This window comes from Trinickia fusca (assembly GCF_003628145.1).
Taxonomy (GTDB): Bacteria; Pseudomonadota; Gammaproteobacteria; order Burkholderiales; family Burkholderiaceae; genus Trinickia; species Trinickia fusca.
In genome coordinates this window covers 1-49,103 of sequence record NZ_RBZV01000019.1, presented here as the reverse complement: position 1 = coordinate 49,103, position 49,103 = coordinate 1, and the positions used below count along the sequence as shown (strand labels likewise).

The 49,103-nt window shown below is 62.3% G+C and carries 49 protein-coding genes and 1 pseudogene; 27 read left to right on the top strand and 23 right to left on the bottom strand.

Going from position 1 to position 49,103, the window contains the following annotated elements:
* From D7S89_RS27690 to infA, 4 genes are all read left to right on the top strand, one after another.
* Nucleotides 1–234 (top strand): hypothetical protein (locus tag D7S89_RS27690; protein WP_220702210.1); only part of this gene is annotated, 234 nt, incomplete at its 5' end.
* A gap of 215 nt (nucleotides 235–449) precedes the next feature.
* Nucleotides 450–1,364 (top strand): glutaminase, encoded by a 915-nt coding sequence (locus D7S89_RS25815; RefSeq protein ID WP_121281720.1) that lies wholly within the window; start codon nucleotides 450–452, stop codon nucleotides 1,362–1,364.
* A gap of 346 nt (nucleotides 1,365–1,710) precedes the next feature.
* Entirely contained in the window at nucleotides 1,711–1,914 is a 204-nt protein-coding gene (locus D7S89_RS25810) for a cold-shock protein (protein WP_065064791.1), read from the top strand.
* A gap of 461 nt (nucleotides 1,915–2,375) precedes the next feature.
* On the top strand, nucleotides 2,376–2,648 hold the full coding sequence (gene infA / locus D7S89_RS25800; RefSeq protein ID WP_121281718.1) for a translation initiation factor IF-1: 273 nt from the start codon (nucleotides 2,376–2,378) through the stop codon (nucleotides 2,646–2,648).
* A gap of 114 nt (nucleotides 2,649–2,762) precedes the next feature.
* Here infA and D7S89_RS25795 read toward each other — a convergent pair whose 3' ends face one another.
* Entirely contained in the window at nucleotides 2,763–3,230 is a 468-nt protein-coding gene (locus D7S89_RS25795) for a YaiI/YqxD family protein (RefSeq protein ID WP_121281717.1), read from the bottom strand.
* Between the two features lie 288 nt (nucleotides 3,231–3,518).
* Here D7S89_RS25795 and D7S89_RS25790 point away from each other — a divergent pair, with 288 nt between their 5' ends.
* The 3 genes from D7S89_RS25790 (at nucleotide 3,519) to D7S89_RS25780 (ending at nucleotide 7,269) form a co-directional block, all read left to right on the top strand.
* A complete protein-coding gene (locus D7S89_RS25790) occupies nucleotides 3,519–5,009 on the top strand; it encodes an NfeD family protein (protein WP_183085347.1) in 1,491 nt (496 codons plus the stop codon).
* Nucleotides 5,006–5,761 carry a slipin family protein gene (locus D7S89_RS25785; RefSeq protein WP_121281715.1) on the top strand — a complete coding sequence of 252 codons (756 nt, stop codon included), beginning with the start codon at nucleotides 5,006–5,008 and terminating at the stop codon, nucleotides 5,759–5,761. Before D7S89_RS25790 ends, D7S89_RS25785 begins: the two co-directional genes overlap by 4 nt.
* Nucleotides 5,762–5,940: 179 nt before the next feature.
* Entirely contained in the window at nucleotides 5,941–7,269 is a 1,329-nt protein-coding gene (locus tag D7S89_RS25780) for an NCS2 family permease (RefSeq protein ID WP_121281714.1), read from the top strand.
* A 75-nt stretch (nucleotides 7,270–7,344) separates the two neighbouring features.
* Here the strand turns inward: D7S89_RS25780 and D7S89_RS25775 are convergent, their stop codons facing one another.
* Both D7S89_RS25775 and D7S89_RS25770 read right to left on the bottom strand, forming a co-directional pair.
* Nucleotides 7,345–7,635, bottom strand: coding sequence for a DUF1488 family protein (locus D7S89_RS25775; RefSeq protein ID WP_121281725.1), 291 nt, complete (start codon nucleotides 7,633–7,635; stop codon nucleotides 7,345–7,347).
* Between the two features lie 305 nt (nucleotides 7,636–7,940).
* Nucleotides 7,941–8,129, bottom strand: a complete 189-nt coding sequence (locus D7S89_RS25770; protein WP_121281724.1) for a DUF2964 family protein — start codon at nucleotides 8,127–8,129, stop codon at nucleotides 7,941–7,943.
* A 179-nt stretch (nucleotides 8,130–8,308) separates the two neighbouring features.
* Here D7S89_RS25770 and D7S89_RS25765 point away from each other — a divergent pair, with 179 nt between their 5' ends.
* Nucleotides 8,309–8,608: a 2Fe-2S iron-sulfur cluster-binding protein gene (locus D7S89_RS25765; protein WP_121281713.1), complete on the top strand. Its 300-nt coding sequence runs from the start codon at nucleotides 8,309–8,311 to the stop codon at nucleotides 8,606–8,608.
* Between the two features lie 41 nt (nucleotides 8,609–8,649).
* On the opposite strand, the gene D7S89_RS25760 is transcribed toward D7S89_RS25765, so the two are convergent.
* The gene (locus D7S89_RS25760; RefSeq protein WP_121281712.1) at nucleotides 8,650–9,081 is read right to left on the bottom strand and encodes an Lrp/AsnC family transcriptional regulator; all 432 of its coding nucleotides are present in this window, start codon (nucleotides 9,079–9,081) and stop codon (nucleotides 8,650–8,652) included.
* A gap of 229 nt (nucleotides 9,082–9,310) precedes the next feature.
* On the opposite strand from D7S89_RS25760, the gene D7S89_RS25755 reads away from it, so the two are divergent.
* Both D7S89_RS25755 and ctlX read left to right on the top strand, forming a co-directional pair.
* The gene (locus D7S89_RS25755; protein WP_121281711.1) at nucleotides 9,311–10,387 is read left to right on the top strand and encodes an ornithine cyclodeaminase; all 1,077 of its coding nucleotides are present in this window, start codon (nucleotides 9,311–9,313) and stop codon (nucleotides 10,385–10,387) included.
* A 61-nt stretch (nucleotides 10,388–10,448) separates the two neighbouring features.
* Entirely contained in the window at nucleotides 10,449–11,426 is a 978-nt protein-coding gene (ctlX, locus tag D7S89_RS25750; RefSeq protein WP_121281723.1) for a citrulline utilization hydrolase CtlX, read from the top strand.
* 27 nt (nucleotides 11,427–11,453) lie between these two features.
* Here ctlX and D7S89_RS25745 read toward each other — a convergent pair whose 3' ends face one another.
* Nucleotides 11,454–11,909: a hypothetical protein gene (locus tag D7S89_RS25745; RefSeq protein ID WP_220702209.1), complete on the bottom strand. Its 456-nt coding sequence runs from the start codon at nucleotides 11,907–11,909 to the stop codon at nucleotides 11,454–11,456.
* A gap of 518 nt (nucleotides 11,910–12,427) precedes the next feature.
* Here D7S89_RS25745 and cheY point away from each other — a divergent pair.
* The 8 genes and pseudogenes from cheY to D7S89_RS25715 all read left to right on the top strand — a co-directional run bounded on the left by cheY (nucleotide 12,428) and on the right by D7S89_RS25715 (nucleotide 19,295).
* Nucleotides 12,428–12,823 carry a chemotaxis response regulator CheY gene (gene cheY / locus D7S89_RS25740; RefSeq protein ID WP_121281710.1) on the top strand — a complete coding sequence of 132 codons (396 nt, stop codon included), beginning with the start codon at nucleotides 12,428–12,430 and terminating at the stop codon, nucleotides 12,821–12,823.
* Nucleotides 12,824–12,825: 2 nt separating this feature from the next.
* Nucleotides 12,826–13,515 carry a protein phosphatase CheZ gene (gene cheZ / locus D7S89_RS25735; protein ID WP_121281709.1) on the top strand — a complete coding sequence of 230 codons (690 nt, stop codon included), beginning with the start codon at nucleotides 12,826–12,828 and terminating at the stop codon, nucleotides 13,513–13,515.
* Nucleotides 13,516–14,179: 664 nt separating this feature from the next.
* On the top strand, nucleotides 14,180–16,351 hold the full coding sequence (locus D7S89_RS25730; protein ID WP_121281708.1) for a M1 family metallopeptidase: 2,172 nt from the start codon (nucleotides 14,180–14,182) through the stop codon (nucleotides 16,349–16,351).
* A 434-nt stretch (nucleotides 16,352–16,785) separates the two neighbouring features.
* Nucleotides 16,786–17,067 carry a DUF3331 domain-containing protein gene (locus tag D7S89_RS25725; protein ID WP_121281707.1) on the top strand — a complete coding sequence of 94 codons (282 nt, stop codon included), beginning with the start codon at nucleotides 16,786–16,788 and terminating at the stop codon, nucleotides 17,065–17,067.
* 302 nt (nucleotides 17,068–17,369) lie between these two features.
* Nucleotides 17,370–17,495 carry a hypothetical protein gene (locus D7S89_RS28200; protein WP_281273191.1) on the top strand — a complete coding sequence of 42 codons (126 nt, stop codon included), beginning with the start codon at nucleotides 17,370–17,372 and terminating at the stop codon, nucleotides 17,493–17,495.
* A 34-nt stretch (nucleotides 17,496–17,529) separates the two neighbouring features.
* Nucleotides 17,530–17,634: pseudogene (locus D7S89_RS28365) on the top strand (formyltetrahydrofolate deformylase); the annotation flags it as partial.
* 209 nt (nucleotides 17,635–17,843) lie between these two features.
* Complete coding sequence (locus tag D7S89_RS25720; RefSeq protein ID WP_147426770.1) at nucleotides 17,844–18,728, top strand: hypothetical protein; 885 nt, start codon at nucleotides 17,844–17,846, stop codon at nucleotides 18,726–18,728.
* A 54-nt stretch (nucleotides 18,729–18,782) separates the two neighbouring features.
* The gene (locus D7S89_RS25715; protein WP_121281705.1) at nucleotides 18,783–19,295 is read left to right on the top strand and encodes a hypothetical protein; all 513 of its coding nucleotides are present in this window, start codon (nucleotides 18,783–18,785) and stop codon (nucleotides 19,293–19,295) included.
* Between the two features lie 293 nt (nucleotides 19,296–19,588).
* On the opposite strand, the gene pdxR (D7S89_RS25710) is transcribed toward D7S89_RS25715, so the two are convergent.
* Nucleotides 19,589–21,076 carry a MocR-like pyridoxine biosynthesis transcription factor PdxR gene (pdxR, locus tag D7S89_RS25710; protein ID WP_121281704.1) on the bottom strand — a complete coding sequence of 496 codons (1,488 nt, stop codon included), beginning with the start codon at nucleotides 21,074–21,076 and terminating at the stop codon, nucleotides 19,589–19,591.
* 67 nt (nucleotides 21,077–21,143) lie between these two features.
* Between pdxR (D7S89_RS25710) and D7S89_RS25705 the strand changes: the two genes are divergently transcribed.
* Nucleotides 21,144–21,902: an NAD-dependent epimerase/dehydratase family protein gene (locus tag D7S89_RS25705; protein ID WP_121281703.1), complete on the top strand. Its 759-nt coding sequence runs from the start codon at nucleotides 21,144–21,146 to the stop codon at nucleotides 21,900–21,902.
* Between the two features lie 188 nt (nucleotides 21,903–22,090).
* Complete coding sequence (locus tag D7S89_RS28060; protein ID WP_245983299.1) at nucleotides 22,091–22,435, top strand: cupin domain-containing protein; 345 nt, start codon at nucleotides 22,091–22,093, stop codon at nucleotides 22,433–22,435.
* 32 nt (nucleotides 22,436–22,467) lie between these two features.
* On the opposite strand, the gene D7S89_RS25695 is transcribed toward D7S89_RS28060, so the two are convergent.
* The gene (locus tag D7S89_RS25695) at nucleotides 22,468–23,352 is read right to left on the bottom strand and encodes a LysR family transcriptional regulator (RefSeq protein WP_121281701.1); all 885 of its coding nucleotides are present in this window, start codon (nucleotides 23,350–23,352) and stop codon (nucleotides 22,468–22,470) included.
* Between the two features lie 127 nt (nucleotides 23,353–23,479).
* On the opposite strand from D7S89_RS25695, the gene D7S89_RS25690 reads away from it, so the two are divergent.
* Nucleotides 23,480–23,917, top strand: a complete 438-nt coding sequence (locus tag D7S89_RS25690; RefSeq protein WP_121281700.1) for a GlcG/HbpS family heme-binding protein — start codon at nucleotides 23,480–23,482, stop codon at nucleotides 23,915–23,917.
* A gap of 54 nt (nucleotides 23,918–23,971) precedes the next feature.
* On the opposite strand, the gene D7S89_RS25685 is transcribed toward D7S89_RS25690, so the two are convergent.
* Complete coding sequence (locus D7S89_RS25685) at nucleotides 23,972–24,451, bottom strand: cupin domain-containing protein (RefSeq protein ID WP_121281699.1); 480 nt, start codon at nucleotides 24,449–24,451, stop codon at nucleotides 23,972–23,974.
* 104 nt (nucleotides 24,452–24,555) lie between these two features.
* Between D7S89_RS25685 and pdxR (D7S89_RS25680) the strand changes: the two genes are divergently transcribed.
* The 3 genes from pdxR (D7S89_RS25680) to D7S89_RS25670 all read left to right on the top strand — a co-directional run bounded on the left by pdxR (D7S89_RS25680) (nucleotide 24,556) and on the right by D7S89_RS25670 (nucleotide 29,017).
* Complete coding sequence (pdxR, locus tag D7S89_RS25680) at nucleotides 24,556–26,031, top strand: MocR-like pyridoxine biosynthesis transcription factor PdxR (RefSeq protein ID WP_121281698.1); 1,476 nt, start codon at nucleotides 24,556–24,558, stop codon at nucleotides 26,029–26,031.
* 135 nt (nucleotides 26,032–26,166) lie between these two features.
* On the top strand, nucleotides 26,167–26,835 hold the full coding sequence (locus tag D7S89_RS25675; RefSeq protein WP_121281697.1) for a glutathione binding-like protein: 669 nt from the start codon (nucleotides 26,167–26,169) through the stop codon (nucleotides 26,833–26,835).
* 400 nt (nucleotides 26,836–27,235) lie between these two features.
* Nucleotides 27,236–29,017 (top strand): S53 family peptidase, encoded by a 1,782-nt coding sequence (locus D7S89_RS25670; RefSeq protein WP_220702208.1) that lies wholly within the window; start codon nucleotides 27,236–27,238, stop codon nucleotides 29,015–29,017.
* A gap of 101 nt (nucleotides 29,018–29,118) precedes the next feature.
* Here the strand turns inward: D7S89_RS25670 and D7S89_RS25665 are convergent, their stop codons facing one another.
* From D7S89_RS25665 to D7S89_RS25655, 3 genes are read right to left on the bottom strand one after another with little or no spacing between them, the layout of a single operon-like run.
* Nucleotides 29,119–30,141, bottom strand: a complete 1,023-nt coding sequence (locus tag D7S89_RS25665) for an XdhC family protein (RefSeq protein ID WP_121281695.1) — start codon at nucleotides 30,139–30,141, stop codon at nucleotides 29,119–29,121.
* 20 nt (nucleotides 30,142–30,161) lie between these two features.
* Nucleotides 30,162–32,429: a xanthine dehydrogenase family protein molybdopterin-binding subunit gene (locus tag D7S89_RS25660; protein WP_121281694.1), complete on the bottom strand. Its 2,268-nt coding sequence runs from the start codon at nucleotides 32,427–32,429 to the stop codon at nucleotides 30,162–30,164.
* Between the two features lies 1 nt (nucleotide 32,430).
* Nucleotides 32,431–32,886, bottom strand: coding sequence for a (2Fe-2S)-binding protein (locus D7S89_RS25655; RefSeq protein ID WP_121281693.1), 456 nt, complete (start codon nucleotides 32,884–32,886; stop codon nucleotides 32,431–32,433).
* A gap of 316 nt (nucleotides 32,887–33,202) precedes the next feature.
* Here D7S89_RS25655 and D7S89_RS25650 point away from each other — a divergent pair, with 316 nt between their 5' ends.
* Entirely contained in the window at nucleotides 33,203–34,171 is a 969-nt protein-coding gene (locus D7S89_RS25650; RefSeq protein WP_121281692.1) for an AraC family transcriptional regulator, read from the top strand.
* A gap of 26 nt (nucleotides 34,172–34,197) precedes the next feature.
* On the opposite strand, the gene D7S89_RS25645 is transcribed toward D7S89_RS25650, so the two are convergent.
* The 5 genes from D7S89_RS25645 to D7S89_RS25625 all read right to left on the bottom strand — a co-directional run bounded on the left by D7S89_RS25645 (nucleotide 34,198) and on the right by D7S89_RS25625 (nucleotide 40,494).
* Nucleotides 34,198–35,187, bottom strand: a complete 990-nt coding sequence (locus D7S89_RS25645; RefSeq protein ID WP_121281691.1) for an aldo/keto reductase — start codon at nucleotides 35,185–35,187, stop codon at nucleotides 34,198–34,200.
* A gap of 95 nt (nucleotides 35,188–35,282) precedes the next feature.
* The gene (locus tag D7S89_RS25640; protein ID WP_121281690.1) at nucleotides 35,283–35,909 is read right to left on the bottom strand and encodes a sarcosine oxidase subunit gamma; all 627 of its coding nucleotides are present in this window, start codon (nucleotides 35,907–35,909) and stop codon (nucleotides 35,283–35,285) included.
* Nucleotides 35,899–38,928, bottom strand: coding sequence for a sarcosine oxidase subunit alpha family protein (locus tag D7S89_RS25635; RefSeq protein ID WP_121281689.1), 3,030 nt, complete (start codon nucleotides 38,926–38,928; stop codon nucleotides 35,899–35,901). Before D7S89_RS25635 ends, D7S89_RS25640 begins: the two co-directional genes overlap by 11 nt.
* The gene (locus D7S89_RS25630) at nucleotides 38,925–39,239 is read right to left on the bottom strand and encodes a sarcosine oxidase subunit delta (RefSeq protein ID WP_121281688.1); all 315 of its coding nucleotides are present in this window, start codon (nucleotides 39,237–39,239) and stop codon (nucleotides 38,925–38,927) included. Before D7S89_RS25630 ends, D7S89_RS25635 begins: the two co-directional genes overlap by 4 nt.
* Nucleotides 39,240–39,249: 10 nt before the next feature.
* Entirely contained in the window at nucleotides 39,250–40,494 is a 1,245-nt protein-coding gene (locus D7S89_RS25625) for a sarcosine oxidase subunit beta family protein (protein WP_121281687.1), read from the bottom strand.
* 160 nt (nucleotides 40,495–40,654) lie between these two features.
* On the opposite strand from D7S89_RS25625, the gene D7S89_RS25620 reads away from it, so the two are divergent.
* Nucleotides 40,655–41,758 carry a GlxA family transcriptional regulator gene (locus tag D7S89_RS25620; RefSeq protein ID WP_245983295.1) on the top strand — a complete coding sequence of 368 codons (1,104 nt, stop codon included), beginning with the start codon at nucleotides 40,655–40,657 and terminating at the stop codon, nucleotides 41,756–41,758.
* On the opposite strand, the gene D7S89_RS25615 is transcribed toward D7S89_RS25620, so the two are convergent.
* On the bottom strand, nucleotides 41,734–42,126 hold the full coding sequence (locus D7S89_RS25615) for a nuclear transport factor 2 family protein (protein ID WP_121281686.1): 393 nt from the start codon (nucleotides 42,124–42,126) through the stop codon (nucleotides 41,734–41,736). The genes D7S89_RS25620 and D7S89_RS25615 overlap by 25 nt on opposite strands.
* 210 nt (nucleotides 42,127–42,336) lie before the next feature.
* Here D7S89_RS25615 and D7S89_RS25610 point away from each other — a divergent pair, with 210 nt between their 5' ends.
* The gene (locus D7S89_RS25610; protein WP_245983292.1) at nucleotides 42,337–42,663 is read left to right on the top strand and encodes an OsmC family protein; all 327 of its coding nucleotides are present in this window, start codon (nucleotides 42,337–42,339) and stop codon (nucleotides 42,661–42,663) included.
* 50 nt (nucleotides 42,664–42,713) lie between these two features.
* Here the strand turns inward: D7S89_RS25610 and D7S89_RS25605 are convergent, their stop codons facing one another.
* From D7S89_RS25605 to D7S89_RS28360, 6 genes are all read right to left on the bottom strand, one after another.
* On the bottom strand, nucleotides 42,714–44,147 hold the full coding sequence (locus D7S89_RS25605; RefSeq protein ID WP_245983289.1) for an efflux transporter outer membrane subunit: 1,434 nt from the start codon (nucleotides 44,145–44,147) through the stop codon (nucleotides 42,714–42,716).
* A 54-nt stretch (nucleotides 44,148–44,201) separates the two neighbouring features.
* Complete coding sequence (locus tag D7S89_RS25600; RefSeq protein WP_121281683.1) at nucleotides 44,202–45,350, bottom strand: ABC transporter permease; 1,149 nt, start codon at nucleotides 45,348–45,350, stop codon at nucleotides 44,202–44,204.
* Nucleotides 45,347–46,291, bottom strand: a complete 945-nt coding sequence (locus D7S89_RS25595) for an ABC transporter ATP-binding protein (RefSeq protein WP_121281682.1) — start codon at nucleotides 46,289–46,291, stop codon at nucleotides 45,347–45,349. Before D7S89_RS25595 ends, D7S89_RS25600 begins: the two co-directional genes overlap by 4 nt.
* On the bottom strand, nucleotides 46,288–47,253 hold the full coding sequence (locus D7S89_RS25590) for an HlyD family secretion protein (protein WP_121281721.1): 966 nt from the start codon (nucleotides 47,251–47,253) through the stop codon (nucleotides 46,288–46,290). The genes D7S89_RS25595 and D7S89_RS25590 overlap by 4 nt, the downstream gene beginning before the upstream one ends.
* 294 nt (nucleotides 47,254–47,547) lie before the next feature.
* Nucleotides 47,548–48,069 carry a hypothetical protein gene (locus D7S89_RS27305; protein WP_147426769.1) on the bottom strand — a complete coding sequence of 174 codons (522 nt, stop codon included), beginning with the start codon at nucleotides 48,067–48,069 and terminating at the stop codon, nucleotides 47,548–47,550.
* Entirely contained in the window at nucleotides 48,050–49,081 is a 1,032-nt protein-coding gene (locus tag D7S89_RS28360) for a DUF637 domain-containing protein (protein WP_425470915.1), read from the bottom strand. Before D7S89_RS28360 ends, D7S89_RS27305 begins: the two co-directional genes overlap by 20 nt.
* Between the last annotated feature and the right edge of the window lie 22 nt (nucleotides 49,082–49,103).

Below are 49,103 nucleotides of genomic sequence, written 5' to 3'. Positions count from 1 at the left end.
ACTTACATCCTGTCGCGCTACCGTCTTGCGTCGCTGCGTCAGCAGCAGAGAAACGAGATTATGCAGACTTCGTTTTCATTCGTCAACTGTTTTTTTTCGCTTCGCTTCGTTTTACTTCACTCAGCGTTCAAAACCAGTCTTCGATCAAACGTGCCGCGCGCTCTACTTCAACTCCCGCGCAGCCCTGCTCCCACTTCCCTTTCCGCTGCACACTTGGCTGCGGAAAGGGCGTGACTTTACGCCCCTTCCTTCACATGCGCAAGCGAAATTTGAGATCTCGTTTGCAGCCCCATAGGGAGGCCGTCATAAAAGGCTCCGGCGCAACGATCAGGCGGCAACCGCGCCCGCCGGCTTGACGCCGATGCGCGCTTAACGGTTCCATACGGGCTCGGCACAGACGGGGCGGGCGACGTCCATCGATGCGCCGCTTCGATTCGTAGACATCTCTAATGAACTATCAACCGATTCTCGAGCAGATCTATCGCGACATCACGCCGTGGCGCTCCGCCGGCCGGGTCGCCGATTACATCCCCGAACTCGCCAAAGTGCCCGCCGAACGCTTCGGCATGGCCATCGTCACCCTCGGCGGCGACGTATACACCGTCGGCGACGCCAACGAGCGCTTCTCCATTCAAAGCATCTCGAAGCTGTTCGCCTGCACGCTCGCCTTCCAGCTACTGGGCGACGAACTCTGGCAACGCGTCGGGCGCGAGCCGTCGGGCACCGCCTTCAACTCGCTCGTGCAACTCGAAACCGAGCGCGGCCTACCGCGCAATCCGTTCATCAACGCCGGCGCACTCGTCGTCACTGATGTATTGAGCCGGCGCTTCGTGCGCGCCGAAACCGCCCTCGTGCAATTCGTGCGCCGACTGTGCGGCTCCACCGACATCGATTACGACTCGCGCGTGGCGCAGTCCGAATTGCAGCATGCTGCGCGCAATCGCGCGATGGCGCACTTCATTGCAAGCTTCGGCAATCTTCAGATGCCGCCAGAAGCCGTCATCGATGCGTATTGCCGCCAATGCGCCATCGAGATGAATTGCGTCGAGCTGGCACGGGCCGCCCTCTTTCTTGCCAACGGCGGCGTCGCGCCGGCCACCGGCGAACGCATACTGGACTCGAGCTCGGCCAAGCGCCTGTCCGCTCTCATGCTGACCTGCGGCACCTACGATGCCGCCGGCGACTTCGTCTATCGCGTCGGCCTGCCGGCCAAAAGCGGCGTCGGCGGTGGAATTGTCGCGGTACTCCCCGGCGAAATGGCCGTGTGCGTGTGGTCACCGGGGCTCGATCCGAACGGCAACTCGCTCGCCGGCGTCCTGTCATTGGAATGGTTGACCACGATTACCATGCAGTCGATTTTTTAGTACCCCACCCTGGCGCAAGTCCGCACCGAGCCGGCCAGTGAATGGCCGGGAGGTGCTTGAGACGACTTACGAGACTCGGATGTTACGAAGCGGCGCATCGATCTGGCGCCCATGCCCAGCACGCCGAAAAGGCACGAACTAGCGACCACAACAGAGTGGAGACAACCCCTCTACCCCTTGACGTAATGCGCAATACTGTGTAGCGTCGCATACCAAAGTTTCCAAGACGCTTGATTGCTCATCATTGGCCGCCATCCGCGGCTCTCGTTGGTCTCTCCTTCTTGATTCTTCATGCGCCTTTTTTCTAGGGCGTCTATCTTTTATTCGTCTGCTTAAGGAATATCTAGTGGAAACCGGTACTGTCAAGTGGTTCAACGATAGCAAGGGCTTTGGCTTCATCACCCCGGACAAGGGTGGCGATGACCTGTTCGCACACTTCTCCGAAGTGCGCGGCACGGGCTTCAAGACCCTGGCTGAAGGCCAAAAGGTCAGCTACGAAACGAAGCGCGGTCCGAAGGGCCTCCAGGCTTCGAACATTACGCCGCTGTAACGTTGTCGGATGGCGCCTGCCTGTTCAGGCAGGCGCCATTCTCTCGCCTTGAACCGTGGCGCTCGTATGCCACGCGTCCCATCTATCTTTTCTTGCACCCCTGCTCCCGCCAGACCGGCAGGCTGAAGGTGTGGTGTCACTGGCTGGCCCGGTGTTCGCATTTGCTGTTGGACATCAGGTTCCTGCCGAGCGGCTGCGAGCCACGCGTGCTCATCGACGGCATCGCTTCGGCGATCCTCGGGAAACCCGAAGCCTTATCGGCTCGCCAAGTCTCAACGCCCTGAGTGCGTCGTTGCTTCCGAACCCAGGTTGTTCGCGCAAATCTGCTTTTGTCGTATGTACGACATGCGCCGGACAAGACACAACTTGCAGCATCACCCCGCGTAGACGCGATGCAGTGAGCGGCGACATTTACTGACGCCTTGCATTCACGCGACATTACGCTTACTGGAGGAATTGATTTGGCAAAAGAAGAACTGCTGGAACTCGACGGGGTCGTCGACGAAGTGCTGCCGGACAGCAAATACCGCGTCACGCTCGAGAACGGCGTGGTGGTGAGCGCGTATGCATCGGGCCGCATGCGCAAGAATCACATTCGTATTCTTGCTGGCGACCGCGTCACGCTGGAGTTGTCGGTCTACGATCTGTCGAAAGGACGGATCAACTTCCGGCACAAGGATGAGCGTGCGCCTAGTGGGCAACCGCGAAGCAATATGAATATGCGTCGCCGATAAGCGTGTGCCGATCTGACTGATCGCCAAGCCTGTTCGGGCCCGCACCCGGCTCCGCTATGCTGAGCGGCGCCGGGCGTGTCGGGGCCGGAAGGCTGGCGCTAACCCCTGCGGATATCAATCGCTCCCGCGAACCGGCTTGCCGTGACGCGCGAGGAATCGATCGAGTTGGCCCGCGAACGCTTTGCCGTCGCGCGTGCTGAAGGGTGCCGGGCCACCCGTTTCGATGCCCGCATTGCGCAGTTGATCCATCACGTCGCGCATCGTCAGGCGCTCTTGGATATTCTCACGTGTAAACCAGCTTCCGCGCGGATCGAGCGCATGCGCTCCCTTGCCGAGTACCGCAGCGGCGAGCGGAATATCAGCGGTAATCACCAAGTCGCCTGATGTGACCAGTTCGACGATACGGGCATCGGCCGCATCGAAACCGGCCGGCACCTGAATCGACTTGATAAAGGGAGACGGCGGGGTGCGCAAATATTGGTTCGCAACCAGCGTCACTCGTACTTCGACACGCCGCGCGGCCCGAAACAATGTGTCTTTGATGACGGCGGGACAAGCGTCAGCGTCGACCAGCACTTGCATGAAGGCAATTCCAGTAGATTGAAAGGCGACTATGACTATATCTCAAGGTCGGCGGTCGTCTTGCTGTGGCTAGGGATGGCTCTACGGATAGTCATCAAGCGTCCCCGCGCTCGAGTGGCTGACCACGCATTCGGGCCGCACTATCTTCCAGGCGCCCCCGCCCGTCCCCCCGCTTCCCGTTCGCGCACGAATCGTCTTAAATCGTCCTAATCTGTAAGGGTCAAGGCGGCTTTTCCCGCCGGCGGCGGCGCCCCGATGCGCCGGCTGAAAACGATGAAAACGTACCCGTTGCCGCGAACGTCGCCCGCTCACCCGGTTTCGCGTTTCGCCCGGTTCGCCTCACGTCTGCCGATGCGGCTCGCGCGCGCCGCCGCGTTGGGGCTGGCCCTCGTGTGCGGTTTGGCCCGTGCGGCGCCCGCTGAAGTCGTCGTGATTCCCGTTGCCGGCGCGATCGGCCCCGCCAGCGCCGATTTCATCACCCGCGGCCTGGCGCGCGCCGCCAAGGACGGCGCCCAGCTGGCCGTCATCGAACTCGATACGCCGGGCGGGCTCGACACGTCGATGCGGCAGATCATCAAGGCGATTCTTGCCTCGCCCGTGCCCGTGGCCGCGTTCATCGGCCCGAGCGGCGCACGGGCTGCGAGTGCCGGCACCTATATCGTCTACGCCAGCCATATCGCCGCGATGGCCCCCGGCACCAATCTCGGCGCAGCCACGCCGATCCAACTTGGTGGCGGAGGAACGGGCACCCCGCTCACGCCGCCGCCGGCAACGGCGCCTTCTCCATCCAAGGACGGCAAAGGCGGCAGCGCCGCTTCGGCACCGCTCGCCACCGACACCCAATCGACCGAAACCCGCAAACAGATCGACGACGCGGCCGCCTACATGCGCGGGCTTGCGCAGCTGCGCGGACGCAACGCCGAATGGGCCGAGCGCGCCGTGCGCGAAGCCGTCAGCCTGTCGGCCAACGAGGCGCTCTCCCAGCACGTCGTCGATCTCGTCGCGCGCGACGTCCCGCAACTCGTTGCGAAACTCGACGGCCGCAGCATCGAGACGGCAGGCGGGGCCCGTCGACTCGACGTCGCGCGCGCGCCGATCGTCACGCTCACGCCCGACTGGCGCAGCCACTTGCTCGCCGTCGTCACGGATCCGAACGTCGCGCTGATCCTGCTGACGATCGGCATGTACGGCCTCTTCTTCGAGTTCGCGAACCCGGGCTTCGTGCTGCCCGGCGTCGCCGGCGCGATCTGCCTGCTGATCGGCTTGTTCGCGTTGCAACTGTTGCCTATCAATTACACGGGCCTGGCGTTGATCTTTCTCGGCATCGCGTTCCTGATCGCCGAGGCGTTCATGCCGACGTTCGGCACGCTCGGCTTCGGCGGCGTCGTTGCGTTTGCCGCAGGCGCGCTCATGCTCATCGATACGGATGTGCCCGGCTACGGCATCCCGCTGGCGGTCGTGGCGACCCTGACGGCGATGAGCGCGCTGTTCGTGTTCGCCGTATCGAGTGTCGCGTTGCGCGCTCGGCGACGGCCAGTCGTGACGGGCTCCGAGGCGCTCGTCGGCAGCATCGGCGAACTGATCGACGACGGCCTGCAACCGGCCGAAGATGATGCGCAGGCCGGCATGCTCGGCTGGGCCCGCGTCCACGGCGAGCGCTGGCGCGTGCGCGGCACCACGCGGCTGCCGGCTGGCTGCCGCATACGCGTGACGGGCCGCAGCGGGCTCACGTTGACCGTCGTACCGGTCGTCGATCCACAACAAGGAGAATCGTCATGATCGGCTTCACTTTCGGCTTCAGCAGTCTGCTCGTGTTGGTCGGCGCTATCCTGATCGCCTCGTCGATCCGCATCTTTCGCGAGTACGAGCGCGGTGTCGTGTTCATGCTCGGGCGGTTCTGGAAGGTCAAGGGGCCTGGGCTCGTGCTCATCATCCCCGTCGTGCAGCAAGTCGTGCGCATGGACCTGCGCACAGTCGTCTTCGACGTGCCGCCGCAGGACGTGATCACGCGCGACAACGTGTCGGTCAAGGTGAATGCGGTCGTGTATTTCCGCGTCGTCGATCCCGAGAAGGCCGTGATCCAGGTCGCCCGCTTTCTGGAGGCGACGAGCCAGCTGTCGCAGACGACGCTGCGCGCCGTGCTCGGCAAGCACGAGCTCGACGAGTTGCTGGCCGAGCGCGAACAGCTGAACGCGGACATCCAGAAGACGCTCGATGCGCAAACCGACGCATGGGGCATCAAGGTATCGAACGTCGAAATCAAACACGTCGACATCAACGAATCGATGATCCGCGCCATCGCGCGGCAAGCCGAGGCGGAGCGTGAAAGGCGCGCGAAAGTCATCCACGCCGACGGCGAATTGCAAGCTTCGCAAAAGCTGCTGCAAGCAGCGCAAACGCTCGCGCAGCAGCCGCAGGCCATGCAGCTGCGCTATCTTCAGACGCTGACGACGATCGCAGCCGACAAGAACTCCACTATCGTTTTCCCTCTCCCGATCGATGTCCTGAACGCGGTGCTCGATCGCCGCTGACCGTGGCAGGCCGTGCACGACGGCATGCCGGATATGCGAAAAAGCTGGCAATCAGCAAATAGTCGCTATTACACTGCGCGGCTGGTTTCCGGACGAGGGCTGTGTAGAGTAGGACACAGCCGCTATCGACCATTCGTCACACAAGATCGAGCGGACTTCAAGATCAGGAGACACGACTCATGGAACAAGTGAAAGCCTTCCCGGTATGGGAAGCGGCCAAGCGCTACTTCGGCTTCGAAGAAGCGGGCACGGACCTGCGCACTGAAGTCATCGCGGGACTGACCACGTTTCTGACGATGGCCTACATCATCTTCGTCAACCCGGCCATCCTCGGCGATGCCGGCATGCCGAAGGAATCGGTGTTCGTCGCGACCTGCCTGGTCGCCGCGCTCGCGACGCTGATCATGGGTCTGTTCGCGAACTACCCGATTGCCTGCGCGCCGGGCATGGGGCTCAACGCCTACTTCGCCTACACGGTCGTCAAGGGCATGGGCTTCACCTGGCAGGCCGCGCTCGGCGCGGTGTTCATCTCCGGGTGCCTCTTCCTGTGCGTCACGATCTTCCGCGTGCGCGAAATGATCGTGAACGGCATCCCGCATTCGATCCGCGTCGCGATCACGGGGGGCATCGGGCTCTTTCTCGCCATCATTTCGTTGAAGACGGCCGGCATCGTCGTCGGCAGCCCGGCCACGCTGATTACGCTCGGCGATTTGCACAAGCCGCCTGTCATCCTCGCCACGATCGGCTTCTTCACGATCGTCACGCTCGACTTCCTGCGCGTGCGCGGCGCCATCCTGATCGGCATCCTCGGCGTGACGGTGCTCTCGTTCTTCTTCGGCGGCAACCAGTTTCACGGCATCGTGTCCGCACCGCCATCGATCGATCCCACGCTGTTCCACCTCGACATCCGCGGTGCGCTGTCGACCGGCATCATCAACGTCGTGCTCGTGTTCTTCCTCGTCGAACTGTTCGATGCGACGGGTACGCTGATGGGCGTCGCCAACCGCGCCGGGCTGCTCGTCGAGGGCAAGATGGATCGCTTGAACAAGGCGCTGCTCGCCGACAGCACCGCGATCGTGGCCGGCTCGGTGCTCGGCACGTCGTCGACGACGGCCTATATCGAGAGCGCCTCGGGCGTGCAAGCCGGTGGCCGCACGGGCATGACGGCGATCACTGTCGCCGTGCTGTTTCTCGCGTGCCTGTTCATCGCGCCGCTCGCGGGTGTCGTACCGGGCTATGCAACGGCGCCGGCGCTGCTCTATGTCTCCTGCCTGATGCTGCGCGAGCTGGCCGAACTGCCGTGGGACGATGCGACTGAAGTCGTGCCGGCTGCGCTGACCGCGCTGATGATGCCGTTCACGTACTCGATCGCCAACGGCGTCGCGTTCGGCTTCATCACCTATGCAGGCCTGAAGCTGTTCACGGGACGCGCACGCCAGGTCAAGTTCATCGTGTGGATCATCGCGGCGATCTTCCTGTTCCGCTTCTTCTATTTGGCTGCCGAATGACGTTCGCCACCGCGCGCACGATCGCAAGCGCCGCCCACCGGGCGGCGTTTTTTTGCTCGGCGCGAGCAACTACCCTCAAGCGCGCGCGTTCGCTTCGTAGAACCTCACATAGCCGCTACGCAGCACCGAGCATTGCGCTTTTGTCTCGGACAACAGACGACGCGCGGCCGCTTCGATGCGCGACCGGTGCGTGTCGAATGCGCCGAGCATATCTTCGAAACGCGGCGATGCCGCGCCAAAGTGATCCTCGAGCGCTTCCGCGGTGATGATGCATTGCACCCTTTCACCGTCGACCAGCGCCGTAAACGCCAACGTCAGCTCGCGGCCCGAGTATTCGGGCATTTCGTTTGGGAAGATGATCTGCATGGAATTCGCCTTTGCCATGACGAAACACGCTGATGACTACCGCGCGCCGCGTGGGTCGCTCCCGTCTTCGTGAAAGGGCGCGGACTGGCCGGCCGCAGGACAAGCGCATCGTCCCGGCCGGTTGCATTTACTTTAGGAGGTTTGCGGCAGCGAGCAAGTTTTTGCTTGCATGCTCCGGGAATCGCCTGATTCGGCAGACGAAAAGGCACGCCAATTGCACGTTCGCCGTTCGCTGCCGTTTTGCATTAAGAAGCAGTCCGAACGTTTGTCTGATGATGCTACGGTGCGAACAGCATGCGGCGCGATCAGGTGTCGGTCGGCCAGCAATTGAGCAACACCGCACAGCCGAATACGCCGACGACGATCGCCGCGACCCCATAGAGCACCGAATCGGCATAGTCGAACAGCAATCCATGGATCGCCACGGCAATGCCGGCGAGCGCGACGAACGTCGCGATCACCGCTAGCACCACTCTCAATTCCGCTCGGATCATAGCGCCCTCCTTCGGACGCATATTGCGGCGCACGAGCGCCTGCCCTAATCATTGCACTTCGCTTCGATAAAACAAGGCGGACTGTCCCGAGGTCCCCGGAGAATACGGATAGGGAAAGCGAGCATCGATGTCGATTCGGGTATGCTGCGTGGCGCAATCACACGTTCTGATCCATCCCCATGTCCGCACCGTCTCGCCCTCCTGTCGTTCGCGTCGAACCGCTCGGCGTCACGTTCGAGGCGCCCGACACGTTGTCGCTGCTCGAGGCGGCCGGCTTCGCCAACGTGAGACTGCCGCGGTCGTGCCGCAATGGCACATGCAGGACCTGCCTGTGCCGCGTCATCGAGGGTACGGTTTCGTATCGGATCGAATGGCCAGGTGTAAGCCGGGAAGAAAAAGCCGAAGGCTTCATCCTGCCTTGCGTGGCGGTGGCCGAAACCGACCTCGTCATCGAGGTGCCCGACGCGGAAGCGATTTGATCGGAGGATGAGCGGCAGCGATCGAATCGCCGCCAACGCCGTCACGCCTTATGGGTCGACAGCAAGATGCTGGTCTCGGTATTGGCGATGCCGTCGATCAGACGAATCGCACCGAGCACGCGATCGAAATTCTCCAGCGAGTCGGCATGCAACTCGGCGATCAAGTCCCAGCGCCCGTTCGTGCTGTAAATCGTCGCGATGCTCGGATGGCCGCGCAACACCTTCACGACATCGGCAGCACGATTGCCCTCCACCGCAATCGACATCAGCGCACGAATCCGGTGCTGCTCGGCGACCGGCTTCAAGCGCACCGTGTACCCCACGATCACACCATGTTTCTCGAGCCGAGTAAGCCGGTTCTGCACGGTCGCGCGCGCCACCCTGAGCTGCCTCGCCAAGGTGACGACGGAAGTGCGCGCGTTGTCGCGCAGTAACGCGATGAGCTGACGGTCGACGTCGTCGAGGCTGATCATCTGCAACACCTTGCTGGTAGCGGGGGGGGGGCGAAAATGTTGGGTGACCGATTCCCATCGCCACGGAAAAATCGGCTTGATTTCAGCGAATTGCCAACATCGGTTGAGCATATTGTCAATTTTGGCAACGCTTTTGTCACCTTTGTGCTCTTTTTGTTGGCTCGGCTCCCGGAAACAATGATTCCAGCACACGGCGCTCGAAGCCGTACCAACCTGGAGCCATCTCACCATGACCCGCTTCCTCGACGTTCCCGCCACCAGCCGACTGATTTCGCGCGTCGGCGTAACGCGCTTTCTGACCGAGCTCGTCGACACGCTGCGTGCAGATTTCCTTCGCTGGAACGACTTCGACAAATCGCCGCGCGTCGCCTGTCATTCACCCGACGGCGTGATCGAATTGATGCCGGTAGCGGACTCGCATCTGTTTGCCTTCAAGTACGTCAACGGTCATCCGGTCAACGCCGCGAATGGCACGCATACGGTGATGGCATTCGGCGCGCTGGCCGACGTTGCGACAGGCTACCCGCTTCTGCTCACCGAACTGACGTTGACGACCGCACTGCGCACCGCGGCGACGTCGGTGTTGGCCGCGAAGGCGCTGGCGCGGCCCGGCTCCCGCAAGATGGCGTTGATCGGCAACGGCGCACAAAGCGAATTTCAGGCAATCGCATTCCATACGCTGCTCGGCATCGACGAGATTCGCGTGTTCGATATCGATGCGCATGCAACGGACAAGCTGGTCCGGAATCTGCGTGCATACCGGGACCTCACTCTCGTTCGAGCCTGCAGTGCAGCCGACGCAGCGCGCGGCGCCGACATCGTCACGAGCGTGACCGCCGACAAGGCTTACGCGACGATCGTCACGCCCGACATGATCGAGCCCGGCATGCATCTGAATGCCGTCGGCGGCGATTGTCCGGGCAAGACGGAGTTGCACGCCGACGTGCTGCGCAAGGGCGCGGTGTTCGTCGAATACGAGCCGCAAACGCGCATCGAGGGCGACATTCAACAGATGCCGGCCGATTTCCCTGTGACCGAGCTATGGCGCGTGCTGCGCGGCGATGCACCGGGTCGACAAAACCACGCGCAGATCACGATTTTCGATTCGGTCGGGTTCGCGCTCGAAGACTACTCGGCACTGCGCTATCTGCACGCGCTCGAGAAGCGCTATGAAGCCGGGATCGACATCGCGCTGATCCCGCCAGCCGGCGACCCCAAGAACCTGTTCTCGCTGATCGACGGCCCGCACTTCGACGCTGCCGATTCGGCGCCGGCACTTGCCGTGTGCGACGCGTTCGCGCGTTGAAATCGGCGTTGAAAGCCGTCTATACGACGATTCGTTATCCTGACTTTCTTTGCTGTCGCACATGAATGCCCTGTCGATTCAAGCGCCGTCTGCCGTCGTGATGATCCGGCCACACTGTTTCTCGCCCAATCCGGAAACCGCGGCCGACAACGCGTTTCAGAGCAACGCGACGGCATACGGCGAGACCGGGCGGCAACGGCTTGCCGAAGCCGCCCGCGATGAAGTCACGGCGGCCGCCCACGCGCTGTCGCAAGCCGGCGTGCGCGTGCATCTGTTCGACGACTTCGGAGAGAACGGGACGCCTGACTCGGTATTCCCGAACAACTGGTTCTCGACCCATCCAGGCGGCCACGTCGCGCTGTATCCGATGCATTGCCCCAATCGCCGGCGCGAGCGCCGTGCGGACATCATCGATATGTTGAAGGCCGAATATCGCGTGCAAGACGTGATCGACTATTCGGGCCTCGAATACGACGACATCATCCTCGAAGGTACCGGCGCGATGGTGCTCGATCACGTCGCCCGCATCGCATACACGGCGCGCTCGCGTCGTGCCGACCCTGTCGCGCTCGAGCGCTTCTGCACGCACTTCAACTTCGAGCCGATGCTCTTCGACACCGCCGATGCGCACGGCCAGCCGATCTATCACACGAACGTGATGATGAGCGTGGCGACCGAGTTCGCGCTCGTCGGTCTCGACTTGATCAGCGATCCTATACGCCGAGACGACGTGCAGCGACGCCTCGCCGAAACAGGGCGTACCGTGATCGCGCTCGACCACGCGCAAATCGACAGCTTCGCCGGCAATGCGCTCGAACTGTCGGGGCGGGACGGACGTGTGCTTGCGCTGTCTCGGCGAGCGTTCGACTGCCTCACGCCGGTCCAGCGCAGGCTCATCGAGCTATCGGCGCAGCTGCTGCCGCTCGACGTGCCGACCATCGAACTCGCGGGCGGGTCCGTGCGCTGCATGTTGGCCGGCATTCACCTGGCGCGGCGCGCCGCTGCGCGAACCAGAGATGCGCCCCTACGTCTGCCATAGCGGTCGGCCGGCAACGCGCAGCGCGATTCATGGCCAAGCCACATCGGCTTCGCACTCGACGACATCGACTTTGGCGTGAGCGGCATCGCGCGTATCGTTGGGCACGAAGACCTGGATCTCCGCGGACGGCGGATAGGTGAGCCGATCGTCGCATCGTGCACTCTGTCCCGGTCCGATCGCGATCTGCGCACCGACCTTCAGGTGGCATTGCGTGACGCGATCGAGGCTGCTCCACGTGGGACAGATCTCGTTCTTCACGCGATAGGCGTCGACCGGGCCAGCTGGCGGCTCGAACGACCACCACCGCCCGAGACGGCTCGTCGACCGGCTCGCGTCCCACACGCGGTAGACCGTGAGCGGCTGCGTCACTTGAAAGACCTGTCCGGTACACAACCCGCCGGCACCGGGCTTGCCGAGGGCGCTGGCGAGCAGCACCGGATCGGCGACGCGCGCGAGGCCATACGGCGGATCGATCGTGCCCACGCAGGGTTCGGTATTCGTTGACGGCACCGCTGCCGTGGGTGATGGCGAAGCGGTCAAAGCGCAGCCGGAGAGCGCGCCAATCGTGATTAGGAAGAGCAGCGAAGCGGCAGCTGCGCTACGGCGAGGCACCAGGCGATGCCTCGTAAGTCGGCATAGGCGATCGTTCATGACGTGTCGAACCTCCATGGTGGCGATGGGTGCGGCGAAGTCTCACGCAATCGTAAGAACAAAACGCATCGCCGTGGCACGTATCGCGCCCAATATGCGAATCGCTGACTCGCGCGCGCAACGGTGCTCGCGCGGCAGCGCACAGCACTTATCGCCACGACGAGGTCAGACGCGGCCTACAGCCTGGAATCGGGGTTTACGCGGTGCTCAAATCGCCCACTCGCACCCTGCGCTTTTCGCCGCGATGTCCGTAAACCAGTTGTTGAGATCTCCCTGTGCGCCGGGCCACCCCGGCGCGCGTGCTCGACGAAATATCTCGGCGCCGCGAAGCCGGCAATTAGGGACTCAGGATGGACAAAGGAATCAAATTTCTGGTTGTGGACGACTTTCCGACGATGCGGCGCATCGTCCGCAACCTGTTGAAAGAGTTGGGCTACTCGAACGTCGACGAAGCCGAAGATGGCGCCGCGGGTTTGTCGCGTCTGCGCAGCGGCGCCTACGACTTCGTCGTTTCCGACTGGAACATGCCGAACCTCGACGGCTTGTCGATGCTGAAGGAAATTCGCGCGGACGCGTCACTGTCGCATCTGCCGGTGCTGATGGTGACGGCCGAGGCGAAGAAGGAAAACATCATCGCGGCTGCACAAGCCGGTGCGAACGGCTACGTGGTGAAACCATTCACCGCCGCCGTGCTCGATGAGAAGCTCACAAAAATTCTCGAGAAGATGGGCAAGACCGGGAGCTAACGATGGACGAGCCAAACGACGTACTCAAAGACGGCGCCGAAAGCGCAGACCAGTCCGACCGCATTCTCGCCCGTATCGGGCAATTGACGCGCTCGCTGCGCGACTCGATGCGTGAGCTCGGGCTGGATCAGACGGTCGAGTTGGCTGCACAAGCGGTTCCCGATGCGCGAGACCGCCTCAAATACGTGGCCGACATGACCGAACAGGCGGCCCAGCGCGTGTTGACGGCGATCGAGATCGCCAAGCCGATGCAAGAGCAAATGCTGCGCGAGACGAGCGAGCTCGACAAGCGTTGGGCGCAGTGGTACGAAGCGCCGATCGAGCGTGATCAAGTGCGCACGCTGCTGACGGACACGCGCGCGCTGCTCGCGCGCGCGCCGGAAACCGCCACGACCACCAACGCGCAGTTGCTCGAGATCATGCTGGCGCAGGACTTCCAGGATCTGACCGGGCAAGTCATCAAAAAGATCATGGACATCGTCCACCTGATCGAACAGCAGTTGCTGGGCGTGCTCGTCGAGCACATCGCGCCCGAACGGCGCGAGCAGTTTGCGGCGACGGCGGCGCAGCTCGCCGCGCACCCGAACGGTGACGCGATGTTGAACGGCCCGCAAATCAATCCCGAAGGCAATACGGAAGTCGTTCAGGACCAATCGCAAGTCGACGACCTGCTGGCCAGTCTGGGCTTCTGACGCTCACGTCGGACCCGCGGCTGTGGCTGCGGGTCCGTTCGTACGTTTCTCTTCCCCCCTTCCTCTCGATTCTCGATGCCAGCTGCGCGCATCGGGCGACGCCGCGTCATTCCCCTTCATCCGGGCTCGTGCCCCCGTCCCAACGTCACCAGACGACTCTGTTTATTTTTTCAAACCCCGCCTACCCCATTCAACCCACTCAATCACCAATTCAAAAAATCATTAGTAAACTCAAGTAACCGATTATTACCAACTCCACAAAACATCACACACCGCCTTTCCGCATTGCCGCAAAAGAAAAATACTGAAGGCAAGTTGACACATAATTGTCTGCACACTTAATCTCTGCAGCACCGCCGAAAGCCGCGCAGAAAATCGACGCGACGCGACCAGCGCCCGCTGATCGAACGCAGCCCTGCGTGACACCCAGGCGGAGCCTCACAGAGCGGCGCCCGCGCCGTCCTTTCCGCATCGCTTTACGATGTAGATCTACCGAATCGAGATGAGCATTTAGGTTTCAGTGATGACTGAGCCCGGGACGACGTTCGTCCGTATTTCGCGAGCGGCATTTTGCTTGCGAGGGCGCAGCGTTGCTTGCAGATAGCCGGCGAAATAGAAGAAGTAAAGCCACGCATCAACTAAACAACTTTATTCGAGGGTTGATATGCGCCTTGCTTTCAAAACGAAATTGCACTGTATTTCTTTGGCCGCAATCATGACGCTCGCCGGTTGCGGCGGCGGCGACGGATCTTCGTCAGCCGATTCCCGTGCCGGAGCGGCTGCCACACCCGCGGCAGCGCCCGCTCCGGCGTCCGCCGTTCCCCCCACGCCAGGTATCGACAAGACGGTGCCGCCCGTCGAGATGCCCGACACCGTCAGGCCCGTCAACTACCAGTTGTGGTTCCGCCCGAATCCGCAGCTCAATGCATTCGACGGCCGTGCCGACGTCGAGATCAGTGTCCTCAAGCCCGTCAATTCGATCGTCATTGCCGCGCATCGCCTGAAGTTCGTGAACGGCTCGATCACGCTGCAGCCGGGTAACGTGCCCCTGATCGCGACGCCGCAGGACGAGGGCGACTACTACGAGTTGCGGCCTACGAGCGGCCAGATCGCCGCGGGCACCTACTCGCTGCATATGGAATGGCAAGGCATCATCAACTTCAAGACCTACGACAATCCGGCCACGAAGACGGGCGGCAGTTGCGGCAACGATCCCTATCCGGGCTGCTCGGCGGCCGAGGGCGTGTTCCGTGTCGACCTCAAGGCCACCGACGGGACGACGAGCGGCGCGATCCTGACGCAAAACGAATCCGATCTCGCGCGCCAGTGGTTCCCCGGCTGGGACGAGCCCGCGTTCCGCCCGACGTATGAAGTCAGCGCGGACGTGCCGCAAAACTGGCGCGTCGTATCGAACGGGGCCGAGAAGGACGAGGTCAACGTCGACCAAGGCTACAAGCGCGTGACGTTCGAGAAGACGCCACCGATGCCGTCGTATCTGCTGTTCTTCGGCGGCGGTCAGTTCGACACGCTCGAAGACGACTTCACGAGCCCGCTCGGCGACGGCAAGTCGATGCACCTGCGCATCTTCACGCCGCCGGGCATGAAGGACTGGGCCAAGCCGGCCATGCAGGAAACCAAGCAGGCGCTCGATTACTACTACCGGTACACGGGCATCCCGCTGCCGCTGACGAAGTTCGACACGATCGCCGCGAACGACGCATTCAAGGCAGAGAAGGATCTGAACTTTGGCGGCATGGAGAACTGGGGGGCCATTCTCGAGTTCGCCGACGACATCCTGCCACCGCCGGGCAAGCCGATGTCGGACTACGGTGTGACGGTGCTCACGCACGAAGCGTCGCACCAGTGGTTCGGCGATCTCGTTACGCTCGACTGGTGGGACGATGTCTGGCTCAATGAATCGTTCGCGACGTTCTTCGAGACCAAGACGAAGATCGCCTTCTTCCCCGACCGCTTCAGCTGGGACCAGATGGTCAGGCAAAAGTACGACCTGATCGCGGAAGACCTCTCATCGGCATCGTTCCCGGTGCAGCCGAACTTCAATGCATGGGCATCGAACGATTTCGTCATCAACGCGGGCGATTTCGTCTATGGCAAGGGCGGCCAGGTCCTGAAGATGATCGAGGGCTACCTCGGCGAAGACGTGTTGCGTCGCGGCCTGCAGCAGTATCTGACCGACTACGCGCTCGGCAACGGGACACCCAAGCGTCTCTGGGACGAGCTCGTGCGAGCAAGCGGCGAACCGATGGGCGCGATCGGCGACAGCTTCGTGCGTCAAACGGGTGTGCCGCTCGTCTCGCTGAACACCCAATGCGACCTGACTAGCAACCAGACAGTGGTCACGCTGAAGCAGCAGCCGTTCCCGAACCAAAATCTGTATCCGGGAACGCAGTGGACGATTCCGCTGACGCTCGCGTACGGCGATGGGCTCACGCAGCGCAAGACGGTGGCCATGAAGGACACGACGATGCAAGTGCGTGTCGATGGCTGCGGTGCGGTACTCGCGGATCCGAGCGGGCAGGACTACTACGTAGTCAACTATGGCGACAATGCCTGGAACAACCTGCTCACCCAACGCGCCTCGCTGCAGGAGCCGTCGCGGCTCACGAACCTGAAGCTCGAAGCCCATCTGCTCGTCGACTCCGGCCTGGCCGATCCGTCACGCGCCAAGAGCATCGATTCGATCGCGCTGATGCCGAGCGTGGCCGCCCGGATGCAACGTTCCGCAGCCGAGCCGGTGCAGCGGTTCGAGCGCCGCGCGATCCACTATCAAGGGCAGTTGAAAGCCAAGGTGAAACCGGTGCCGAAGTCGAATTAACGCGTCGACGCTGCGGCAGCCGTATCGTGATAGGGTTGCCGCAGCGTTGTTTGTTCGTCGCCGCTTCGTCGCCGCCTTGCGGCTTTGCGGGTTTGCGGCTTTGCGGCTTTGCGGGTTTGCGGCTTTGCGGCTTTGCGGCTTTGCGGCTTTGCGGCTTTGCGGCTTTGCGGCTCGCGCGATTCTAGACCCCGCAGTGTGCAGTGGCCAACGCTGACGCGGCTTCACGCGAGCGCTTCGAGGATGTGTTGCACGGAATTACCCGTTTTGGTGCACACAATCCATCAATTAGCATTTCTTTACCGAACAATGACGCGAATTAGTAGCGCGTTACCCGTAGATTGTTTCATTTTTGAGAATGGTGTTTCTACGGATATAACGATAGCGATTCGATCGGCAGACGAATACATTTAGGGGGCTCGATTCAAGGAGCAGCAATGAGGACAAAAAAGTCTCCCTCCCTAGACCTAAGCCGCATCCAGATCGAAATACTCGAACAATCCGAAAACACGCTCATCATTCGCTGGGTAGAGCCTGGCCGCTGCCATTACGGTGAACAGCGCTGGCGGCGCCGTTCCGCCAATTCCTCGGGGACCTGTGTCGTATCACGCCGCGCCATTCGTCGCGGCGATGCCGTTTTCAGGCCCGCCGAGCGGCCCGCACCGGCGAATGCATCGGCGATGATTTCGGTCGAGGCATTCTGTTCTGTCGACGAATAGTTTCGTCGATTCGACGTCCGCCGGAACTTCACTACGGAAAACCGGAGTTGACAACGGCGGACGTATTTTAATTAGGCGTGCAAATCCATTCTCGCTTCAATTTTCATTGGGTAGCGAAGGGCCTGCGCTGCCCCTTCGCGTACCTATACCATCGGCGCAGTGCGTAAGTTCTATCCGCCTGGAATCTGGCTTGCGTTACTTGGGCATACCGGATCACGGGCCTGTTCTTGGCAGCGCATGTGGTATCTGTCATTCCACACCTCGGGGTGCGCATGCCTACGGCAGATCGCTCCGCTCCTTTAATGCCGACAATTGCGTACCTGAACCCCTCGGGCCGAGTCATCGGCTTGCTCGATCGGAATCACGGCTACGTCGACGAGCCGACCGTCTTCGACGACGAGACGAACTCGCGCTTTTTCATACGCTGAGTTTCCATGGCGTCTGTGAGCACGAGGCACCACAACGGGCGCGACGTGGAGTTGCATCACGTTCGCGCCGACCGTGAAAGCGTTCGTCGAGCCACGCGTGTTCATCAATGGAGAGCGACGAACGGTGGTGCTGCAATAGGCGCGCTGGCTGCACCGTTTTAAACACCCACACGTTGGCAATGGCTTGAAATTTTCGGCGATTCTTCATAGAACAGACGAATACAAGAAGTCGAAAACCAATGCTCGACCCGTGCAGGTAAGGACATACCGGGTTCGAGCCCACCACCAACGGGGGATGCGATGAAGACACGGTCATACGTGGCTTGGGGGGCGTGCGCCTGTTTGTCGATGGGAGCACTGTTGACGGGGTGTGCGTCGGACGCGGTTAACGGCCCAGGTGCGCTTAGAGATACGTGGTCCGATCAGTTTGCGCAGTACTCAATTTGGCCTGTGTTCCCACCACGCGCCGATATTCAGGTCGGTGACATCTACCTGAACTGCCTAGCGTCGCTCGCGGACGCGGATCTCAACGAGAACAAGGCGAAGCGTCGTTTTATGCCAACTGCTCTGTGGGTCGCTACGGTGCCGGGCATGCTCGACGATGGCCTCCACAAGCAAGGCTATCTATCGACCAACTACCGCTCGCGCGTACAGTTGCCGCGCATGCCGATCCCAGCTGACAAAGATACCTCAGCGTCTGACAACGGCAGCACAAGCAACGGTGCGGACACTTCAGGCAAAGCGGCTGTAGTTGCCGATGGAGGTCAACCCGCGTCCGACATCACCACGCAGAAGGGAGCACAGGCCGTGGCGAAGCACGGCAAACGCAGCGTCGCGTCGGCAAACCTCCGTGTCCCAGCATCAGCCACCGGGACGCCCAACAATCCACAAGATGGCATCTTCCTGAGTCGTACATTGACGCGCGCGATGCCTGTGTCATTGCCCGAATTCTTTTCCGTTTCGGCGACACAGGCACAGGCGTCCGCAATCGTGCCGCTGCCGACGATTCTCGCCAACCTAGGAGTCAGCGCCAGTGCTGTCGACCAGATCCAGATTTCTGTACCGAGTGCCGAATCGTACGGTTTGCCTGCCGCCACGATGATCAAGGCACTCAATGAATGGAAATCGGGGCGAAGCTCCGCTAACGCGCCACCGGCTGCCGACGTACAACCGGTCATCGAGGAACTCATTGCCCGAAAAGGCGCGGCCGATAGTTACTGTCCTTACGGCTAACCCAGACTGATAGTCGTCACGGAGATCTTCGCAACGAGAGCCATAAACGTCAGCATGTCCTTCAAACAGTCCGTAGGCGTAGGGGCCGCAGGCGGACTAAACCTGCCCGACGGTAGCAAGGCCAAAGCAGTCTGGGATGCACTGAGTAAATTCCTTGTTCCGCAACCGAGCACGGCAAGCACCACGAACGCAAATACCGCCCAAGCAAGTAACGCGGCTACCGCATCGACGCCGACTATTGACCAAGCAACGCAGTTCATCACGGAGTTGAACGCTCTCTATTCGAAGCTCGGGGGGGACGGAAGGCTCGACTATCCCGGCGGACAAGTGACGTTCGTAAGCGGCAATAGTGCCGGAGTCACGCTCGATCGAAAATTCGAAGTCCCGGTCGTGATCGGCTATCGCGGTATCCCTATTACGCTCGACGCACTAGATGCGGACTCGAACGATCCGGTCCACCTCGCGTTTGCCAAGGGACAACCTCCGGCCGTTACACCTACGGCATCTGCGTCATTGCCGACCTCTTATAAGAAGGCCGTTGGGTCCACCACGGTCAGTAGCAAGTGACTCCATGCAACCGTGAAGCAAAGGCATAAAAGGGCGAAGCGCACAGCCTTCGTACCGTGCACTTCGCCTGAAGGGATCACCACTCGACCTACCGTCAATTCGACCGCCCCCACCTCTCGACGCGAGCACCATGGGTCGCGACCCACGTATCGGCCGCCTCCGTCGGCTTCGTACCGTTCTGCGCAGCAAGCATCACACCGCCGATTTCACCGGGCTTCGACTGAATCTGCATCTGAGCGAAAGAGCCGCGAATCGTCATGCATGCGTGATTGCTTTGCCGCGAGTGGGAGCGTTCAATCCTCGCTTCCCATCCATGCCTTGCGCAACGTCGACGCAATTCCCCGCGCCTGTTCGGCCGAAGCCACATTCGTCAATCCCATCAATAACCCCTGCTCGCCAATGCCCGACGCATAACGCGCCGATAGCGGCTGGCAATTGAGACCGGCTTGCTGTGCGCGTCGCGCGAGCGTCTTGTCGCCCGCGCGTGTCACGACGCGCACGACAAGGTGCATGCCGCCACGCGTCAGATCGATGTGCACACGCTCACCGAATGCCTGCTCGAGCGCCGTGACCAGCCACTCGCGACGGCGCGCGTACAGCAGCCGCATCTTCTTCAAATGCCGTGCGAAATGCCCGCCCGCCAGGAAATCAGCAACGATCGCCTGCGTCACGCGCGGACAGCCGTTCGACCACACTTGCGCCGCCGCCGAGAACACCTCGACCAATCGCTCGGGCACGACGATGTAACCAAGCCCCAACCCAGGAAACAGTACCTTCGAGAAGCTGCCCGCATACAGCACGCGGTCGCTCGCGTCGAGGCTCTTCAGCGCCGGCAATGGCGGGCCATCGTAGTGGAACTCGCCGTCGTAATCGTCCTCGACGATCCAGGCTCCGCTGCCCGCCGCCCATTCGAGCAATTGCAGTCTGCGCTGCATCGTCATCGATACCCCCAGCGGTGCCTGATGCGAGGGAGTGACGATCGCCATCCTGGCCTTCGGCGAACGCCGAACGCCTTGCTCGACGATGAGCCCTGCGTCGTCGACCGGCACCGCCACCGCACGCATGCGCGCGTGTTCGAGCAAGGTGCGCGTCGGTGGATAGGAAGGGTCTTCGACCCAGACGCGATCACCGGGCACAAGCAACGTATGCGCGATCAATGCCAGCGACGCGCGATAGCCGCTCGTGACGAACACCTGCTCAGGCCGGCATGAGACGCCTCGCGACACGAGCAGATACGCCGCGATCGCCTGCCGCAGCGGGGCATAGCCGCACGGATCGCCATACGAAAGATCGGCCGCCGATGTCGCCCGGATGCGCCGCGCCGCAAGCCGTGACCACAGCTTGCGCGGAAACGCGTCGAGCGCGGGGATGCCAAGCTGAAGGGGCAGCGGCGGCTCGCTCACGAGCGTGGTCGTCGCACGGCTTGTAGTCGTATGCACGCGCGGTGTCGACTTCGCATCATGCTGCTTCGCGTGCTTAGGGCTGGCCGGAAGATGCGGCGAAACGATCGTGCCGGCAGGTCCTCTCGCGAGCAGATAGCCCTCGCCAGCCAACCGTTGATAGGCAGCTTCGACGGTGCCGCGTGCGACGCCAAGTTCGCTCGCGAAGCTGCGTGCCGACGCTACGCGAGCGCCCGGCAGCAGCATCCGCGTGTCGATCGCCGCACGCAGACGTTCGTAGATCTGCCGAGACAACGGCACGCGGTTACCGCGCTCGAGCGCCGTCAACGCTGCCTCGCTCAGGGCATCGCTTAGATTGGATGGCCTAGTCTTTTCATTCATTTTTGGTCCTTTTCGCTAGGACATCCTAATGCCAAACTGGCTCCTATTGATAGCGGAGAACCCATCCATGAGCGAAACCGTTTTTCTGGCCGGCGCGACGGGCGCCATCGGTGCGGCCCTCGTGCCACTGCTCGTCGAGGCGGGCTATACCGTGTACGGCACGACGCGGCGCCCCGAACGCGCTGCAGTCATCGAAGCGATGGGCGCACGGCCCGTCGTCGTCGACGTATTCGACCGGGATACGCTCACTGCGGCAGTGGCGCGCGTTGAGCCGACCGTCGTCGTGCATCAGCTGACTGATCTGCCGCCAGGCCTCGATCCGCAGTACATGGCCGATGCGATTGGGCGCAATGCCCGCGTGCGCGAGGAAGGAACGGCAAACCTTGTGCATGCGGCGCTTGCCGCAGGCTGCCTTCACATCGTCGCGCAGAGCATCGCGTGGGCTTATGCCGACGGCGAGAAGCCGTACCTCGAAACACAACCGCTCGATCTGGCTGCCGATGGCTCACGCGGCATCACCGTGCGCGGTGTCGCCGCGCTCGAACGTGCGGTACTCGGCGTCGGCCAAGACGACCACCAAGCGGCCGGCGCAGTGCTGCGCTACGGCAACCTGTATGGTCCGCGTACGGGCCGGCTCGAGCGCGCCGGCGCAAGCCCCGTGCACGTCGAAGCTGCGGCTTGGGCTACGCTCTTGGCCGTGCAACTGCGCGCAACGGGCGTCTTCAACATCGCTGAGGATCAAGCTGAAGTCAGCAGCGAAAAAGCCAAGCGTGAGCTCGAATGGCATCCGGGCATGCGGCTACTGCTCGCGCAGGTGCAGTCATGACACGCCATGCACCGTCGCCCCTCGGGATCGCTGCAACGGGCATCGTATTATCGCTTGCGCTCGTCTCGGCGATGCGACCGCACGGCCGCGAGATACCATCCGATCTGTTTGACGCCTTGTGCGGTACTGGCCGACATGGGTTCGAGCCATTGCGGTCAGAGGGGGAGTCCCTAAAGACGCATCAAACGGTGGCGCGCCCCAAGTCGCAGGTCCGCGTGCTCTCGTGCGTGCCGCTACCTAATATCGTCGGCAAGTCGGTAACGACAGCCATCGTCGAGTACCCGCCGCATGCGTTTACGGCTGCGCATCGGCATCCGGGCTCAGTCACGGCATTCGTGCTCGAAGGCACCGTGCGCTCCCAAATGGAAGGTGAGCCACCCATCAATTACACGCTGGGCAGCACGTGGTTCGAGCCGCCACGCGCATTGCATGTGTTCATCGAGAACCCCGACATGACACGCAACGCGAAGCTGCTCGCGTTCTTCGTCACCGACGAGCACTGCGGGCCGCTTGTTATTCCAGAACCATCATAGGGTTTTGCAGCGTCCGTCACAGGTGTCGGCCGCTACCCCACCTCTTTACTCAGCCGCTCCGCAAGAAAATCAACAAGCGCCCGCACGCGGCGCGGCAACGCCCTGCCCGTCGCCCAGACGAGATTAAGAGGCGCAGCCTGCGGCTCGAACTCGGCCAGCACGATCTGCACGCTGCCCGACTCCACGAGTTCACGTACCTGCCAAAGCGGCGCGCGTGCGACACCGCAGCCCGCCACAGCCGCCATGTTGCAAGCCTCGGCACTGGTCGAGCGAAAGCGGCCCCGCACATCGACGGCCATGCCCGGCTCGCTGAACTCCCAGCGGTCGTGCTCAAGCCCTTGCCGGATCAGGCAATCGTGATCGGCCAGGTCAGCCGGTACGCGCGGATAGCCGCGCCCGGCAAAGTATTCGGGTGCACCGAACACGACCCGGCGCAGTTCGCCAATCCGCTTGGCGCGCAAGGTCGACGACGGTAAGTGGCCGAGCCGCAATGCCAGATCGGCACCAGCCTCGCCAAGGTCGACATGACGCTCGGAAAGCGCCAGCTCGACGCTAACACCCGGATGCGCCCGCAGGAACGCAGCCAGCGCCGGCGCAATGTACCGTGCGCCGAACGCAGGTGGCGCAGCCACTCGAATGGCGCCGCGCAGTTGTGCCTGTTGCTCGGTCAACTCGTCGCGCGCGGCGGCAATCTCGCGCAAAGCCGGCCGCACGCGTTCGACGAACGCCAGGCACGCCGGCGTAGGATGCACGCGCCGTGTCGTGCGAGTGAACAGCGTGATCTTCAATTGCCGCTCGATCGCCGCGAGTGCCCGGCTCACCGATTGCAGCGAACGGTCCAATGCCTCGGCCGCAGCCGTGAGACTGCCGTGGTCGACGACTGCCAGCAGTACCCCGTAGTCCTCGTCTGACTTCATTCTGATTATCTCGGTTAGCGGAAGAATCGCTTACGGCCCGGCATCTGGTTGCCGCGTGGCACGCGCCGTACATTTTAGGCGCGGCCATTACACCGCTGCACACAATCCATCCGAACGAGACACCGCAATGAACCAAGACACACTCAACCCATCGGCACTACGTTACGGCGCACCGATCACACTCGATGAAGCCCGGCATGTCGCCCAGGCCGCCCATGACGAAGCGGCACGGCAAGACTGGCCGATGGCCATCGCCATCGTCGACAGCGGTGGGCATCTGGTCCTTCTGCACCGGCTCGACAACACACAACTTGGCAGCATCGAAGTCGCCCGTCAGAAAGCCGAGACGGCCGTGCGCTTCAAGCGCCCCACGAAGCGCTTCGAGGATGCGCTGACAGAAGGCGGCCTGCACTGGCGTCTACTCGGCATGACCAACCTGACGCCCCTCGACGGCGGTATCCCGCTCGTGCGCGACGGCGCGGTGATCGGCGCCATCGGCATCTCCGGCATGCAGTCGCATCAAGATGCGCAAGTCGCGCAGGCCGGCGCCGACGCACTGCGCTAACAACACGGCACAGCACGTCGGCAAGATCAGCCGGTCCTGCAAGCGACCGCGACTTCAATCGATCAGATCGAGCATCGGCACGCCGTGCTGCTCGCAATAGCGGCGATATGCCTCGAGCTGTGTTTGTGCTGAGGCACGCGAGCGCACCTGGCCCTTGGCGTCGAGAAACTCGACCGTGCCGTTCACGACGACGAGCACCGTCATCGGCTGGTCGCCGACGATCCGCCACCAGTCGGTGTTGCCGGGCGGCTCGAACACGTAGTCCCCCGGGCCGATGCGCTCGCCCGTGCACAGCACACGCTCGCCTTCGAGGTTGAACGCATGGATCGGGCCGGTATGCCGATGCAGCGGCATCACGGCGCCGGGGCTCATCCGCAGCAATTCCACGAAGTAGCTGCCGTCCGATGCGAAGCGCAGCGGCTTCCATGACTTCACGTCCGATTCGCGAATCCACGGCACGTCGGCACTGCGACCGATCCGAGCCGGCAGGTAGTCGAACATCGAGGCCGGCGGGGTGACAAGCGGTTGGCTCATGTTGAGGTCTCCATGGCGAAGAGAAGAGGTGAACTAACGATCTGCTATGGCAAGGACTTTAGCGTTAAACTGGCTCACTTCTTGATCCAGTTCGGGAAATATCGATGGAGCCAGTTTTTGCGTTCCCGCTCGACCTCGACAAGCACGATGGCGAGGGGCGTGCGCAGCGCCTGCATCATCAGCTGCGCGCGGCCATCCTCGAAGGGCGCCTCACGCCGGGCACCGAGCTGCCCGCGACACGACGCGTCGCGACCGCCTATGGCATCGCGCGCAACACGGTCATCGCAGCCTACGATCTGTTGATGGCCGAGGGCTACCTGCTCACGCGCCCTGGCGCGAAGGCGGTCGTAGCCGACGTGACGCCGGCACAGGTCGCCGTCAAGCGCAAACGGCTGCCACGCGAACGACGCCAGAACACCGTCGACTGGCTTGCGCTCGCACCGCGACGCGAGCCGCCCGCGAATGCGAAGCCCGAACCGGCTGCCTTTCAGCTTGGCGTCCCGGAACATCGCTACTTTCCGCTCGACGTGTGGCGTCGCTTGCTCGTGCACGCCCTGCCGTTCGCGCAGCCAGCCGCGTTCGGCTATCCGCCGACCGAGGGCCAGCCACTGCTGCGCGCCGCGATTGCGCAGCACGCCGGCTATGCGCGCGCCGTGGCATGCGACGAGCACGATGTCCTCGTGACGACGGGCGCGCAGCAAGCGTTCGATCTGCTCGCGCGCGTGTTCGTCACGCGCGGGCAAACGAAAGTCGCCGTCGAAGATCCCGGCTATCCACCGCTCTGCACGGCCATGTTGGCGGCAGGCGCGCAGCTCGTACCGATTCCCGTCGACGACGAAGGGATCTGCGTGGATCACCTGACGAGCGACATCCGCATCGTCTATGTGACGCCCTCGCACCAGTTTCCGACGGGTGTCCCGATGTCGATGAAGCGACGCCATGCGTTGCTCGAATTCGCCCGCAAGAACGGCGCGCTGATCATCGAGGACGATTATGACGGCGAGTTCCGCTACGGCTCACAGCCGCTCGACGCTTTGCAGACACTCGATCGCGACAGCACAGTGGCCTACGTCGGCACGTTTTCGAAGAGTCTCTTTCCGTCGCTGCGTATCGGCTACATCGTGGCACCCGCGTGGGCGCTCGACATGCTGATCGCGGCCAAGCACTGCACCGATTCGGCCGGCAACGTACAGGTGCAGGACGCGCTCGCTCGCTTCATTCTCGAAGGGCATCTGGCGCGCCACGTGCGCAAGATGCGCAAGCACTACGCGCTGCGCCGCGAAGCGATGCTCGCCAGTTTCGCTGACGAATTGGCACCGTGGTTCGAAGCAGTGCCGGCCCTGGCCGGCATCCATCTGTGCGCACGCTATCGCGACCGTCGCGAAGCGGGCCGCATCCTCACGCAAACGCGGCAACATGCGATCGGCGCGCAGCCGGTGAGCGACTTTCTGCTCGAGAGACGGTCGCGCGCAAGCAGCGTCGCGGCCGGCGACGGCATCGCCTTCGGCTTTGGCCGCATCGAAGCCGAAGACATTTCCGCGGCGATGAAGCGCCTGTCGCGCGCACTGAAGCGCGCGTAGCGCCAACGCAGTACCGACGCGCCGCGGGTTCCTGACTGGTTCCTTCGTTTTGCACACAGCTGGCCCCTTCGATCCGCTCCAAGGCGGCTATGCTGCACGCCAATCGTCAACTCGTCACCATAGGGACCGGCAACCATGATCGATCTGTACTACGCGCCCACACCGAACGGCCTCAAAATCCGTCTGTTTCTCGAGGAAGCGGGCCTCGAACATCGCATCCTCCCGGTGGTCCTCTCGCGCGGCGAGCAGTTCAAGCCTGAGTTCCTCGCCATCTCGCCGAACAATCGCATCCCGGCGATCGTCGACCATGCCCCCGCGGACGGCGGCGCACCGATCCCGATGTTCGAGTCGGGCGCGATCCTGATGTATCTGGCCGAAAAGACCCAACAGTTCCTCTACACCGACACGCGCGGGCGTGCCGAAATGGCGCAATGGCTGTTCTGGCAGATGGCGGGCCTCGGCCCGATGGCAGGACAAGCCGGCTATTTCCGTGTCTATGCGAGCGAGCCCGTGCCGTTCGCGATCGAACGCTATACGAACGAAACGAAGCGACTGTATGGCGTTCTCGACAAGCGCCTCGCGACGCGTGCCTTCGTCGCCGGCAACAGCTATACGATTGCCGACATGGCCTGCTATCCGTGGATCGTGCCGCACGCCCCGCATGGCCAGAACCTCGACGAATTCGAGAATCTCAAGCGCTGGTTTGAAGCGGTGAAAGAGCGGCCGGCGACGCGGCGCGTCTACGATGGCGTCCCGGATGTGTATGCGCGGCCCGGGCAGGCTGTCGCGGCCGCCGCGAAGTGACGTGACGTGATGTAAGGACAGAATGGGCGCGCTGCAACGGCGCGCCCATTTGCTATTGGTCCCCACCATGCGCGGCTCGTAACCCTCAGTCGCAGCGCCATGGGTCGCCCTTTCCGACCGCCAAAATCCCAAGTCCCGCTCAGTATTTGGGATTTGACATCGACAAATAAAATACATACCAGTCTGAATTAAAAATCAAATCCTTTCGGAAAACTAAGTACATTCCATTTCACAAAAATGGCTAACACCTGTTAATAAAAATTTGTGCGATATTCGCCCCCAACAAGACACCACGCCTTCCTTGAAATCGAATTCGGCACCGACGTGCCGAGTACGCAGCCTCGTTTCATGATCCCCTTAAAACCCGGAGGGCAACCTCCACATGAAGGAGACACGTGTTATGTCGCGATCAATGATTCTATCGAGGGCATCGACGGTTATCGTTGGCGGATTGGCGGCCGTTGGATTGATGGGTGCCGTGTCCAGCAATGCACAGGCCGCGGCCACCACCAACAGCGGCGATGGTATTGAGGCGAGCAGTCACGCAGGAATCGCGCTCACGGCGGGCGTCGCGCTTCAGGCCGCTGATCACGCGCAACTCATGCAGGCCAGCGACCAACTACGAGTGAACGTGGTGTTGAAGATGCACAACAAGCAGGAATTGCGGCAAGTCGCCGAGCAGGTGAGAGCGGGCACGAGATCGCCGTTGACGGATCGCGAGTTGGAGGCCCGCTATTTGCCTAGCCGTGCCGAGTCGATGCGCGTTTACGACTTTCTGGTTTCGAACGGTTTCAGGCAGATTTATATCTCGAAGGATCGCACGATGGTGACCGCATGGGGGACCGCGGCCAATGTGCAGTCGGCCTTCAAAACGCGAATGCGTCATCTGCAGCGCGGCGTGCTCGACGGTGTCGCCAACGTAGACCCGGTCACCATCCCCGCCGCTTTGAGCGATGTCGTGAGCGCGGTACACGGACTACGGTCGTTCGAGGAGCGCGGCCTGTCGGGCGCCGTAGCGGCGTCTGCAACAAACAGCGAAGTGGCTTCGAAGCGCGCTGGTTTGTCCGGCACGCTATCGGCGTCCGGAACCGTTGCCTGCACGGAGTGTGTGCACGGACCGACCGACTTGCCTTCGCTATACGGCGCGGCCAGCCTTGCGCCAGCCAGTAGCCAAACGGTGGCGATCATCGGAGTGGGGGATCAAGGCAACACGACTTACCTGTACCAGCAATGGGCCGGCAACTACGGCTTCGCCTATGTTCCCCTCACCTTCTTCTATCCGACCGGGTACACGCACGGAGATTTCGAGGCGCAAACGGAAGCCGTGCTCGATGTCGATGCGGTCGCCACCATGGCTGGTTCGCTCCAGGGAATCGCATTCTATTCGGCGCCGTCGACGGACCTCAGCGACGAACTGGCCTCCGTAAGCGCCGCAGTCAGCGACAATCGACCGATCATCTCCCTTTCGTTTGCCGCGACGTGCGACGCGGATATCCCACAGGATCTGCGCGATAGCTGGGACACCGCACTGAGCGCCGCAGTCGCCAAGAACATCACCGTCTTCGCCATCACCCAGGACTACGGTGGCCATCCGCAATGTTCGAACGGCGCGAGCTCTACCGGATTCCCAGGCAGTTCTCCGTACGTCGTGTCGGTTGGAGCCTCGACCATTTACAACACGTCGAACTCGTACTCCACCTACGATCACGAAACGCTGTGGTCGGGAAGCGAGAGCGGACCGGCGGCTACGGAGACGCGTCCGTACTATCAGAACGTGGTCGCCACCATCGCCGGGACGCATCGGAGCACGCCTGACTTCGTCATGGACGGCGACCCGAATTCAGGGCTGTGGATCGTCAACGGCGGCTACAACAGCACCGGTACGTATCAGACGCAGTGGGCAGTCTTCGGCGGCACGAGTCTGGCCGCACCGCTGCTCGCCGGGACCTATGCGCGCCTGTTGCAGAGCGGCATCCCGCCGTACTTCTGGCAGCAGACTTACTATGACATCGGGCGGGATCAAGTGAACAAGACGAACGGCGATTGCACGAATTGCTACAACCTGCTGACGGGCGGCACCAATGGCGCCTATTCAGTTGTCCCGGGGCAATTCAACCAGGCCTCAGGCTGGGGCTCGTGGAATGCCGGCTCGCTGGCGAACGCGATGCGCTATCAACGATGACGACATGAAGATGTGAAGATGCGTGGGACGGCCGCGATCGCTTCGCGGCCGAGTAGTAGATCAAGTGAATACAGCCGCCAACCAACTGGCGGCTGTATTCATCAAACGGCCACCACGCACCCGCCCATGGCCACGGCTGCCTCGGCCTCTTTCGCTGCCGCCACACCCATGCGTTCCGGCACCGCTACACCGTTCTTCGCCGCCGTCACTTCGGCGAGAATCGACACGGCGATCTCGGGCGGCGTACGACTGCCGATGTAGATACCGGCAGGACCATGGAGTCGCGCGAGCTCGGCATCGGTCACATCGAACTGCCGTAGCCGCTCGCGCCGCGCCGCGTTGTTGCGACGCGACCCGATCGCACCGACGTAAAACGCCGGCGTCTTCAAGGCCTCCATCAAGGCCAAGTCGTCGAGCTTCGGATCGTGCGTGAGCGCGATGACCGCCGAACGCTCGTCGAGCTTCATCGCGAGCACGGTATCGTCGGGCATCGTGCGCACGAGGGACGTGCCCGGCACATCCCAAGCGTCGACGTACTCCTCACGCGGATCGCAGACGGTCACCTGATAGTCGAGCCCAAGCGCGATGCGGCACAGATAGCGCGACAATTGCCCCGCGCCGATCACGAGCAGGCGATAACGCGGCCCATGCACGGTCGTCAGACGTACCCCGTCGAACAGCAATCGATCGGCCGCGCCCATGGACTCGAGCGTCACGGCGCCCGTGGCAAGTTCGAGCGTGCGTACGACGACCTGTCCATGCTCGATCGCTTCGCATAACGAAGCAATGCGACTATACGGCCCGAGCGGCTCGAGTACGAGCTCGATCGTGCCGCCGCACGGCAGCCCGAAGCGCTGGGCCTCTTGCGCCGTCACCCCGTACTGGAGCGTATAGGGCCGCGTCGTATCGATGCCACTGCGTCGCACGCGGTCGATCAGATCGTCCTCGATGCAGCCGCCCGACACCGAACCGACTACGAGCCCATCTTCACGCACGGCGAGCAACGCCCCTTCGGGACGCGGCGACGAACCCCATGTGCGCACCACTGTCACGAGCAACGCGCGATACCCGCTGTCGAGCCAGTGCGCGCTCGCCTTGAGCACCTCGAGATCCACACTGTCCATGATCGACTCGTGCTGGCCCGTCAGGCCGTCTTCTGCAATTGCTGCCCCACGGGCAGCTTGCGGATGCGCGTGCCCGTCGCCGCAAAAATCGCGTTCGTGACAGCGGGGGCCAGCACGGACGTACCAGGCTCGCCGATGCCGCCAGGCGCTTCGGTGCTCTTGACGAGGTGCACTTCGATCACGGGCGTCTGGTCGAGACGCAACATGCGATAGTCGGTGAAGTTGCTCTGTTCGACGCGGCCGTCCTTCAGCGTAATCTCGCCGTACAGCGCAGCCGTGATGCCGAACACCACGCCCCCCTCGATTTGCGCCTCGATCGTGCGTGGATTGACGGCCATGCCGCAATCGACCGCGCACACGATGCGATTGACGCGCACCTCACCCTGCTCGTTGACGGTCACCTCGGCCACCGCGCTCAAATAGCTGCCAAACGCGTGCATGACCGAGATGCCGCGCCCTTGCCCCTTGGGCAGCGGCGTACCCCAGCCCGCTGCGTGCGCCGCGACGTCGAGCACATTCAGCGCGCGCGGTGTCTTGCCCAGCAGTGCGCGTCGATAGGCGACGGGGTCCACCTTGGCGTGCGCGGCGAGCTCGTCGATGAAGCTCTCGACCACGAACGTCCCACGCGTCGCGCCCACGCCGCGCCAGAACCCCGTGGGCACCGGGCCCGGCTCCTCGCGGACGTAATCGACGAGCTGGTTCGGCACGTCGTAGGGCAGATCGGCCGCCACCTCGACGGCATCGGGATCGACGCCGTTCTGGACCGCCCCAGGCACGAAGCGCGCCATGATCGACGAACCCACCACGCGATGCTGCCACGCGACGGGCCGGCCGCTCGCATCGAGCCCGGCCGAGAGCTTGTCGTAGTAGCACGGACGGAACATGTCGTGCTGGATGTCTTCCTCTCGCGTCCACAGCACTTTGACGGGCCCGTTCACTTGCTTGGCGATTTTCAGTGCCTGCGTGACCGTATCGACCTCGATCCGACGGCCGAAGCCGCCGCCGAGGAACTGGTTGTGCACCGTCACCTTCTCGGCCGGCAAACCCGAAATCTTCGCGCCGACGTCCCGCACGAGGCCCGGGCCCTGCGTACCGACCCAGATGTCGCAGCCGTCGGAGCGCATGTGCACGGTGCAGTTCATCGGCTCCATCGTGGCGTGGGCGAGCAGCGGCTGCTCGTAAACGGCATCCACACGCGTCTTCGCGTGCTCGAGCGCATGCGCCGCATCGCCTTCCTTGTGCGCGACGCCAGCGTTGCGCTGTGCCGCTTGCGCCATGTTGGCCGACAACTGCTGCGACGACAGCGTCGCGTGCTCGCCGCCGTTCCATTTGATGTCGAGTGCTTGCGCGCCGCTCTTGGCCGCCCAGGTGTGCTTGGCGACGACTGCCACGGCGTCGTCGAGCTTGACGACCTGATAGACGCCGGGCACGCGCTTGGCCGGCGCCTCGTCGACGCTTGCGAGCGTGCCGCCGTGTATCGGGCAATTGACGATGACCGCATAGGCCATGCCCGGCAGCCGCACGTCGATGCCGAAACGCGCGGTGCCGTCGACCTTCTCGGGCGAATCGAGCCGCTGTGTCGGCACGCCGATGAGCTTGAAGTCCTTCGGGTCCTTCAGCTCGACCGTTGTCGGCACGGGCAGCGCCGCTGCCGCATCGACGAGCTGACCGTACGCGATGCGCCGACCGCTTGCCGCATGGACGACTTCACCATTCTCGGCGTTGATTGATGCCGCGTCGACTTTCCAGCGCTGCGCCGCGGCAGCGACGAGCACCGTGCGAGCCGTCGCGCCGGCGTGGCGCATCGGCTCCCACATGTGGCGAATCGAGGTCGAGCCACCCGTCATCTGCGCACCGCCGAACCCTGGATCGCCGTAGGCTTTCTGGTTGGGCGGCGCATGTTCGAGCATCACGCTTTGCAACGGCACTTCGAGCTCTTCGGCGATCAGCATCGGAATCGATGTGTAGACACCCTGCCCCATCTCGACCTTCGGCATGATCAACGTGACCTGACCACGGCGGTCGATCTTCACGAATGCGTTGGGGGCGAACGGGTGCTCCCGCTCATGCGCGGGCGAGGTGCCGTCGCCGCCGATCACGGAGCGACGCGCCACTGCGCGTGTTTGCGCCGCCGCTGGCAACGTGAAACCAAGCAGCAAGCCGCCGCCTGCCGCCGCACCGAGCGTCATGCCGAACTTCAGGAACGCGCGGCGCGACACACCAGATCTACCCGCCTGCCGCGCGTCTTCGGTGAGTGCCTGACCGACTTCAAGGAATCCTTGCGACATGTCAGGCCTCCTTGGCGGCATGCTTGATGGCCGCGCGAATCCGGTTGTAGGTGCCGCAGCGGCAGATGTTGCCGGTCATGGCCGCATCGATGTCGGCATCGCTCGGATTCGGATTCGTCGCGAGCAGCGACGTGGCCGACATCACTTGCCCGGACTGGCAATAGCCGCACTGCACGACGTCGAGATCGCGCCATGCTTCCTGAATCTTGCGGCCCGCGGGCGTCGCGCCCACCGCTTCGATCGTCGTGATCTTCTTGCCGGCAACGGCCGCCACGGGCAGCACGCACGAGCGCACAGCCGCGCCATCCAGATGCACGGTGCAGGCACCGCATTGCGCGATGCCGCAGCCGAATTTCGTACCGGTCAAGCCTACGACATCTCGTAACACCCACAGTAAGGGCATGTCGTCGGGCACGTCTACCGTGTGCGTCTGGCCGTTGATGTTCAATGTGGTCATGGCGTCTCCAGGCTATGAACTGCTTGAGTTGGTTATTGGCGCAGAGCGTCTAGATTTATCACGAAACGGTATTTCACGTCGCTTTTTGAGCATGTGCTCATAGGCGTCGTTGATGCGCGACATGGGAAAGGCTCCTGCAGGATACGAGGGATGCCCGAGGGACATCGGGTTTAGCGTCACATGCTAGGGAGCACAGTGCGGGCAGGGAATACCTGAATCTCTTGAAGGCTTGCCTGATTCTCTTGGCAGCCAGCATAAAAACCGGTTTGGTGGTAGATTTTTGAGCCCGATTCTCGCGCGACGAAGCATTCCAGCCATGACACGCCCTGCCTCCGACACGCCCGCCGTGAGCCCCGCACAGAAGCACATGGTCGAGCTGCTTGCTACGCTGGCACCGACCGAAGGCATCACGCAGTCCTCGCTGGGCAGCGTGCAGTTCATGCGGGTCAATCGCCCGCTACCACGCAGGCCCGTGCTGTACGAACCGTGCATCGTCGTCGTGTGCCAAGGGCGCAAACGCGGCTATCTGGGGTCGCAGTCCTTTGTCTACGACGCACAGCAATATCTGGTTCTCGCCGTGCCACTGCCGTTCGAGTGCGAAACGGAGGCGAGCGAACAGGAGCCATTGCTCGCGATCTCGATCGGGATCGATCTGTCGGTCATCGCCGAACTGCTGCTCGCGCTCAACGACAGCCGAATGATCGTACCGAACGAGCCGCGCGCGGTATGCGCGACACCGCTCGACGGCACCCTCAGCGACACCGTGCTGCGTCTGCTCGAATCGCTCGCGTCACCGGCCGATTCGCAAATCCTCGGGCCATCGATCGTGCGCGAAATCTACTATCGCGTGCTCGCGGGCGCGCAGGGCGACATGATCCGCGCGGCGCTCATGCATCAGCATCAACTGGGCCGCATCGCGAAGGCGCTGCGGCGCATCCATGCCGACTACCGCGGCGATCTCGATGTCGAAACGCTCGCACGCGAGGCCGGCATGAGCCTTGCGGTCTTTCATGCGCAGTTCAAAGCTGTCACGGCGACTTCGCCGATGCAGTATGTGAAGACGACGCGTCTGCATCATGCGCGCCATTTGATGGTGCAGCTCGGTGTGAACGTGAGTACGGCTGCGACGCGCGTGGGCTACGAGAGCGCGTCGCAGTTCAGTCGCGAGTTCAAGCGGCTGTTCGGCCTGAGCCCGATCGAAGAGGTACGGCGGATGCGCACCACGACCGATATGCCGCCTTCGGATGCCGTACCGCTCGATGGCGAGTTTGCGGCGATCGAGTGATTGCAAGGGATGCCGCAAATGTTGGGCTAACGCGTGGCATCGCCGAATCGATACTCATGAGTGAGTTCGTCCAGCGTCGATTTGAGCGCTGGATCGAGCATGAGATCGACGGCAGCAAGCGTGTCGGTCAGTTGCTCGGGCCGGCTCGCACCCAGAATCGTCGAGGTGACGAGCGGATTCGCCAGCACCCAGGCAACGGCGATCGTCGACATCGGCAAACCCGTTTTCGCTACGATTTTTCGTAGTGCTTCGATCGTCGCGAACTCGCGCTCATGCCAGTAGCGCGTCTGGTAAACCTCGCCGGCCGTTCCCACCGTGAAGCGCCCTTCGGGCGGCGGCACATCGTTGCGATGCTTGCCTGTCAGCAAGCCACCCGCCAGCGGGTTGTAGGGCAGCACCGCGAGTTCTTCCTCGGCCGCGAGTGGCAGCAGTTCGCGTTCGATCTGACGAAACAGCAGGTTGTAGCGCGGCTGCACCGAGACGAAGCGCGTCACGCCGAGCAAGTCGGCGCGGCCCAGCGCTTTCGCGAGACGGTACGCGAGGAAGTTCGAGACGCCGACGTAGCGTGCTCGTCCCGAACGCACGATCGTGTCGAGTGCCGCCAGAGTTTCGTCGAGCGGCGTGTCAGGGTCGTCCCAATGCAGTTGGTACAGATCGACGTAATCGGTGCCGAGACGCCGCAGCGAAGCATCAATCGCATCGAGCAGATGTCTGCGCGAAGCACCCTGCTCCCAAGGCAACGGCCCCATCTTGCCCACTGCTTTTGTCGCGAGCACGACCTGCTGACGCTTGCCTTTCAGCCAGCGTCCGACGATTTCCTCGGTCTGCCCCACTTCGGTCGGGCCACCGCCCAGCGGATAGATGTTCGCGGTATCGAAGAACGTGACACCGGCTTCAAAGGCCTTGTCCATGATGCGGTGGGACACGCCCTCGTCGGATTGAAAGCCGAACGTCATCGTGCCGAGACACACGCTCGACACGCTCAAGCCCGTGTGGCCGAATTTGCGGTACTGCATGATGATGCCTCCTCAATTGAGCGCCAGCCCTGCGCGGCAGCAATGCTCACAGGATAGCGTCGATCATGCGTCCACGTCCTCAGCCTCCGCGGGCCTCACGATACAAGCGGCTCCGCGGCGTCGAGCATCATGCGGCAGAAGTAATCGGCGAAGCTGCGGCGGACGACGATCTCGAACGTGTCGTGGGACATCGGCACGAGCATGATCGATGCCTTGAAGTAATGGCTCTGCGCGCACCGGCCCGGCGCGAATACACGCGGATGCAGATCGAGCGGACAACCGCGAGACAGCACATCGCGCACGCGCTCGCCGCTCGCTTCGAGGACCGTATAACCACTGCTCACGTCGACGACCGATGCGAACACGCCAGCCAGCGCCGCGCTTAGCTTGGGCTCGAGTGTGGCCGCGCGCGGTTCGCCCGAACGCACGAGCCATTCATCGGGGCCCAGCCACAACGCGTCATACTCCGCGGCCTGCCTGATCGTATTCGGCTTCACGGGAACACGAACACCGAGCGTGCGTTCGACTGCGGCAACGAATGCCTCGTCGCGCGCATCGCCTCGGACGTTCACGAGCTCGAGAAATGGCCGCTGGCGCAAGCGAAACGCCTTCGATTGCAACGCTTCGTGCGCGACAAGCAAATCGGCCGCGCCGACGAGCGGCGATTCGAGTCGTGGGCGAGTGTCGAGCGCCGCCGTGTCGTTTCGGTTCTCATTCCACATGCTGACGCACTCCTTCGATGTCATAGAACACGGGGCTCGAGATCGTCGCCGCGACAGTGTTGCCGTCGGCCATGTCGATCGCGACCTTCTCGCCCATCTTGTCGAGGCCCCCCTTTACGACGGCCAAAGCGATCGAGCGCTTCAGAATGGGGCTGTAGTAGCTCGACGTAACGTGGCCGAGCATCGTCACAGGCTCGGCTGCGACATCGCCTCCGGCGGGCACCTGCGCACCGATCGCGACGATCTGGCTGCCCTCGGCCACGACGCATGATGGGTCGTCGGTCAGCAGTCCGACGAATTGCTTGCGTCCGGGCTTGACCGTATCGGAGCGCGACAGCGAACGCTTGCCCAGGCAGTCCTTCGTCTTCGCAACGAGGCCGCCCATGCCGAGATCGAACGGTGTCACGGAGCCGTCGGTGTCCTGCCCCACGATGATGTAGCCCTTCTCGGCGCGCAGCACGTGCATCGCTTCGGTGCCGTACGGCGTGATGCCGAACGGCTCGCCGGCCACCATCAGCGCCTCCCACACGCTGCGGCCTACGTTGGCCGGCACGTTGACTTCATAGGCCAGTTCGCCCGAGAAGCTGATGCGCATGACGCGCCCGGCCACGCCCGCGATCGTGCCTTCGCGGTAAGTCATGAACGGGAATGCTTCGTTGCCGAAGTCGATGTCGCGGCACACCTTCTGCAACACCTTGCGACTGTTCGGCCCGGCGACCGCGAACGTCGCCCAATGATCGGTGACCGACGTCAGCCGCACTTTCATATCGGGCCACTCGGTCTGCAGCCAACGCTCGAGCCAGGACAGCACGCGTGCGGCCCCGCCCGTCGTCGTCGACATCAGGTAATGCTGCTCGCCGAGACGCACCGTCACACCGTCGTCGAAGACCATGCCGTTCTCGTCGAGCATGAGGCCGTAGCGGCACTTGCCGACTTCGAGCTTGGACCAGAGATTCGTATAGACCCAGTTCAGCAGCTTCGCGCTATCGGGGCCCTGCACGTCGATCTTGCCGAGCGTCGACGCGTCGAGAATGCCGACGCTCGTCCGCACCGCCAGACACTCGCGCGCGACGGCCGCGTGTATGTCCTCGCCGTCCCGCGGGTAATACCACGGACGCTTCCAGTTGCCGACGTCTTCGAACTGCGCGCCGTGCTCGACGTGCCATTCGTGGATGCACGTCTTGCGGATCGGGTCGAGGAAATCGCCGATCTCGCGGCCCGCGATCGCGCCGAACGACACGGGCGTGTAGTTCGGGCGGAACGTCGTCGTGCCCGTTTCGGGAATCGACTTGCCGAGCGCCTGCGCCAGAATGGCCATGCCGTTGATATTGGCGAGCTTGCCCTGGTCGGTGCCGAAACCCATCGCCGTATAGCGCTTCACGTGCTCGATCGATTCGAAGCCTTCGCGTGCGGCCAGCAGGATGTCGGCCGCCGACACGTCGTTCTGCATGTCGACGAACTGTTTGGGCCCGCGCGCGGCCCGCTCATGGTTGCCGACGAGCCACAGCGGCAGCAGCGGCGCTTCCTTGAACTCGGTGACATGCGGCGAAACAGGTCGCGTCGCGGCCATGAAGCCCAGCGACAGTGCAGCTTCGACACCGGCATCGAGCGCGAGCCGCAACCCGCGCGCGAGACTGAATTCGCCGGCTACCGCGCCGACACTGACCTCGGCCTGGACGGGTGTGCCCGGCACGAAGCACGCTTTCTCGTCGTGCCAATGCGCCTTGCCCCCCGATTGAGCGAACAGATGCAGCACCGGGCTCCAGCCACCCGACATGGCGACGAGATCGCAGTCCACACGCGTTTGATTCTCACCAACGGTGCCGTTCTCGAACGAAGCGACTTGCACCGACGACACGCAGAGCTTGCCGTGCGCCTCGGTCACGACCGCGCCGCCAAGCACGGTCACGCCATGACGACGCGCCATGGACGGCAGCGAGCCGTCGCTAGCCGCACGCGGATCGACGACCGTCACTTTCGCGCCGCATGCCTTGAGATCGAGCGCGCATTGATAGCCGTCGTCGTTGTTCGTGAACACGACCGCCTCCCGCCCCGGCAATACGCCGTAGCGATGCACGTAGGTCGAGACGGCTGACGCGAGCATGATGCCGGGCAGATCGTTGTTGCCGAAGACGAGTGGCCGCTCGTGCGCGCCGGTGGCCAGGATCACGCGCTTCGCGCGCACCTTCCATACGAGCTCGCGCGTGCCCTTGCGCATCGAAATGGGAAGATGATCGGTCAGCCGCTGCACGACGGTTACGAGGTTGTGATCCTGATAGCCGAACGCCATGCTTCGCGTGAGGACCGTCACGTCAGGCATCTGCGCGAGCGCAGCCTCGATGCGGTCGACCCACTGCAGCGCGGGCCGGCCGTCGATCTGCGCGCGGCACGACAGCAAGCTGCCACCTAGTTCGCGCTGATCGTCGACGAGCATCACGCGCGCGCCGGCCGAGCCTGCTGCATACGCAGCCGCGAGCCCTGCCGGCCCGCCACCGACCACGAGCACGTCGCAATGCGCGAAGCACTTGTCGTAACGATCGGCATCGCCCGTATCCGGTGCCTTGCCCAGGCCCGCCGCCGCGCGGATCTTCTCTTCGTACTTGGGCCACCACTTGCGCGGCCACATGAACGTCTTGTAGTAGAAGCCCGCCGGAATGAAGCGCGCGATCTTCTGATTGATCGCGAGTCGGTCGTGTTCGATCGATGGCTCTGCGTTGACGCTCAACGCGATGAGTCCTTGGTAAAGCTCGACTTCGGTTGCACGCGCGTTAGGCACCGTATAGGCACCTTGTTCGAGCTGCACGATCGCGTTGGGTTCTTCGACGCCCGCCGTCACGATGCCGCGAGGCCGGTGATATTTCCAGCTACGCGCGACGAAACGCACGCCGTTCGCGAGCAATGCCGAGGCCAGCGTATCGCCCTGATAGCCCTGATACGTGCGGCCGTTGAACGTGAACGTGAGCGGGATCGCGCGATTGATGCGCCCACCCGAGCCGAGACGGTCTTTCTGACAGGTCATGATTGCTTGCCCTCTTGTGCGTCTCGTGCGTCTCGTGCGTCTTTTGCATCCTTTCCGCCGAACGTCTCGTAGCCTTGAAACGCGTAGCTGACGGTATCGCGCGTCGCCTTGAACCAGCGGCGGCAGCCGTGCGTGTGCAGCCACTGCTCGCGGTGCATGCCGCGCGTGTTCTTGCGCATGAACAGGTAGTCGCCCCATTCCTGGTCACTCACTTGCTCGGGCTCACGCGGCCGGACGATATCGGCCTGTCCGCCGCAAGTGAATTCGGATTCGGCACGCGGACCGCACCACGGACATTCGATCAACAGCATGTGCCTCTCCTTAGTGCGCGACGGCAGCCGCGCCGTGTTCGTCGATGAGGTGGCCCGTATAGAAGCGCTCGAGCGAGAACGGCGCATTGAGGGGGTGCGGGGCATCGTTGGCGATCGTATGGGCGAAGACCCAGCCCGAGCCCGGCGTCGCTTTGAAGCCGCCCGTCCCCCAGCCGCAGTTGAAATACAGACCCTTCACATCGGTCTTGCCGATGATCGGGCAAGCATCGGGCGCCACGTCGACGATGCCGCCCCACTGCCGGTTCATGCGCACGCGCGAGAACACGGGGAACAGTTCGACGATCGCTTGCAACGCGCCTTCGACAATATGAAAGCTGCCACGCTGACCGAAGCCCGCGTATTGATCGATGCCGGCGCCGATCACGAGGTCACCCTTGTCGGACTGGCTGATATACGCGTGGATCGCGTTCGACATGACGACCGTGTTGACGACGGGCTTGATCGGTTCGGAGACGAGTGCCTGCAGTGGGTGACTCTCGAGCGGCAGACGGATGCCGGCCATGTCGGCGAGCGTCGTCGTGTTGCCGGCCGCCACCACGGCTACCTTCTTCGCCTTGATGAAACCCTTGACCGTCTCGACGCCGACGACGGCTCCACCTTCACGTCGAATGCCGGTGACTTGGCAGTTCTGTACGATGTCGACGCCACGTGAGTCGGCGCCGCGCGCAAAGCCCCAGGCCACGGCATCGTGCCGCGCGACGCCGCCGCGACGTTGAAACGATGCGCCGAGCACGGGATAGCGGCTGTTCAGGTTCAACATCGGTTCGAGCTGCTGGATTTGCTCGGGTGTGAGGAATTCGGCGTCGACGCCGTTCAACCGGTTCGCGTTCACGCGCCGCTGCGTCTCGCGTAAGTCGGACAGCGAATGCGCGAGATTCATCACACCACGTTGGCTGAACATCACGTTGTAGTTCAGATCCTGCGCGAGCCCTTCCCACAGCTTCATCGACTTCTCGTACAGCGCCGCCGACTCGTCCCACAGATAGTTCGAGCGGACGATCGTCGTGTTGCGCGCGGTGTTACCGCCGCCGATCCATCCTTTTTCGAGCACGGCCACGTTGCGCACGCCGTGCTCCTTGGCCAGGTAGTAGGCCGTGGCAAGGCCGTGTCCGCCACCGCCGACGATCACGACGTCGTATTCGCGCTTCGGCTCGGGGCTGCGCCATTGGCGTTCCCAGTTCTCGTGGTACGACAACCCGTTGCGCAGCAGGCTGAATATCGAGTAGCGGCTCATGTTTCTCTCGGAAGCGCGCCGTGCGCGGCCCTATCCCTATGGCGGGCCGACGGCGACAGACCTCAGTACATCAAAGCGTCAAATCCCGCGATAGAATAAAACCGCCATCGCCATGGGACGCCGCCGCCAAGCGGCTGCCCGATTGCCGCTAGATTCCCCCATGAACGCAGCCGATCCGACACCGCTTTCCCCGCCCGCTTCGCACGAGCGCATCCGCTTCGGCATCGTGCTGCTGCCGAACTTCACGCTGACCGCATTCTCGGGCTTCGTCGATATGCTGCGGCTCTCGGCCGACGACAGCGACTTCAGCAAGCCTGTGCGCTGCGCCTGGAGCGTCGTCGGCAAGACGCTCGCGCCGGTGCGTGCGAGTTGCGGTATTCAGGTCACGCCGTGGGAGACGTTCGACGAAGCTGAGCCGTTCGATTATGTCGTCGTGGTTGGTGGGTTGCTGCATTCCGGGCCGCACGCCGATGATGAGACGCTAGCGTTCATTCGGCGCGCGGCACGCGGCAATGCGACGCTCGTTGGTATCTGTACTGGCGCATTCGCGCTGATGCGCGCGGGGGTGCTCGACGGGCATCGTATCTGCGTGAGCTGGTTTCACTACTGGGACTTCATCGAACGGTTTCCGCATGCCGATGCCAATGCGCTCGTGGCTGACCGGCTGTTCGTCATCGATAGGCGGCGCATTACGTGCTCGGGCGGACGGGCTTCGATCGATGTGGCGGCGGCGATTCTGTTGCGGCATTTCGATCATGCGACTGTGCAGAAGGCGTTGCGTATCCTGCTCGTTGGTGAAATGCAAAAGGGCAATGCGCCGCAACCGCACCCGCCAGGGCTGGAGCCGGCCACGCATCCGAAGGTCAAGCGCGCGATTCTGTTGATGGAGCAGCACGTTGGGCGTGCGCTGCCGCTTGATGAACTGGCTAGCAAAGTCGATTTGTCGCCGCGGCAGCTTGAGCGGTTGTTCAAGGCCCAAACCGGGAAGAGTCCGCAGACGTTTGCCAAGCATGTGCGTTTACGCACAGCTGCCTGGTTGCTTACGAGCTCCGATCGGACGGTGGCGGATATCGCGTCGAGTTGCGGGTTTTCCGATGCGTCGCATCTCGGGCGGGAGTTTCGGAAGCAGTTTGGGGTGCCGCCTGTTGGGTATCGCGAGCGGCACGCCGGGGTGAAGAAGGTTGAGGAGGTGGTCGCGCTCACGGATGGCGGTGAAGCTCCGCCCTGCACTTCCGACGCTCACGAAATGGGTTCGACCAGATGACGGCGGTTAGCTGGAGCGGGATAGTCGTCAGGCCAAAACTCGACGATGCGTGAGATTTTTCCATCGGACACCGTAAAGAACGAAATCGCACGAGCTTGAACTACGCCGTCCGTCACGCTGACATCCGATACGGCTTCGTTTCCGCTTCCGACGATACGATTGACCGTAAACTGCCAACGCCCGTGCGCAGGGTACTCAGCGTTCATCTGTGCAAATTTGGCCGCGCCTCGTATCCGTTCATTGGACTGCGGCCATTCAAGCGTGAACTCCTCCGCGAGAACTTGCCCGACGGAGTAGAAGTCGTTGGTCGCCATGAGATTCCAGAACGTTCGAATTTTTTCAACGACTTCGGTGTCGGGAGTGTTCATTTATAGAGTGTGTTGTGAACTTGAATGAGTCCAACGGGATCGCGTAGGGTGACTGAGCCTGTCACAACGCGTACCAGTATAGATATTTGCCTTCCCAGGTAAACCTTGACGGCGTAACTTGCTGCCATCTTGCAAAGGGAGATCTGCATGGTTACGGCCACTCGGCTAGGAACGCCTTACGGTGTCGAGGTAAGTAACGGACACCGTACCGTGTTTTCAGATACGCGAAAGGAGAGCAAGGGTGGCGATGCGGGCATGCGACCACACGAACTGCTCGAAAGCGCACTCGCGGCTTGCGTCTGCATGTCGCTCGACATGGCCGCTGAACGGGCAGGCGTAACCCTACCCGAGGGGACAGTGGAAGTGGCCATCAACCGCCTCGACAGCGAAACCGCCTTCAACGTATCGCTGCGCTTTGCGGCAGGGCTATCTGCGGAACAGGAAGAGTTGGTTCAAGGTGTGGTGCGGACATCCCCGGTTGCGCGCACGTTGGGCAAGCCGATACAGGTTAGGCCGGCCGCGATTGTGACCGCGTAACCAGATCGGTTTGCCATGAGAGATCGATACGCTTGCGCCATTGTGCCCTCTTAGCGTCGATCGTCGCCAATCGGCAACGGCTCCCCACCCAGCGCTTGAAACAACGCCGCCGTATCAGCAAGCCGATCTGCCTGTGCGCGCGTTCGATCGAGTGCCGTCTGCAATACCTGACGCTGCGCGTCGATAAGCGCTAGCTGACTGATGCCGCCTACCGTGTACTGAGATTGTGCAATCGTGACACTGACTTGCGCCTGCTGCGCTGCCTCATCGCGTGCGCTCAATTCGCGTGCGTCGTTCTCCAGCGCGCGCAGCGAGTCGGCGACCTGTTGCAGGGCTTGCAGCACTATCTGCCGATAGTCGGCTAGCGCGGCGTCATAAGCCGCAACTGCGGCACGCTTGCGTGCATGCAACTCTCCCCCATGAAAGATCGGTTGCGTGAGATTGCCGCCGATGTTCCAGATGTTCAAGCCGCTGAGTACGTCTTGGATACGCGTGCGCTCCGATCCCGCGCCCGCAGAGATTGAAAACTGCGGATACAGGTTCGCGGTGGCCACGCCGACGTTCGCGCTTGCCTGATGAAGCAGGGCTTCCGACGCGCGGATGTCTGGACGTTCGCGTGCTAGCGTCGAAGGCAGTGTAAGCGGAACGGTATCCGGCAAATGCAATTCATCGAGCTTGATGTTGTTTGATTGCGCTTGCGATGGCGGCACCCCGAGCAGGATCGCGAGCTGATGATCCGCCTGCGCAAGTTGTGTTGCCAGTGGGGGAAGCGTGGCGCGCGTCTGCTCGAGTAGCGTGCGCTGACTGTGCACATCGAATTGCGACACGCCGCCCGCTGCGTAGCGACGCTCGACGATCGCTAGCTGCTGGGCCTGATCATCTACGAGTTGTTGAGTCAACTCGATCTGCCGAGACACGGATGCCCGCCTGATCACTGTTGCGACGACATTGCCCGCAAGCGCGAGCCGTGCCGCCTCTAGCTCGAACGCCTGGTAGTCGACCTGCGCCATTGTGGCTTCGAGTGCGCGTCGGTTTCCGCCGAACACATCGAGCACATATGACACGCTGACCGACGCGTTATACAGCGTAAAAGGCGCCGGGGTCGGGACGTTCGAAATGCCGAACGACGCGAGATCAACCTTTTGGCGTTGTGCGGAGAACTTCGCATCGACAGACGGAAACAGCGTGGCGCCTGCCTGTGCGTTGTAGTTCTCTCGAGCTTCGATGAGCTTTGCGCGCGCCTGCGCAAGCGTCGGGCTATATTCCAATGCCTCGCCGACAAGCTGGTTGAGCTCGTCGGACTGAAACTGAGTCCACCATGCACGCAATGCGTGATCGACCGTCGGGAACGACTGGGCCAGACCTCCGGTGCTGCTAGCGGTGGTCGTCGACGCAGTTAGCGTGCCGCGTGTGTACGTTTGCGTATCGGGCGCAGCCGGCGTATGAAAGTCCGGCCCAACGGCGCAGCCGGTAAGCACGAGCATGCTGCAGCACCCTACGATAACGGCGGAACGTGGCAACGGCTTCATCGCTCGTTCCTAATCGAGTGTGCGTCGGTAGAGGCTCAATGCGATGCCCATCACGACCAGCGTGAACACGCAAAGCGGCCAAACGGAAGACCACATTTCCGACCAGTCGACGCCTTTGAGCAGAATCCCGCGCACGAGCCGCGTAAAGTAGGTCAGTGGCAGCAAGGAGCCGATGTACTGCGCCCACTTCGGCATGCCGGCAAACGGAAACAGAAAGCCGGACAGCAGGATGCTCGGCAGAAAATAGAAGAACGTCAGTTGCATGCCCTGCAACTGGTTCTGCGCCACCGACGAAAGTGTGATGCCCACCGTCAGATTCGCTGCGATAAAGAGCAACGCGGACACGTAGATCGCCAGCAGGCTGCCGACGAACGGCACATGAAACACGAACAATGCGGCGCAGAGGATGATCGACACCTGAATCAGCCCGATGAAGATGTACGGCACGATCTTGCCTGTCATCACTTCGAGTGGTTGAACTGGGGTGGCAAGCAGGTTTTCCATCGTGCCGCGCTCGCGTTCGCGTGTGACGGCAAGGCCCGTCATCATGACCATCGTCATCGTCAGGATCACGCCCATCAGCCCGGGCACGACGTTGTACTGCGTGATCCCTTCTGGGTTGTAGAGGCGATGGATCGTGACGTCAAATGCTGCTGGGCGTCCGTTCAGAAGGGACAGCGGCCCGACGAGATCCTTGTCGGCTACAGGCTGAACAAGGCCAGGAATTGCGGCGAGTGCTGAGCTGATTGCGACGGGATCGGTCGCGTCCGCTTCCACGAGCAATGAAGGATGCTCCCCGCGCAATAGCCTCCGTGAAAAGTCGACGGGTACGCTGACTACGAATTGCACATCGCCGAGCGTCAAAGCCCGCCGCCCGGCTTCTTCGTTTGGTAGCGTTTCGACGATGTCGAAGTAGGCCGAGTTCTTGAGGGCCGCGACGAAGCTGCGAGAAAACTGGCTTGCATCGGAGATGATCACGGCTGTCGGTAGATGCTTCGGGTCCGTGTTGATCGCGAAGCCGAACAGCGTGAGCTGAATAATCGGTATTCCGACGATCATTGCGAATGTCACGCGGTCGCGCCGCAGTTGCAGGAACTCCTTGAGCACGATGCTCCACCAGCGCGAGAGCGAAAACCTGACTCGGCCGTTACCGTTCATCGCATCGCTCCGTTGCTGTCCGAGGAACGCTTCATCAGGTAGATGAAGACGTCCTCGAGGCCGGTTTCGATTTGCTCTGCGCGTAGGGCTTTGTCTTTGCTGATTTGGTTGATCGTGGTTTCGAGCGCTTCGTGATCGCTGCCACTTACATGCAGTGCTGAGCCGAACACCACGGTCTGATCGACGCCCGGCATCGTTCGTAGTTGCTCGGAAAGGACGGCTAGATGTTCACCGTATACAACCCACGTAGCTAGGTTCTGTGAAGCGGTCACTTCGCTTGCCGTGCCTTGGGCAAGCAACGTACCGTATGAGATGTAGGCGAGTTTGTGGCACCTTTCCGCTTCGTCCATGTAGTGCGTGCTGACGAGCACGGAGATGCCGTTTGCCGCGAGACGATGCAGTTCTTCCCAGAACTCTCGGCGGGCGTTCGGGTCGACGCCCGCAGTTGGTTCGTCGAGCAGTAGCAAGCGTGGCTCGTGCAGCATGCAGGCGGCTAGCGCCAGTCGCTGTTTCCAGCCGCCGGAAAGTGCGCCGGTCAGCTGGTCTGCGCGGCTTGCTAGCCCGAGAGATTCGAGTGCCCGGTTGACTGCTTCCTTGCGATTAGGCATCTGGTAAACGCGCGCGACGAAGTCGAGGTTTTCTCGGATCGATAGGTCTTCCCAGTAAGAAAACCGCTGCGTCATGTAGCCGACGCGGCGCTTTATCTGCGCGCTCTCGCGGATGATGTCGTAGCCGAGGCAAGTGCCGCTGCCCGAGTCCGGTGTGAGCAAGCCGCACATCATGCGGATCGAGGTTGTCTTGCCGCTGCCGTTCGGGCCGAGGAAGCCGAAGATTTCGCCGTGGCCCACTTGGAGCGACACGTCTCTGACGACGTGCTTGTCGCCGAAGTGCTTGTTCAGCTTGCGGACGTCGATTGCGTACTGGCTGCGGGGGGCGCTCATTGCAAAGTGACCTCCACTGGCTGGCCCGGATGTAGCTTCGTTGCATCAGCTAGCGATGGGTGTGCCTCGATCATGAACACGAGCTTTGCGCGGCTTTCGTTGCTGTAGATGACGGGGGGCGTGTATTCGGCTTCGCTGGATATGAAGGTGATCTGTGCGGGGACGTCGGCGGTGCAGCCGTCGCAGTGCACTAGTACGGCACGGCCTGTTTTGAGGCCGCCTATAACCGATTCGGGTACGAAGAAGCGCACCTTCATGTTTTGTGGTGGAAGCATTTGCACCACTGGATTGCCCGCTTGCACCCATTCGCCTACGCGATACAGCGTGTCGTAGATGAGGCCCTCGTGTGGCGCGGTGACTCGCTTCTGGTCGAATTTCCATTGCGCTTGGTCGACTGCGGCTTGGGCGGCGTTGACCTGGGCGCGCTGGGCGAGGATTTGTTGCGAACGGGCTGGTAGGTTTGCGACGGTGACTTGGTTTGTCAGTTCGCGAACTTGGGCGACAGTTGAATCCGCCTGGGCGCGGGAATCGTCGAGTTGGGCCTTTGGGATGCCGCCGGCGCGGTATTGCGCTTCGTCGCGGGTGAGCTGCTGGGACGCCTTGTGCGCGTTGGCGACGGCTTGCGCGAGCTGGGCCTTGGTGACGTTAACTTCGGGGGGCCGTTTGCCCGTCAGGATATCGGCAAGCTGCGCGCGTGCCGATGCTAGTTGGTGTTGAGCCTGTTGCAGGGCGGCCGCTTCATCGATCGATTCGAGTGCGAAGACAGGGGCACCTCGTGCGATCGTTTGGCCTCGCTGCACGGACAACTGCGTGAGCGTTCCAGACTGGGACGACGCCAGATACACATATTCGCCTTCGACATAGCCCTGCCAACTGGGGGTGGCTGCTTGGTGGCAAGCACCGAGCGTTACGGTAATGACGCAAGGCAAAAGGCGGGCAGCCATGACACGCAAATGGGTCATGGCCTGTTCGAGGAGAGAGCCGGGTGGCGCGCACGCGCGGCCGATGTCCGCCGCAGTGCGACGGCCGCCCCGTGGCTTACGCAAGGCGAGCGCATTCCGGTTCATCGGATCCAGTCTAATTGGCTGGTTAGTTAAATCAAGGTGGGGAATGGGGTCGTGTGGGGTGGGTAACGTTGGCCTACAGACTGTCTTGCTGCTGGCTCCGCCTCACCCCAAAAGATTGGGGTAGGCTCCGGCCAACCCAACGCGTGATCGGCGGTCAGGCTCACAACCTCCCCGTGCATATTTGCTTCGCTAAAGGGCGATGCGACAATAATTGTCTAAAGGAAATTCAGGCGAGAAATGTTCATCTGAAAATGGGGCTTTGATCGAAACGGCCCCTGGAGAAACGCCAGCAGCAATTATCAACTCTCTCCCTAAAAAATCATAAAGAATTACTCCGCACTCCGAATACACACTCGGATCCTCATAGATGAGGCACTCAACAGCGTCGATGCAAAACCTCCCCACCAAGATGCTTTTGAAAATATCACCTTTTAGATCGGCTTCACCGCGGATACACCTTATATTTAAGCTCCCAACTTCCTGCCAGCCGTCGACGACCGTGCATGCGGAAGAAAATTCGAGAATACCACCATCCGCTAAAATAAAGCGGCATTGCCATGCACCCTCGAGCGAGTGGCCATCAGGCAACGCGTAAGCAACAATGCAGTTACCCACCAACATATGTTCGAGCCGCTCACGCTCCACTCCCTCGAACTGGAAAGGGAGCGTACAGCGACCATCCTTACATGCATCAGTAATGAAGGGTTTCATGTGGTTTATTCCCATTCGGCGGAATATCGATACTTTTTCCACCCGACGAATTCTGTGGTCGCCCAAAGATGCCGTTTTGGCCGACCTGACTTCCAGGTGGAGCCTTGTCGCCAGGTTGCCAAGGCCGTGTCCCCCCAGTCAGCGTTTCCAAGTCTCGCTCGTAGTCACCGGTCCCACCGTTTTCTGGCGTGAGAGGACCGCTGGTATGCCGTTTACCGCCCTTGTTGGGACCAGCCCTCGGGTCACTTTGATCACCAACCAAGCCATCGGGAACCGGCGGCACACTTGTCCCACCCTGAGCACCATTACTCCCGTCGGCCGCGGTGGAACCAGCTTCTGAATCGCTCGAATTGAAGCTTGCCCCACCATGTGCAGACCACCAATCTAGCGCAGATCCGAACGCCCCGCCTATTGCTCCGCCCAGCGCGGACGTGCCCGCCACCTCCGCTGGCGTCGCAACCACATTCAGCCCGCCCGTCGCCGCATCAAGACCCAGCGAACCGGCTACGCCAACAGCGCCCCCGGCTATAGCACCGGCCGCGGCGAGTTTAGCACCGCATCCATTTGGATTTTCGCTCCCACACGTATTGTTTAGGGTCTCGTTCTCAGCAGCATTCATCGCTCCAGCAACATCTTGGCCCAACGCGGCCGCTATGCCACCGCCCAATAGCGTCGTGGCAGTGGTGATCATTGCAAGCTGAGCGCTGCTCGGATTACCCTGCCCACCCGTAACTGCCGTAGCTATCTCGTTGGCGGTCGCAGCAGAGATGGCTCCCCCAATGGCCCCACCCGCACACCCCGTCCCCTCAGCCGCGCTGGCAGCGCACCCCAGCGCGCTGTGCATGCCAACGTACGCCAGCTGTCCCGGCAGCCCATCCTTAGTCAAACCGTGATCGAGATTGAACTGACCAATCGCCCCGGCTCCTACAGCCGCGACATTGCTCACTGCCGACATTTCAAGGGCTTGCCCGAAACTCCCCCCATACGCCGCTGTATTAAGCGTCGCCGACACCAAGCTCTGGCCGACGACCTCC

Coding starts and splice junctions, on each gene's coding strand:
- D7S89_RS25760 (WP_121281712.1), bottom strand. CDS start 9,081: ATGATCAGCCTCGACGACGTCGACCGTCAGCTCATCGCGTTACTGCGC.
- D7S89_RS25645 (WP_121281691.1), bottom strand. CDS start 35,187: ATGCAGTACCGCAAATTCGGCCACACGGGCTTGAGCGTGTCGAGCGTG.
- D7S89_RS25725 (WP_121281707.1), top strand. CDS start 16,786: ATGAGGACAAAAAAGTCTCCCTCCCTAGACCTAAGCCGCATCCAGATC.
- D7S89_RS25815 (WP_121281720.1), top strand. CDS start 450: ATGAACTATCAACCGATTCTCGAGCAGATCTATCGCGACATCACGCCG.
- D7S89_RS25780 (WP_121281714.1), top strand. CDS start 5,941: ATGGAACAAGTGAAAGCCTTCCCGGTATGGGAAGCGGCCAAGCGCTAC.
- D7S89_RS25625 (WP_121281687.1), bottom strand. CDS start 40,494: ATGAGCCGCTACTCGATATTCAGCCTGCTGCGCAACGGGTTGTCGTAC.
- D7S89_RS28200 (WP_281273191.1), top strand. CDS start 17,370: ATGCCGACAATTGCGTACCTGAACCCCTCGGGCCGAGTCATCGGCTTG.
- D7S89_RS25600 (WP_121281683.1), bottom strand. CDS start 45,350: ATGAACGGTAACGGCCGAGTCAGGTTTTCGCTCTCGCGCTGGTGGAGC.
- D7S89_RS25615 (WP_121281686.1), bottom strand. CDS start 42,126: ATGAACACTCCCGACACCGAAGTCGTTGAAAAAATTCGAACGTTCTGG.
- D7S89_RS25670 (WP_220702208.1), top strand. CDS start 27,236: ATGTCGCGATCAATGATTCTATCGAGGGCATCGACGGTTATCGTTGGC.
- cheY (WP_121281710.1), top strand. CDS start 12,428: ATGGACAAAGGAATCAAATTTCTGGTTGTGGACGACTTTCCGACGATG.
- D7S89_RS25690 (WP_121281700.1), top strand. CDS start 23,480: ATGAACCAAGACACACTCAACCCATCGGCACTACGTTACGGCGCACCG.
- D7S89_RS25665 (WP_121281695.1), bottom strand. CDS start 30,141: ATGGACAGTGTGGATCTCGAGGTGCTCAAGGCGAGCGCGCACTGGCTC.
- D7S89_RS25590 (WP_121281721.1), bottom strand. CDS start 47,253: ATGACCCATTTGCGTGTCATGGCTGCCCGCCTTTTGCCTTGCGTCATT.
- D7S89_RS25675 (WP_121281697.1), top strand. CDS start 26,167: ATGATCGATCTGTACTACGCGCCCACACCGAACGGCCTCAAAATCCGT.
- D7S89_RS25655 (WP_121281693.1), bottom strand. CDS start 32,886: ATGACCACATTGAACATCAACGGCCAGACGCACACGGTAGACGTGCCC.
- D7S89_RS25720 (WP_147426770.1), top strand. CDS start 17,844: ATGGGAGCACTGTTGACGGGGTGTGCGTCGGACGCGGTTAACGGCCCA.
- D7S89_RS25630 (WP_121281688.1), bottom strand. CDS start 39,239: ATGCTGTTGATCGAATGTCCGTGGTGCGGTCCGCGTGCCGAATCCGAA.
- D7S89_RS25650 (WP_121281692.1), top strand. CDS start 33,203: ATGACACGCCCTGCCTCCGACACGCCCGCCGTGAGCCCCGCACAGAAG.
- D7S89_RS25685 (WP_121281699.1), bottom strand. CDS start 24,451: ATGAGCCAACCGCTTGTCACCCCGCCGGCCTCGATGTTCGACTACCTG.
- D7S89_RS25635 (WP_121281689.1), bottom strand. CDS start 38,928: ATGACCTGTCAGAAAGACCGTCTCGGCTCGGGTGGGCGCATCAATCGC.
- D7S89_RS25640 (WP_121281690.1), bottom strand. CDS start 35,909: ATGTGGAATGAGAACCGAAACGACACGGCGGCGCTCGACACTCGCCCA.
- D7S89_RS25595 (WP_121281682.1), bottom strand. CDS start 46,291: ATGAGCGCCCCCCGCAGCCAGTACGCAATCGACGTCCGCAAGCTGAAC.
- D7S89_RS27305 (WP_147426769.1), bottom strand. CDS start 48,069: ATGAAACCCTTCATTACTGATGCATGTAAGGATGGTCGCTGTACGCTC.
- D7S89_RS25715 (WP_121281705.1), top strand. CDS start 18,783: ATGTCCTTCAAACAGTCCGTAGGCGTAGGGGCCGCAGGCGGACTAAAC.
- D7S89_RS25660 (WP_121281694.1), bottom strand. CDS start 32,429: ATGTCGCAAGGATTCCTTGAAGTCGGTCAGGCACTCACCGAAGACGCG.
- pdxR (WP_121281704.1), bottom strand. CDS start 21,076: ATGAATGAAAAGACTAGGCCATCCAATCTAAGCGATGCCCTGAGCGAG.
- cheZ (WP_121281709.1), top strand. CDS start 12,826: ATGGACGAGCCAAACGACGTACTCAAAGACGGCGCCGAAAGCGCAGAC.
- D7S89_RS25695 (WP_121281701.1), bottom strand. CDS start 23,352: ATGAAGTCAGACGAGGACTACGGGGTACTGCTGGCAGTCGTCGACCAC.
- D7S89_RS25785 (WP_121281715.1), top strand. CDS start 5,006: ATGATCGGCTTCACTTTCGGCTTCAGCAGTCTGCTCGTGTTGGTCGGC.
- D7S89_RS25705 (WP_121281703.1), top strand. CDS start 21,144: ATGAGCGAAACCGTTTTTCTGGCCGGCGCGACGGGCGCCATCGGTGCG.
- pdxR (WP_121281698.1), top strand. CDS start 24,556: ATGGAGCCAGTTTTTGCGTTCCCGCTCGACCTCGACAAGCACGATGGC.
- D7S89_RS25605 (WP_245983289.1), bottom strand. CDS start 44,147: ATGCTCGTGCTTACCGGCTGCGCCGTTGGGCCGGACTTTCATACGCCG.
- D7S89_RS25755 (WP_121281711.1), top strand. CDS start 9,311: ATGACCCGCTTCCTCGACGTTCCCGCCACCAGCCGACTGATTTCGCGC.
- ctlX (WP_121281723.1), top strand. CDS start 10,449: ATGAATGCCCTGTCGATTCAAGCGCCGTCTGCCGTCGTGATGATCCGG.
- D7S89_RS25765 (WP_121281713.1), top strand. CDS start 8,309: ATGTCCGCACCGTCTCGCCCTCCTGTCGTTCGCGTCGAACCGCTCGGC.
- D7S89_RS25775 (WP_121281725.1), bottom strand. CDS start 7,635: ATGCAGATCATCTTCCCAAACGAAATGCCCGAATACTCGGGCCGCGAG.
- D7S89_RS25730 (WP_121281708.1), top strand. CDS start 14,180: ATGCGCCTTGCTTTCAAAACGAAATTGCACTGTATTTCTTTGGCCGCA.
- D7S89_RS25795 (WP_121281717.1), bottom strand. CDS start 3,230: ATGCAAGTGCTGGTCGACGCTGACGCTTGTCCCGCCGTCATCAAAGAC.
- D7S89_RS25620 (WP_245983295.1), top strand. CDS start 40,655: ATGAACGCAGCCGATCCGACACCGCTTTCCCCGCCCGCTTCGCACGAG.
- D7S89_RS25770 (WP_121281724.1), bottom strand. CDS start 8,129: ATGATCCGAGCGGAATTGAGAGTGGTGCTAGCGGTGATCGCGACGTTC.